The organism is Aneurinibacillus thermoaerophilus (assembly GCF_900099925.1).
Taxonomy (GTDB): Bacteria; Bacillota; Bacilli; order Aneurinibacillales; family Aneurinibacillaceae; genus Aneurinibacillus; species Aneurinibacillus thermoaerophilus.
Genome location: NZ_FNDE01000005.1, coordinates 1 through 57671, shown reverse-complemented (window position 1 = coordinate 57671; position 57671 = coordinate 1). Strand labels below are relative to the sequence as shown.

The following is a 57671-nucleotide window of genomic DNA, read 5'->3' as shown; positions in this document are numbered from 1 at the left end:
AAACGACTGGTAGAGGCTATCGAGAAAAACATATTTTGGTAAAAAGATGAGATGATATATAGTAAAGGAGAATGAACATGAAAGTATTTTGCTTAGGTGGGGCAGGACGAATTTGTCGGGAAGCGATTCTGGATTTGGTGCAGCATTCTTCGTTTGAAAAAATTACAGTGGCCGATTTTAACGAAGAGGAAGGTCACAAAGTGGTAAAGTGGCTGAACGACCCACGTGTCGATTTCCAAAAAGTTGATGTGCGGAACCGCGAGGCGACGGTACAGCAAATGAAAGGATACGATGTCGTAATGGATGGTACGACCATTACACTGAATGGGTTGTCTACGGCATGCATTGCGGAAGCGGGGTGCCACGGTATTAACCTGAACGGATTCGGTGAAGAGAGTGCGTCTGATAAAGTGTTCAAAAAGAATGGAAAAACATGCGTACCGGGCTTCGGGATGACACCAGGCGTAACGCAAATGATGGCGATGCATGCTGCTAACCAATTAGATGAAGTGGAAAGCATTCGTGTAAGCCATGGCGCGTTTCGTCCGATTGCTTTTTCGCGTTCGATTGCGGAGACGACCACCTATGAATATGATCCGAATTTGCCAGACCGTGTTATATATGAGAATGGCGAATTTGTACAAGTTCCGCCGTTTGCAAGACCCCGTGAAATTCGCCTGCCGGAGCCATATGGCACAACGGTGCAGTATATCATTCCGCATGCGGAAACAAAGACCCTAGCGAAAGCGTTGGCGCATAAAGGTATAAAATTGATTGAAGTGCGCGGCACATGGCCGAAGAAAAACATGCAATTAGTTCGCGCGCTGTACGAATGGGGCTTTTTGCGCAATGAAAAAATTAATGTTAAAGGCGTAGAAGTTGGCATTCTTGATTGCATTAGCGAATATTTGTTCAATTCCAAAGAAGGAACGGAAACCGAGCTGTACGGATATTCACTGCATGTGGAAGTCGTAGGCATGAAGGATGGAAAACGGATGTGCCATACGTTGTATCATACGCACCCGGCTTCAGATGGCTCGGTAGAAGGATGGGAAAAACTGCGTGCGTATACACGTAACGTCGGTATCCCGATGGCCATTGCAACGGAAATGCTGGCAAAAGGGATGGTAAAGGCGACAGGTGTCATTACACCGGAAGAAGCGTTTGATCCGGCTGCTATTTTCAAAGAGTTGGAGAAGCGTCAAATTTTTGTTCATGAGGAAATTACGGAGATTGGTGCGGAAACGCAGGCGATAGTAGAGTCTATGTCACGCTAATCAAAAAGGATTAAGCAATAAAACAGGGGGCTTTGGTGACGTGTCACTCATTGGAGAAGAAAGAAAACAGTTTATTTTGCATCTATTGCATGAATCCGGAAAAGTAAGAACGACGGAGCTCGTAGAGAAGCTGGAAGTGTCGTCTGAAACGATCCGGCGTTACCTGGAAGAGCTTGAAAATGAAAAGAAACTGAAACGGGTATATGGTGGGGCTGTAAAAGTAAACTACGGCAAAGAAGAGCCTTCTATCTACACGCGCGAGATTCTTTATGCGGAAGAGAAGAAGCGGATAGGAAGAGCTGCTGCCAGCTTGATTCAGGATAATGAAATTATCGCAATTGATGACGGCACGACGACGATTCAACTTGTGCATTATCTTACGGGAAAAGAGAACCTTACGGTGATTACCGCGTCTGTACCTGTTTTATCGCTTCTGTTGCAGTATGAAAATCAAGGGTTGTTTTCCGGGGAAATTTTTTTTATTGGTGGCAAGGTAAATCCGCGCTATTCCCGTACATCCGGTTCGTTAGCGGAAAAAATGATGGAAAACTTTTATGTAGATAAAGCGTTTATTGCGATTGATGGAATTTCTCCGGAAAGAGGCATCACAAGTTATGATGTTGAGCGAGCGATGCTGTCCCGAAAGTTTATGGAACAAGCTACACAAACCATTGTCATGTTTGATGGCTCAAAAATTGGTGTAAGCAATTTTTATAAGCTGGCTGATCTTGAAGATACGGATGTTCTGATTAGCAATGTTTCCATACCCGTTGAGTGGGAAAAGGCAGTCAGAGCTACAGGAGCGGAATGGCTGGTTGCTGATTAGAAAAGGATCCCGAGATTGTTGTTTGCGTCAAAGGTGGGAGCGCAAAAATGGTGGCGGAACTGCTAGCACTACTATGGTGAAAAAATAGCGATATTGAACGATTTATTTGTTATTTCGAATGCGATTGGTCAGTCACTATATGAAAAGGGGGGGATAACTACAAAGAAATGGGGAGGCAGAGAGAAAGGGTAGGGAATGGTGCCAAGCTCTCCAGCCTCCCCCGCTTCTTCATCTTTACAGTTTTTCTACGTCAATCATAGCCAATCATAATGTCTGTATCCATATCTATACTTTTTAGTTCGATGATACGCAATCCATTGGCATGTTACTTTCTTAATGGATGAGACGCACGATCCGCTTCTTCTTCCATGACCATCGATAGTAGGAATATTGTAAAGCGAGACTGATGATGAATGCAGCTGGATATCCAACCCATATTCCTTTAATGCCAAGGCTGCTAAAGTGTGAAAGCAGGTAAGCAACAGGCACTTCAACACACCAGATCGATATTATGCTGAACACAGTTGGCCACAGTACAGTTCCACTCGCACGCATTGTAGCGGCAATGACCAGTGCATGGCCAAAAATCAAATAACTCCACAGAGTGATCATTAGCAAACTATGTGCGATATCAAGCGTATGCTTGCTTGTTAAGAACCATGACAAAATATCCTGCGAGAACACATAGACAAGTATGATTAAAATCCCACCGATTACATAATTAAGCAGCACACCTGCCCGAATCACTTTCTTTAGTCGATCGAACTGATTCCCTCCTATAGACTGTGCGGCAAATATGGAGACGGCAATGCTTAGACTTATTGCTGGCATTGATACGTAACTGACCACTTGATTTACTGCACCATACGCTGCGGTAGCATCGGAACCAAAACGATTCACGAATGTGATGACGGCAACTTCAGCCAGGGATACGAGTATCATATTGATGCTGGATGGAATGCCAAGACGCAATAGCAACTTGAGCAATCCTACATCCATCCGTAGGTGCTTCCGAACGGATGCATCGAATCGAAGTGGATGCTTTATTTTGTCTAGGTAGATAAGCATGATGACAAATGTTAGAACCGTTGATACTATGGACGCGTACGCTGCCCCGTATATACCGAGTTTTGGCAGACCCAGCCAACCAAAAATCAGAAGGGGTAACAATCCTACATCGAGTACCGTGCTAATAATAAGAAAGTAAAACGGTGTCTTGGAGTCACCTATACCACGTATAAAAGTGGTATAGGCAATATATAAAAACATAACCGGCATAAACCAAAATAAAATTCGCGCATAATGGACACTTACGGCAATGATATTTTCTGGTGTGCCTATTAGTTGCAGGATATCCCAAGTGAATAGACCCCCAACCACCGCTAACACCACTCCAAGAATGAAAGTAAAGGTGAGTGTGGTACCAACGATTGCTTTAACACGCTCTTCATTACGTGCACCATATGCCTGACCGATCAAGATGGAACTGCCTGAACCTATTCCGATAGTGAATGAAATAAGTAGAAAAAATAATGGAAAAAAGGCAGAAATAGCAGCCAGGGCGTCTACGCCAAGCCAACGACCGACAACAACACTGCCAGCTAATTGACCAATCGATTGCAGAGCATTGCTAATAATCAGAGGGATAAGAAACATGAACATAGAGTACCACACTGGGTGGTTGCTCGTTTCCTTACTCTGTGAACTCGTATCTTCTTTGTTTATATTTTGGGGTGGTTTCAACTTTTATTTCTCCTTTTTGTTAGGATTTCTTTTGATTATATCCACGTTCACCATAAGGTTGTAGTGTATCCAGCCATTTTTGTTTCAGTTTTTTTAACGCATCTTTTGCGTCAAAATATCCGTTCTCTTTCACTTTTAAGGTCTCTAATACTTCAAAGACGAAGGCTTCTTCTCCGAATCGATTCCAATCCTCTTGAAGCGATTTGTTTACGTGACCACCCAGGTTCAACGCAAACTTCTTTCCATTTATTGTCTTCAAATTCATAGTACTATCTATAAAAATCTTCTGATTTTTAGTATTCTTAATCTGATAAACTCCAGCCTGGGGTTTCCATTCTTTGTATAGTCGTTTCAATTCTTTTTTACGCTCCATGTGTTCCTCTTCCTTTCTTTTAGAATCACTTTTTAACCAATACTGGCTTCCATCTGACTTTCTATCTAAAAATCCGTAATCAATTAAGTACCTTCTTACCATTACATAATCATGATAAACTTCCTTTAAAATCTGATTGATTTCTTTTTCATTATAGGTTCGTTCACTATCAAAGCGCTTTGCGATTTCATAAAGGACAACCAGTTTATTTTTTTCCTTTTTAGGAAAAGTATCCAATGGTCCATCCGTGCCTTCAGGAAAATACTTTTTCAAAATCTTCTCTCTTTCTTGCTCGGTAACATTGTAACGTTCATCCAAAATCTCGAATGTTTTATGAAGGCTCATAAAAGCCGGCACATGTTTGTCCTTTTCTTTTAACAGTTCCATTATGGCTAAAAACACTTTGGATTGACGTTCCTTCTCTTTTAGTACAAAGCGGTAATTTCGAATCGTGGAAGCACTTCCGATATTCATTTCTTTTTGGACTTCGGCATCGCTTTTTCCCTGATAAAGTAGCCGAAGAAGAAGGTTCTGACGGTCTGTTAAACCTGTGAGTTTCTTGTCCAGCTGGATCAGGTAATCGAACACTGATTGATGGTTTTTCTCAATATGGAGCCGTATGTACCTTTCAGCTTCATATAGAGTGCCTTCATCAGGGTAAATAATGCCTTTTTCAAACTTTGCACCACAGAGAAGACATATATAATGCTCATTTTCTAGAATATACCCACATTTAAGTTCCTCCAACGATGCATTCCAAAATCGTTCTGAATTATTCATAAGCAAACAAACTCCTTTTTAGTTTGTAATATAATAGACATTATAAAATTTAGTCTATAAAATATCAACTATTTATACATTCTGTCCATTCTTTTATTTTCGTAAAAACGATGCAGCATGAAGAATAAAAATAGCCATGCTTATTGCGGAAATAAGAAGAAGCCAATCTTGACTGCTTTCAAGATTGGCTTCTTCGCATTTACACATGTCTTAATATTTTAGCATTTGAATGATTTATGCCGTGTAAGGGTGGCATAGCATAATATAGCGCTGGCTTCAGCGACGGCGATTACAATGCCCATTGGTACAGCCGTGTAGCTTCCGCCAAGGCCGACGAGAGGGGCCACCATTCCTCCAAAGATAAATGATAGCAATCCAAGCAATGCAGATGCGCTGCCTGCCGATTGTCCTTGATTTTGCATTGCCAGAGAAAAACCGGTAGTCGTTACGATTCCGACGCTTGACACAACGACGAACAATGGTAGTAGGACAGCAGAAAGCCGGGCTCCGATAAGAATCATGACAAGGAGCATAATGCCACCCAGAAAAGCAAGACCAAGCCCGCTGATGAACAGCTTTGTTTCACCCACCCGATCCACTAATCTGCCAGTGATTTGAGTAGCGATAATAATACCAAGTCCGTTAATAGCAAAGAACATGCTGAACATCTGAGGTGAAACACCGTATATATTCTGAAGGACGAACGGCGAACCGGATATGTATGCAAACATAGCGGCTACGACCAGCCCTTGGGCCAGCGCATATCCCATAAAGACACGATCGCTAACGAGCCCTCGAAATGTAGATAGCGTGTTCTTGATACCACCCGCTGAGCGATTTTGAGAGGACAGTGTTTCCGGTAAACCGAAAAGAACAGCAAGAAACATAAGTATACCAATGATTCCAAGTACGATGAATACTCCCGGCCAGGCTGTCATCCGCAATAGTTGCCCGCCTGCGATAGGAGCAACGATTGGAGCAACCCCGTTGACTAGCATTAAAAGAGAATAAAATTTTGTCAATTCTGAACCGGAGTATAAGTCCCGTACGATAGCACGCGAAATGACAATCCCGGCAGCTCCTGCTAATCCCTGAACAAACCGCAACAAGATCAATGCCAAAATAGAAGGCGCAAAAGCGCATAACAGTGATGTGACGGCGTAAATAATGAGACTAGCAAGAAGAGGCAGACGGCGTCCTCGTACATCACTAAACGGTCCGGCAAGTAATTGTCCAAGCGCAAGCCCGAGTAAGCAAAATGTTAAGCTGAACTGGGCCAGTGATGTACTCGTATGCAAATCTCTGGCCAGTATAGGGAGAGAAGGTAGATACATATCTAGAGACAGTGGTCCGAAAGCAGACAGCGAACCTAACACAACAGCCATCCATAGTCGACGTGATCGTGTGGCTATTTGTGAAGTAGCATCCAAACTATTCGTAACATTACTCATAAGTAAGCTCCAACTCTTTCATAAGATTTAAAGAATATAAAACTACATTTATTGTAACAAAAAAAGAGTGGAAAGCTCAATTTTAATTGTTCTTTTTTACCTGTTTTAAGGTTAAGAAGAACAAGATTTAGCCACCCTATATACAGGTATACAGGCCATCGCATAGAATCGTTGTTTTGCATGTACATACATGAAAGGGGGGAGACTATTGATATTTTTTAAACCAGAATTTCGGAATCAGCAGGGAGAGATCGTAAATGTAGTGAATGCAAAAGGCAGGGCGATTGGTTATATTGCTTATCTATATAAAGAGGACAAGGAGCTTTACATTATGGGACAGTTGAATGAGGAAGGGGAGAAACAGAATTTTATTGACATGACAGCCAGCTTTATTGATGGCCTAAAAAAGGCGATTCTTGGAGATGGCGAGAAAGAACCGAATATATACATTCATTTGGGCGGCCAGTTGCTTCAACTGGACAATGAGGATAACGGTGAAGAGAAATAAAAGAAGAACCTGTATAGGTTGTTACGCATAGGATGGTTTGCAGAAGACACCCGCCCATAAGGAGGAACTTGTAGCTGTGAACCATCCAGACAGCGTTTATCATCCACGGCTTGTTGATCCGTCGGGAGAAAGAGCAGGAAAGCCGAAAGATGTTGGTTTGACCATGTTAATTGATAAAGGAGTTGGCTTGGCTTCATTTGAAGAATTTTTACAGCTTGCCGGTCAATATGTTGATTATATTAAACTCGGGTTCGGCACTGTAGCCCTGTATCCGTCCGAAATTTTGCAAAAGAAGCTTTTGTTAGCCAAAAAAGCCGGCGTTTTCCTATATCCAGGGGGGACAATGTTCGAAGTCGCATACCATCAAGGTGTGCTCAAAGAACATTTGGATTATATGGAACTCCCCGAAAAGATATGCAACAAGTTTTGTCAATTTGTGCTCAAAGAACATTTGGATTATATGGAACAGATGGGGTTTAGTCATTTGGAAATTTCTGATGGAACCATTGAGTTGCCTGCCAGTGAGCGGCGTACTGTGATACGAAAAATAGTAGCAAGAGGATTCACTGTTATTACGGAATGCGGCAAGAAAGCAAGCGGCAGCCATCTTAGCGTAGAAGACCTGCAACAAACCCTTTATTCTGATCTGGAGTGCGGGGCTTCGTACGTTATTGTTGAGGGCAGGGAATCAGGAAAAAATGTAGGCATATACGATAAAGAAGGAAAGCTTGATACAGAGTTTTTGAGCGCTGTTGAAAAAAAGATTCCGGTTGATGTAAGAAAACACCTTATATGGGAAGCGCCGCAGAAAAACCAGCAGATAGGACTGATTCATTTTTGGGGACGAAATGTAAATATGGGAAACATCCAGTTCGAGGATGCTTACAACCTTGAATGCCTGCGTCGTGGCCTAAGGTTTGACACGTTTATTTTAGGGCATACGAGTTCCGGTTTGCAGGCAACCTATCTTGCGGATGATAAGCAAATTGGCTTGAACACTCCCACCATTTAACATCTTATGATGAATGCTTTGTGCCGTTTCTTTCGTTTTTCACCTCCTTCGCTTCGATTACGTATCTTTTTCAAAATCTAAAGAGAACAGGCGGACAATGAACATATTCAGAAGACACGTCTTGTCCTGAGTCGATTTGTCCTCTCCTTACGCGACAGGCGTTGAGGGAGGAGGCTTCTGGGCAATTTGGATAAAGTGGATTGGTATCAAAAATAATCGTAAAGGAAAGGGTAAATAAAGAGCCGAAATTAAAGAAGCAAAAAATTGGAGGAAGTCGAATGGAGGCAAAACAAGGGACATCAGCCATGATTGCGATTGCCTTTATCCCTTTAGTAATGGTATTGGGGAACTCGATGTTAGTACCCGTTCTTCCCACGATGAAGGCAAAACTGGGTTTATCCCAGTTTCAGACAAGTCTCATGATTACGCTGTTCTCCCTTGCGGCAGGTATCATTATTCCTGTGGTCGGTTATTTGTCTGATCGCTTTAGCCGTAAGTGGGTGATTGTTCCCTCATTAATCTTGTATGGAATCGGAGGAATTATGTCGGGACTGGCCGCTTGGCTGATGGAAAATTCCTATACGATGATTCTGATCGGGCGGATCGTTCAGGGAATCGGAGCAGCAGGAACAGCGTATGTCGCTATGGCGCTTATCGGCGACTTGTATTCGGGAGCTCAGGAAAGCAAAGCGCTGGGGATTATTGAATCATCTAACGGATTAGGGAAAATTTTATCGCCAATTATTGGCTCGCTGATTGCTCTCGTTACGTGGTATGCCGTATTTTTTACGTTTCCCGTCCTCTGCTTTGCTGTGGCTGCCTATGTATGGTTTGGAGTGAAGGAAAAGAAAAAGATGGAAGAAAAGTCTTTTTTTCAATATCTTAAAGCATTAAAGCAAATTTTTAAAAATAAAGGAAGATGGCTTATTCCCGCTTTTTTTGTTGGTTCTGCTGGGCTATTTATTCTTTTCGGCGTTTTATTTTATCTGTCCGATGTATTGGAAGAAACCTTTAAAATCGATGGGGTTCTTAAAGGAAGTATTCTTGCGATTCCGTTGTTCGGAATGGTTGTTACCGCATACATTACGGGAGCAAAAATTAAGCAGAATAAGCCGCTTATTCGAAAAGTAATGGTAGCCGGGCTTGTGATTTTAACCGGTTCTATGTTTGGTGTCGCTTTTTTTAAACAGATTTATCTTATGATTGGATTGCTGACGTTAGGAAGCATCGGAACGGGTCTTTTGTTGCCTTGTTTAAATACGCTGATCACAGGAGCTGTGGAAAAGGCGGAAAGAGGCATGATTACATCCTTATACGGGAGCGTTCGTTTTCTTGGTGTCGCGTTTGGCCCTCCTCTTTTCAGTTGGTTAATGAAAATTTCGCATAAGACAGTTTTTTTGAGCATGACGGGAGTAAGCCTTGCAACGTTGATGCTGTCTCTTTTTTTCATTAAACCCGGCATAAAAAACAAGGGGGATACAACGGAAGAGCATGGCCCAACCACCCTTTTCAGAAAAAGAGAAAAAGCGCCTACGTAATGGTCTAGAAAAATTTTGAAACAAAATAAATAAATTTCAATAAGAGGGCGGTAATCGCGGCCGCCATCAACGGGCCAACCGGAATACCGCGCAGAAAGACAATGCCGATAATGGAGCCGACGACAAGACCGACGATTAGGTGCGGTTGAGCTCGGAGCATATCCAATCCTTTTCCATTCAAATAAGTGGCGAGCGCCCCTCCTGTCAGCGCGATAACCCCCATAAGCGTAGTAAAGAGCGGGAGAAGATCCTTGGCGGTGATTCGTTCGCTGGCAAACGGCACTAAAACGGATATGGTTAAAAAGAGGAGACCCAGTTCCATTCCACGCCGTTCTACCGCCGGAAAAAAGCGCTCCAGAGAGGTAAGCTTGAGCATTAACAGCATGCTTGCCGCCGTAGCGATGATCGGCGAGCGACCGATTAGGCCGACAATAATCAGAATAACAAGTGCTGCTTCGCCTGAAGATACGTGCATCCGCATCCAACCCCTGTCCTTTTCTTCACTTCTATGAAGAAACGGAGGAAAGTATTCTTTTTTCTCGGACAATAGGGACAATTTTTAAAAGATCGATTTGGCCACAGTATAGAATGTCCTCTGTGTATTGATGCTGAACCAAACGCCTGCCTGTGGTAGTGGTAAGGAGGCGCTCGGGAAGCTGGGGAGCCATTTGAAGGTAACAGGCTTCCAGTGCCTCGGATACATCACAGGTATGGATGGCAGCGGCACGCTTTTTGGCCAAATGAACCATCAATCCCGCGGCAAGGCCGTCCTCCAAAGCAAATTCTCCACGAGTACCCGCGCAGTACAGCGTAATATTACAATTTTTATTCAGCGCTTCTTCGATGCATGCGAGGGCATTAAGAAAACATCCAATTAATACATGTTTTGCTTTTTTTGTCTTTTGAATAGCTCTTGTGCCATTTGTCGTTGTTAGAACGAGGTGCTTTCCTGTATGCTTGCCTGCACGCACGGCAGCAGGAGAGTTATTGTAATCAAAATCGGCGATCTTTTTACAATGCCGTTCTCCGGCCAAAACAGTATCAGAAGAGCGTAAAGCATACGCCTGCTCGCTTGTTTCAACCGGAATCACAGAGGCAAAGCCGCAGTTGAAGGCAGTTACAATCGTACTTGACGCCCTGAGCACATCAATCACAATTACCGTTCGTCCGGCCATTTGCTCGGGGCGAATGGCCGCAACGGTTTGTACGGTTTGAATCTCCATTCTGTTTCCTCCCTCTCATATGTATGGCCAAGTGATTCGGGAGCGAAATGCTCGGAATTCATGCGTACTGTAAGCAAGAATGAAGAGAAACGCCAGTGAATCAGCAAACGGGATGTATGAAAAATCATGATGGGGGAAAGCGTAAATAAAAGAAATCGTAAAAGGAGAGAAATTGGTTTTATGAATAATAAACAATCCATTCTGACTCAGGCGCTTGAAACATTAGAGAACACATTTCTTCCATCTGCCGCCGAGCTTTCCAGTAGAATAAGAAATATAAAAGAAAAAGTAGTGGGGATGTCAGATGAACAGTTCGAAAGCAATATGAGTATGGCGACCACTTCACCAGCAGGAGAACATCCTTATCCTGATCAGAGTGTTCGGTTCTTATTAAACGAAGTTTTTCCCGAGATAGAAAAAAACGTTCAAAATACGCAGAATCATGAAGTCATATCGGCTGTTAACGAAATTAGAGGGATTCTGGGCACGGATGATAATTTACACACACCAACATAAAAGGTGCGTTTATCTCCCGTTTCTTTAAGTCTTTTGAACCGGCAAAGAGTGAGGATATGATAGTCATACTATATAGCTTATTTCGCAAAAAGATAAATATGCGAATAGAAACGAATACAAAGTAGGCAAACATCTCAGAGTCACGTGGTGAATATACTAAAGTTATCCACTTACTCTAAGAGGTGATTGTAGATGGGAAAGGTGCGAAATATTTACGCTGCGGGAAATACTGCTCGAGGTTATTATCATTTTTATGAATCCGTCCTCCAGAACCTTGAGCGTCTCTTCATTCTTCAAGGAGGGCCGGGAACAGGTAAATCGTCTTTGATAAAAGCCATAGGTGAAGAAATGATGGAACGGGGCTATGAGATTGAGTGGATCCATTGCCCCTCTGACAATCATTCCGTTGATGGCGTCATCATTGCAGGATTGAAAGTAGGTATCGTAGATGGAACGGCTCCCCGGGTCATTAAGTCGAACGCTCCGGGGGCGGTTGAAGAGTACGTTGATATAGGAACAGCGTGGGATGTCAGTTATTTGCGTGCGCATAAGGTGAATATTATGCAGTTGAATGATGCGGTAGGGCGCGCCTTTCAGAAAGCGTATGATGCTTTTGCTCAAGCTTTGCGCATACATGACGAGTGGGAGCGGTTTTATATTGAAAACATGAATGTTGTTGAGGCGAATAAGGTTACGGATGAGGTGATTGAACGTATTATCGGAGAGCAGGTACTCCCGAAGGCGGCAACGGTGCGCCGAATGTTTTTAGGAGCAGCTACACCGGAAGGGCCGGTCGATCATATTCAAAATCTTACCGAAGACATAGCGAAGAGATATTTCATTAAGGGTCGTCCGGGTTCAGGCAAATCGACAATGCTGAAAAAACTGGCGGCTGTAGCGGAACAGCGCGGATATAATGTGGAAATATACCATTGCGGCTTAGATCCGCACAGCCTTGATATGGTGATCATCCCTGAAAAAAGCATTGCCATTTTTGATAGTACCGCACCTCACGAACATTTCCCGACTAGAGACAGTGATGAGATCATTGACATGTATACTCGGCTTATCGCTCCGGGAACGGATGAAAAGTATGCTGCTGAATTGCAAGAAATCAAAGCAAAATATTCTGCTGTTATGAAAGAAGGCACCGCTTATCTTGCGGAAGCGAAAGCGATTCATGATGAACGTAAAAACATTTATGCAGAAGCGACGGATTTCGGAAAGGTGAAGGTGATACAAAGCAACATCTTGTCTAAGATAGATAGCCTGATTATTTCTGTGGAAAATCAATAAGAGTGAGAAAAGTACTAAGTTGAAAGCGTCGGCTGTTTATTATATAGCCGGCGCTATATGGATGAAACTTGTTTGTTTACCGCCTCTTTCACAACACGCGAGAAGTCTTCTTCCTCCACATGCCACATTCGGTTGTTGTGTGACACACGTGAAAAGCAATATAACACGTTGAACATTTGGCGAGATGTTTGTATACTGAAATGGAACGAGTAGTAGGTGCGTTTTTTAATATCATATCATCAGATGACTCGATCATCAGAAAGGATGATGAATTTATGAAAATTTCGTTTTTTGTTACATGTCTCGCTGATGTATTTTATCCGGGTGTGGCAAAGGATGCGGTAGAAGTGTTGGAGCGACTTGGCTGCGAAGTGGAGTTTCCGCAGGCGCAAACATGTTGCGGACAGCCTGCGTACAATAGCGGATACCATAAAGAAACGAAAAACATTGCGAGGCACATGATCGAAACGTTTGCCGGTGCCGAATATGTGGTGACACCGTCCGGTTCATGCGCCGCAATGCTTCACGATTACGTCAAATTGTTTGAAGATGAGCCGGAATGGCTGGAGAAAGCGCGGGTATTGGCGGCAAAAACGTATGAGTTTACCCAATTTATCGTCGAAGTGTTACGCGTGGAGGATGTGGGCGCCGCCTTTCGGGCAAACGCCACTTATCACCGTTCCTGCCATATGACTCGTCTGTTGGGTGTAAAGGAAGCGCCGATGAAGCTTCTGGAGCATGTGGAAGGTCTTCGTGTTACTCCGTTGCCGAACGCTCATGACTGCTGTGGGTTCGGTGGTACGTTCTCCGTTAAGATGGTGCCAATATCCGAACAAATGGTGGATGAAAAAATACGACATATCGAGGAAACGGATGCGGAGGTACTGATCGGAGCCGATTGCGGATGCCTGATGAATATAGGCGGCCGAATCAACCGCAAAGGAAAGCCGATTAAAGTGATGCACATTGCTCAGGTGTTAAACCATTCAAAACGTGAAGGGGGCGGAAGCTATGCCGATGAAAATCGGGAATGACAAATTTTTTAGCCGGGTTGCTCAGGGGATTGAAAACGGATTCATGCGTGGTGCGGTCAGTTCCGCGCAGGAACGGCTGCGCGGCCGGAGGTTAACGGCGGCCGAAGAATTGGGAGATTGGGAAGAGTGGCGAAAGCTTGGTGAAGATATTCGCCGCCATACGCTGGAGAATCTGGATTATTATTTGTACCAGCTCAGCGAAAACGTCGAGAAGGCTGGTGGCCACGTGTTTTTCGCCCAGACAGCTGAAGAAGCGAACGAATACATTACTGATGTGGTCAAAAAGCGCAACGGCAAAAAAGTTGTCAAAGCAAAATCGATGGTGACGGAAGAAATCAGTATGAATGCTGCATTGGAGGCGATCGGTTGCGAGGTGATCGAGACTGATCTAGCGGAATACATTTTGCAGTTGGACGACCATGATGCTCCGTCTCATATCGTCGTTCCGTCCCTTCATAAAAACAAAGAACAAATCCGGGATGTTTTTGCGAAAAAGCGGGGCTACGATCGGACGGAGAAACCGGAGGAGCTTGCCTGGTTTGCGCGCGAACAGTTGCGCAAAGAGTTTTTGACAGCAGATATTGGGATTACCGGATGTAATTTCGCGGTGGCGGAGTCAGGTTCGATTACGCTTGTGACGAATGAAGGCAATGCCCGGCTTGTGACAGCGCTACCGAAGACGCAAATTACCGTAATGGGCATGGAACGTATCGTACCGACATGGGAAGAGCTTGACATTCTCGTATCGCTTCTGTGCCGTAGCGCTGTCGGACAGAAATTAACGAGCTATGTGACGGGATTAACTGGCCCACGAAGCGAAAAAGCGGTGGACGGTCCGGAGGAATTTCATTTGGTCATTATTGATAATGGCCGTTCTAACATTTTGGGCACGGAGTTTCAGAGCGTGTTGCATTGTATCCGCTGCGCTGCCTGCATTAACGTTTGTCCCGTATACCGGCATATCGGTGGTCATTCGTACGGTTCGATCTACCCAGGCCCGATCGGTGCCGTGCTTTCCCCTTTGCTGGGTGGATACGATGATTACAAGGAACTTCCGTATGCGTCCAGTTTGTGCGTGGCTTGTACGGAAGCATGTCCGGTGCGGATTCCACTTCATGAACTGTTGATTAAACACCGTCGCAAAATTGTAGAGGACGAGGGGCGTTCATCGTTTGGAGAAAAGTTGGCCATGAAAGGATTCGGGCTGGCGGCGCGCTCGCCAAAGTTGTTTGCAATGGGCGAAAAAGCGGCGCCGTTCGTCTTGGGGCCGTTCATGAACGGTGATACTATCAAAGAAGGCCCGAAACCGGTCAAACCATGGACGGATATCCGGGATTTCCCGGCACCGGCGCGCGAATCGTTCAGAGAGTGGTTTGAAAAACGGCAGAAAGAAGGGAAAAAGTTATGACCATCCGAAACCGTGAAGCGTTTTTGAATCAGATTGCGGTAAGACTCGGACGCGAACGACGGACGGACGGCGTCGTGCGGCCCGACCGGACGCATGGTCCGCAGTTGCGCAAATATAAGGATCGTTCCATGGAAGAACTTGTTGATGTACTTAAAGAGCAGTGTCTTCGGATCCACACGGATCTGAAGCTGGCGACAAGCGCAACGCTTCCGCGTGTGATGGAAGAAACGATTGCGTTTTACAGGGCGAAATCCATCATCAGATGGGAAGATCAACGGTTTGCAGAGTACGGACTCGATGTATGTTTCGATCGCCAGAAAGCAGACAAAAACCTTGATGTGTATGTATGGAATCCGGAACGAGGAGAGGAAAATATACGCGCCGCGGAAAAAGCGGATATCGGAATTACGTTTAGTGATATGACACTGGCCGAGTCGGGAACGGTCGTACTATTTGACAGCGGGGAGAAAGGGCGGGTCGTAAGCCTTTTGCCCAAGTATTATATCGCGGTTATTCCGAAGAGTACGATTGTGCCGCGCATGACGCAGGCGACCCGGCGCATCCATGAGATGGCGCAAGAAAAAGGCACGTTTCCTTCATGCATCAATTTCATTTCCGGTCCGAGCAACAGTGCGGATATTGAGATGAATTTGATTGTCGGCGTACACGGACCGATAAAAGCCACATATATCGTGGTAGAAAACCGATAGAAACAAATGAGGACTGTCAGCTGTACGGGGGTGGCAGTCTTTTTTTGTGGGATTGATTGTTTGAAGAATAAAAAAATCATAAATACAGCAAAATACAAAAAAAGTGGTAAAGGATTATCAACAGTGTTAAAAACCATTCTTTCTTATTTACCAACTTGGGATATATTGATCGGAGCCCTGGTATCTTTTCTTGTCCCATTCGGTATCTTTAGCCTATTTAAGTGGCTACGCGGATAAAAAACGGAGGATTTTGTTATGTTTAAGTGGTTGAATTCACGTAAAAAAAAAGCCAAACTTCTTCTGCTGCCAGTCATCCGAGCGAGGTACGTCCGTTGACAAGCAGTTTACAGCGCAACCTACAAGTAGTAAGAGAGCAAATTGGACATAGTCCTGATGTAATTTTTCGCCAGTTTTCCTTTTGTGGCACATTATGGAAAGCAGCTATTGTTTATATTGATGGTTTAGTAGATAAGACAGCTTTGCACGAACAAATCATGAAACCTTTAATGCAAGAGCCTACAGCAGCAGAAAAGGCAAAACAACTTTCTGATGGAGCAGCACACATAAAAAATTGGGTGATAAATTCTGGCATTCCGATAGCGGAAATAAAAGAGGCACATAACCTGAACGATTGTATTCTTGAGGTACTTTCCGGAAATGCGCTTTTGTTCATTGATGGAATAGACAGTGGTTTCATTCTCGGCATAACCGGCTGGGAGGGTCGTTCCATCGATGAACCGGTTACCGAATCGCTTGTACGGGGACCGCGGGACGGTTTTGTGGAAACGCTTCGCAACAATACGGCGATGCTTCGGCGGCGAATCAAAGATCCAAATTTCACAATGGTTGTTTACAAAGTAGGCCAACGTGCAAAAAAAGATTTAGCGATTGTTTATATAAAAGGAATCGCTAATGAGGAGTTAGTAGCGGAAGTAAAAAGAAGGGTGGAAAGGATCAATATTGATGATGTTCCGGAATCAGGGTATGTTGAACAATTAATTGAGGATAATTACCTTTCCCCTTTTCCTCAAGTACAAAACACGGAAAGACCCGATCGGGTGATGAGTGCATTAATGGAAGGACGTGTAGCTCTTCTATTGGACGGTACTCCCTTCGCTCTTATCGTACCAGTTACATTTTCTATGCTTATGAGTTCACCAGAAGATTACTATGAGCGCTGGTTGCCTGGCTCTTTAATTCGGGCTATGCGATATGGTGCCACTTTTACTGCCTTGTTTCTCCCTGCCTTATACATTTCTTTAATTTCATATAACCAGGGGCTTATTCCAACAAAGTTAGCGATCTCCATTGCTGCAACAAGAGAGGGGGTTCCCTTTCCTTCTCTTATTGAAGCGTTGATGATGGAAGTTATCATTGAAATTTTGCGGGAAGCCGGGGTTCGCCTACCCAAACCGGTAGGACAGGCTGTCGGCATCGTAGGAGGGCTCGTTATTGGTCAAGCAGCGGTGGAAGCCGGAATTGTAAGCCCGATCATGGTTATTGTCGTTGCCTTAACCGCCATCTCATCCTTCGCTTTTCCCCAATATGGGGCTGGGATTGCGATTCGGATGCTCCGCTTCGGAATGATGATGTCGGCTGCTGTGCTTGGTCTGTACGGTGTTATTTTGTTTTTCATTCTGATTAATGCTCATCTTGTAAAATTGAAAAGCTTTGGCGTTCATTACACGGCTTCTTTTACCCCTTATCGGCCAAAGGATTGGAAAGATATGGTGATTAGAGCCCCTCTGATGATGATGAAGCAGCGACCGGAAATGAACAAAACGCAAGATCGCAAACGGCAATAAACAGGAGAAGGAGGCCTTTCATGATTAGCCATCCGAAAGATCGAATCACGCAGACACAGGCTACTATCGTCGTAGCCAATACCATGTTAGCAACAGGCATTCTTACGCTGCCCCGCAGAGTATTGGATGCTGCCGGAACAGCGGATGCCTGGATTTCTCTGCTTTTAGGTGGCCTTATTTCCTTGTTTGCCGGGTATATGATCACAAAAGTAAGCCTCCTATTTCCCGAGTACACTTTCTATCAGTACAGTCAAGCTCTTACCGGAAAGTTTATTGGTACGATTCTTAACGTGCTCCTGATTGTCTATTGTATTTTTGTCTGTGGATACGTAGTGCGGATTTTAGGGGAAGTCATCCATGTCTTTGTGTTAGAAAAAACACCGATTGAAGTGGTAATCATTGTATTTATGAGTGTAGCCACTTATCTAACAGTGGGGGGCATCAATCCGATCGCACGGCTGTGCGAATTGTTTACCCTCCCTATCGTCCTGATTCTTTTTTTAACTTTGACGTTAAGTTTTAGCCATTTTGAACTGGACAATCTTCGTCCACTGCTAAGTGAAGGGTTCACGCCTGTATGGGAAGGGGTAAAAAATACCGCCTTTTCTTTCACGGGATTTGAAATCATGTTCATTGTGACCGCATTCATGACAGAGCCAAACAAGGCCGTAAGATCAACTATTACGGCAATTAGTACGATAATCGTTTTATATATATCGGTGGTCGTGGTGGCCATTGGTATCTTTACGGTAGAGGAGCTGAAGACGCTGACATGGCCGACCATGACGCTGGCGAAAGATATCGAGTTTCCCGGCGCTTTTTTCGAACGTTTTGACTCTTTTCTGGTGATTGTCTGGATTATGGCCATCTATACAACTTTTGTCCCTTATCATTATGCAGCCAGTCTGGGTTTGGGACAACTTTTCCAAAAAAACATGTATTATTTTGTTTTTGGAGTGTTACCGGCCATCTACATTATCGCTATGTATCCGAAAGATTTAAACGCCACTTTTAAACTGGGCGAGTTTATGGGATATTTAGCAATATTCTTTACTATGATTATTCCAATCTTCTTATGGCTTGTGGCTAAAGCAAGGAGGGGGAATCATGAAAAAAACTAAAAGGACATTCATGTTCTCTCTTCTCCTCTCCCTCATCATGATAACAGGTTGCTGGGATCGGGTAGAACTTGAAGACATTGGTATCGTGCTTGGAGTCGCTATTGACGAATCTGCAACGAAAGCAGCGAAAAAACAGGAAAAGGAAGAGTTAAAGGGACAAGCAAAGGAACGTAAGCATATTTTGATGGTTCACCATTTTATCATACCACAAGAAGTGGAAGGAAAAACCAGAACGGGAAAGAATAAGCCGTATTCCAACGTTGTCAATGAAGGCGAAACCATCTTTGAAATTGTCCGAGAGCTGTCAACCCGCGTAGCACGTCCCCCAAACTATGAGCATCTAAAAGTGATCGTCATTAGCGAAGAGATAGCTCGTTCTACTGATTTACGCGATATTATCAATTTTTTCCTTCGCAATCCTGAATCAAGACGGACGATCAAAATGCTTATCGCGAAAGGAAAAGCACGGGAAACGTTCGAAAAAAAGCCACCGATTATGGCTAATCCAGCCTTAAAAATGGCGAAAATGATTGAAAACACCAAGAAAACCCTGCGGATGGCACCCGAAATGACACTGGGTGACATGTCGGAAAAACTAACGTCGGAAACCAGCTTTGTTATGCAGCGTGTAGTCACCTCCAAAACGGGAACAAAAGTAGCCGGAGCCACCGTAATAAACGGAAAAACCCACAAAATGGTCGGTTGGCTGGGTGAGGACGAAATGGAAGGGCTAAACTGGATGAGCGGAAAAGGAAAAGCAGGCATTGTGAAAGGAACAGACCAAAAAACAGGAAAAACCATGGTGTATGAAGTAGGAAAAATGAGAAGCAGGATTAAGCCGAAAGTGCAGGGAAATAACATCTCTTTCACCGTAGACATCGAGACGGAAGGGTCACTTCGTGAAGACTGGTTGGAGCCGGGAAATGCTTTCAAAGAAAACTTAATAAAAAGAGCCGAGAAGGCAGCAGAGATGGAAATTAAACGTTTAACTCAGAAGGCGCTGACAAAAACACAGAAGAAGTTTAAAGTTGATGTGGCCGGATTTGGCAAACAGCTCAGTATCTACTACCCCAAAGTTTGGAAGGAAGTCAAAAAAGACTGGGATAAACATTTTAGCAAAATACCTGTAGATATTAACGTGAAAGTGCAAATCAGCGAATTCGGAACGAGAGGAACGAAGATGTAATACAAAGTCATTCAGCTGGCGATGAGCGGGTGAATGTATAATATCGTTTTTCTGTGGAAGCTTAAGATTATCCATTGCCAGAAGCGAACCAAAGGAATAAAGAAATGCCGCGACAGCAAAACCGGAATATGAACGGCTGGACGGTTTCCTCAAACCGAGGCGGCGCTGGAATAGGGGATAAGCAATGAAGGGTAAACGATATTTGACCATTGCTATTGTTGTCATGCTGACTGCGCTTGCAGGAGGATGGAATCTTTTTTTTCGTCTTCCGAACCCAATCGATATAAAAATGAAATCCTCTTCGCCTGTGGAGAAACCTGTCATTCTGCTCATGATTGATTCATTGATGCACAAGCCGCTACAGGAAGTGATCAGGGACGGACGCGCTCCTGCGCTCGCGTTTTTGCTCAAGCATGGACGGTATTTTCCCAAAATGGTAAGTTCTTTTCCCACCATGTCCGTTACGATTGACGCGACGCTTTTAACCGGAACATATCCTGACCTGCATCGCGTGCCCGGACTTGTCTGGTATGACGCAGCCGAGAACCGTATCGTCAATTACGGTAGCGGGGGAATAAGGGAAACGTTGAAGACGGGGCTTGGACAAATGTTGTATGACAGCCTGTATAATTTAAATAATGTTCATCTAAGCCGCAATGTTAAAACGATCCATGAAGAGCTGGCTGCCAAAGGAAAAGCGTCCGCCTCTGTTAATGCGCTTATTTATAGAGGCAAGACGCCTCATATATTACATACATCTGCAATGATTCCGGTAGATAAAACATTTCCTGCCCGTTTGAAAACGTTTGGGCCGGAATGGTTCTCGCTAGGCGTGCTATCGCAAATTGAGCCGGATAGTCGCTACCATCATGCTTGGAAAAAGTTCGGATTTAATAACAAATTCGCTGCTGATGAGATCAAGTACCTAATTCAAAAGAGAAAGCTTCCCGCTTTTACCATCGCTTATTTTCCTGAGTTGGATCAGGCCATCCATAAAAAGGGAATCACAGTTACCAGAGAGATTGAGAGGGCTGATCGACAGATACAGGAGATATTTGCGGCGTATGGATCGTGGGAGACAGCGCTCAAAGAGGCGATTTGGATTGTTATGGGCGACAGTGGACAAACGTCGATCGGCGGCGAACGGAAAGAGGCATTGATCGATTTGCCTTCCCTTTTGTCTTCTTATCGGATTGCAGAGGAAGGAAAGCCAGCTCGGAAAACGGATCAAATCGTGCTTGGTTTTAATGAGAGAATGGCGTATGTTTATGCGCTGGATGAGCGGTTGTCCCTGTCCGAAATTGCCCGTTCCCTGCAAAAGGATAAACGGATCGATGTGATTGCCTGGAAAGAAGGTTCTTTCATTCGGATCGTAAACGGAGGAAAAGAAGGGGGTTTTTTCTACCGGCGGAACGGTCGGTACATTGATACGTATGGACAGACGTGGTCTATGCAAGGAGATGCTTCCGTTCTGGATCTATCTGTAACAGGAAACCGAATCGCATATGGCAGCTATCCTGATGGCCTGGCTAGATTATATGGTGCCCTGCATTCACATCCGGGGCGCTATCTTATACTAACAGCTAGACCAGGGTGCGAATTGACGGGGCCGAGTATTCATACGCACATTAATGGGGCCGGGCATGGTTCGTTGCACGAACAGGATTCCCTTGTGCCCCTTATTGTCAGCGGTACGGATCTTTCCCCAAAACATTTGCGGATTGTGGATATGAAGGATTGGATTTTACGGTTGATCCACTGATGAGGCTTTTATTTTACAGCGCCAGGCCACATAAATAAAAAATAGAAAGAAAAAGGAATTTTGACTACCACAGCGAATGAATATCATAATTAATACTTTTTATATGCGGATTGTGGATGTGAAAGCGAATAGGCAGAAAAAATCGCTGGTTTATTTTTAAAGGGGGGGATGGGACTATGGCGGAACACCATTTTTATTTGAAGGCAGATTGGAAAGGAGGACGGGACGGAGAAGGGCGCATTTCCGTGGGCAACCTGCAAGCGCCGATTTCCGTTCCAAAAGAGATGAACGGTCCAGGTGTTGGCACGAATCCTGATGAGATGCTGATCGGCGCGGCGGCGACCTGCTATTTGATTACGCTGGCAGCCATTCTCCAAAACAGGGGAATTGGCGTATCGGATTTGCATTTGGAGTCAGAAGGAATCGTGATCATGGAGGGCAGCAGCCCGCGTTTTCAAAAAATTATCCACCGTCCCCGCATTACGTTGGAAGCGGAAGCTGCAGAAGAGCAGATCGAGACCGTAGTTGTGCTGGCTGAACGCGCCGAAAAAGCGTGCATGGTTTCCAAAGCTGTCCAAGGAAATGTGGAAGTGCTTGTGGAGGCCGATGTTGTAATAGCATAATTTAAGAAGTGTTTTCCCGCGTTGTACAATCTAACGTAAAAATTTTCCGTGTTTCTTTCTCTGCTTCTAACAAAAAATATACATGCAAATCATAATTGATAATAAGGAAAGGGTTACAAAGTTATGAAGGATCAAGAAACGAAAAATCAAAGCACAGAACAGAGAATGAAGCAGGCGGATAAAGAAAAGGATACGGAAAGAGCACCGGGTTACGGGGATAAGAAGCTGGAGGGGCCGAATGCTCCGGCTACATAACTTCGGTCTGTTGACAAATATCCCTCTTCTTCCTGGGCTTATGTTGACTTTCCGCGAGACCACACAGGAGGAAGAGGCATATTGTCGCTTTTTTGCGCTAGTACAAAGCCCGGCTATGTGCCGGGCTATCTTTTTGTACGTCAAGCTTATTGATCGCGGCTAAAATCGCACTCATGCAAAGGAATGACTTTTGTTTTCTTAATAAACTTATATCCCAGCCAGAGAATGAGAAACAATGGCAGACCGATATAGGAAACGAGCACGCCATTCCAGTCGATTTTCTCCTCCATAAACGCGCCGTAGTTCTGGCCGAGAATGATGATAATACAGAGCACAAGGGCGAAGAGCGGACCGAACGGGAACCATTTCGCTTTGTAAGGAAGCGCGTTTATATCTCCTCCCTGAGCCACGTATGCCCTGCGAAAGCGGTAATGACAGATTGCGATGCCAACCCAGGCGATAAATCCGGACATACCGCTCGCGTTCAGCAACCAGATGTACACGGTACCGTCACCAAACAGCGAGGACAAGAACGCTAACATGCCCACAAGCGACGTTATGTAGAGAGCATTGACAGGAATGCCGCGTTTATTTACTTTGCCAAGGAATTTCGGTGCCTTACCTTCCTTGGCCAGCATCCATAGCATCCTCGTACAGGCGTACATGCCGGAGTTGCCCGCTGAAAGGACGGCGGTCAGAATAATGGCGTTCATAACTGAAGCCGCAAATGCCAGTCCCGCCTTTTCAAACACTAGAGTGAAAGGGCTTACAGCAATATTTTCAATATCAGAATTGATGAGACGTTCATCCGTGTATGGAATCATCAGGCCAATGATCAGAATAGCCAAAATGTAAAATAAAAGAATTCGCCAAAATACTTGTTTGATGGCTCTTGGTACGTTTTTCCCTGGTTTTTCGCTTTCCCCTGCCGCGATGCCGACCAGCTCGGTGCCCTGGAAAGAGAAGCCTGCGATTATAAAGACGCTGAATATGGCCATAAATCCGCCGTGGAACGGGGCGTCCCCTACGGTGAAGTTTTTGAATCCGACCGCTTCCCCTCCCATAATGCCGAAAATCATACTGATACCGACAATAATAAAAGCGAGAATGGAAATAACTTTGATTAATGCGAACCAGTATTCGCCTTCCCCGTATCCTTTGACCGATAAATAGTTAAGGCCAAACATGATACCGAGGAAGAGGACGCTCCAGAGAAGCGAAGAGCTATCAGGAAACCAGAACTTCATGATAAGAGCCCCGGCCGAGATTTCTACCGCGATGGTCACGGCCCAGTTATACCAGTAGTTCCAACCAAGTGCGAAGCCAAGCGCCGGATCGACAAATCTGGATGCATAGCTGCTAAAAGAACCAGATACTGGTAAAAATGTAGCCATCTCACCAAGGCTCGTCATTAAAAAGTAGACCATAATGCTAATAGCTAGGTACGCGACGAGCGCGCCGCCGGGGCCGGCTGAGTGAATGGTTGCACCGCTTGCCAAGAAGAGGCCGGTTCCGATTGAACCACCGATGGCAATCATGGTCAAATGCCGCGCTCTTAATCCGCGATGCAACTGGCTGGAAGTATCGGTTACCGGTTCGATCATTTCGTTTACTTGCAATGGAGATTGGCTCATGTAACCACCTCATTTTTTGATTTGTAGTATAGAGAAGAAAAGTTTTGGAGATGAACCGATATGCGAATTTTTAGCATTCACCTTCGCACAAAATAAAAAGAATAAAGTATATAATTTGTTTTTCAATTTACTAAATTTTATTGCAATTATTTCGCCAATTTGGGCACAAAAATGGGAAGCTCGTAGAAAAAATTTCAGGCTTAAGCTCTTTTATTGACAAAACAATAGAGAAGAACAAGCTTTATTCGTTGTGTCCGGTGCAAGAAGCAGGATGGAAGGGGAATTTTTCCTGCAAGAAAAATAGCAAATGCAAAAAAAATGGCGTATATTTTGCTATTTTTTTTGCATTGAATTTTGAATGATGATTATAAAGCGTAAGTTTTTATTGAAATGGTTGATCTTGTGCAGGTATAGTAAAAAATAAAAAAGCGATGGGTTTCCTTTGACTGAACTGGGAATAAGTAGCTAGGGTTCCGCTTTATATTCGATATGAAGGACTGCGACCGAGCGCTACAGATCTTGCTTTGTGCAAGAGGCACCTATTGGCACAAAAAGCCCGAGGGGGAAAGTTCAGCGTATTTGCGCTGCTTTCCTTCTTTGGGCTTTTTTATTTTTTAAGGAGGTTGAATACGTAATGAAAAAAGCGACACAAATTCGTCCCGGGGTGGCCATTATTATTTTCGACGAACAAAATCGGGTGTTACTTCAAAAAAGGGCGGATGTCGGGTTGTGGGGAATTCCATCAGGACATGTAGAACCTGGTGAGACGGTGTTGCAGGCTGCTGTCCGTGAAGCATGGGAGGAGACAGGCTTACGAGTTGCGATAACACGGTTAATTGGGATTTATTCTGATCCTGTTTCGCAAACGTTTTATTATCCGGATGGTCGCGTCGTACAGTTTGTTACTACATGTTTTCAAGCGCAGGTTATAGGGGGAAAATTATCTCCCCGCTGCGCCGAGACGCTTGAACTGGCTTATTTTCCGCACGATCGTCTGCCTTCAGAGCTTTTGCCAATGCATCCAAAATGGCTGGGAGATGCGCTGGCTAACCATGATCTTCCGTTTCTTCGCTAGTATTCGGAGTCGTATCAGCGAAGCTGTTACCAAGTGCTAACTTAAAATAGCAACGAAGAGGATTTTTCTTCTGTAATCTTTGGGTAATTGACGGAGCTCTTGTCCATACTACTCCTAAGAATATACTACGCCAAAGAAGTCAATTTATATTTTTATTTCTTAACATCGGGTATCCCTTACACTTTTTGTGACGTATAACCTTTCTTGCCTGTATAGTAAAAAGACTGGCAACTATCGTGTTTTTCATTTCTGCTTTTTGTAGTTATTGTATGCTTCAGAACTTCTCTGCTTTTCTCGTTGTGTGTTTTTAGATGTAATGGGTTATACGTTATTGGAAGGAAGAGAAGATCGATGAGAAAGCGGGCAAAATTTATTGTGGTATGTTTATGGCTATTTTTTATGTCGGGCTGTGGCGATCGGCTTGATGTGGAGGACTTAACGCTATCTTTAGCGTATGGGATTGATTTAGATAAAGATAATGAGCTAATGGTTTATCAAATAAGTCCGGTTTTTAGTAAAGATACAAAAAAGAAATACGAAGTGTATGGATCCAAAGTGAACACAGTCAGGCAGGCAAGGGAGAGGTTTAACAGTACAGCGAACGGTCAGATTGCTACCGGAAAAGTGCAAGTATTTCTATTGGGTGACAAAATATTGAAAAAAGAGGGCAGCGTACCTTATCTGGACGTGGCTTATCGAGATCCGAAAAACACGGGAAATATGCGTATGGTTGCTGTGAAGGGGCCAGTTTCTTCTGTTTTGAACAGTAAGTTTAGCGATAAGCCTCGCTTTCCTGTGTATATAAATAATGTAATTGATGTGGCAAATCAGTCCAATGAAACGGTTTTTACCACGCTGCAAAAATTCCATAAAATGTTTTTTGATAAAGGGATTACGCCTGCGATTTCAGAAATAAAAGCAGATAAGACGGGAATTGTTGTCACTGGGTCTGCGCTTTTAAATGATAGAGGAATGTATAAACTGTCGCTAACTCGTCGAGAAAGTGCGTTACTTCTTATTTTGCAGGACGAAGCAAAGTTGCCGGTATCCCTTACAATCCGTATGCCTCCAGGATCATTTAAAACCCTGAATTTTCGTGAAAACGTAAAAGGGACTAACTTTGTAACAATAAATGTAAATAAAATTAACCGTCGTATTTCGACAAATTATAGAAAAAACCATTTTTCATTTGATGTAAAGATGAAACTTGATGTTACATTAGTGGAACGTACGTTTCATATCGATATGGAAAATGAGAAGGAGAAAGAACAATTAACTCTTCTCATCACGGATCAACTCGAAAAAGAATTAAATAGGTTGGTTAAAAAAGTGCAGAAGCACCATCTCGATCCGTTTGGATTTGGATGGTATGCACGTGCTTACCAATATCAGCAATGGAAAAAGATTGATACTCACTGGATGGATGAATTTTCAAGGGCGACTGTTAGAGTAGCACCAATGATACAAATCAAAGCTCATGGTGTGATTCAATAAAGATTGTATGCATTTGAGTGAATTTGAACAGCGCTGTTATGATGATTGGGCGAAGGAAATTTATTGCCCAGTCTTCTGGATATTAAAAAATGACAAAAAGGGATTCTGACGAGAGAGAAAACGGAGCGATTACAATCCTTAAGATTAAAATAAGACGGAATACTATACGTGCTGAATGCGGTTAGAAGGCAATCTTAAATGGCAGACAGTCCGGGCCCCATGACAGGGTACCGGACTATCGTTATTTTTGTCCACAATGTCAATGTCGTAAATGTCGCAGTATGGAAAGGCCAGGAATAGTATTAAAATACTGCGTACAACAAGAAAAAACAAACAAATTTCTAAAAATATATCAATATTTATGTAGAAAAAACCTAAATTTATAAGGTACTCTATTACTAGAAATAATGTCTTATAAATCATAGTTTGCTTATGGAGCAAGTCGAAAGGAGACAGGAACATGGACATAGAAAATAACAAAGGAATTCTTCTGGAAAGTGGTACAAATGAACTGGAGATTATCGAGTTTGGCATTGCTGGGGAAGTGTTTGGCATTAACGTCATTAAAGTACGTGAAGTCATTAATCCACTGCCGGTGACGCGCACGCCGAAATCCCATCCTCATGTAATGGGCATTATTCAGTTGCGTGGAGAAGTGCTTCCAGTCATTGATTTGGCAAAAGCGCTCTGCTTTCCGCCATCTGAGCATCCGGAACAGGACAAATTTATCATTGCGGAACTCAATCAGATGAAGGTGGCCTTTCATGTGCATTCAGTTTCGCGCATTCATCGGATTTCTTGGGAACAAATCGAGAAACCATCCGAGCTCACACGCGGCCTTGAAAGCAGTACAACCGGTGTGGTGAAAATGGAAGATCGCTTTATTTTGTTGCTTGATTTTGAAAAGATCGTGGTGGACATTAGCCCGGAAGCGGGATTCCAAAGCGGACAGATGCGGGAGCTTGGCGAGCGGCCCATTTCGGCCAAGCGCATTTTGCTGGCGGAAGATTCTGCCATTCTGCGCAAGCTGATCGAAGAGACGCTTCATAAGGCAGGATATACGCACGTTGAAGCATGCGAGGACGGAAACGAGGCATGGCGCTATCTTGAACACCTTGTCGGCACAGGGCAGGATGTAACCGAGCATATTCAACTGGTAATTACAGATATCGAAATGCCGGGAATGGACGGGCATCATCTGACAAAACGCATTAAAGAACATCCGGAGTTGCAGAAGCTACCGGTTGTCATTTTTTCGTCGCTGATTACGGATGATTTGCGCCATAAAGGAGAGAAAGTGGGTGCAGATGCACAGGTAAGTAAGCCGGAAATTGTAAATCTTGTGAAAGTGATTGACGGTTTAATTTTGTAACTTGGCTTTTGTCTTCGATAATTTTTTGCGATTCGGCCATACTAAAAATAGCGTTTATAAAAAGGGGGAGCTTTCATGACTGACGAAAATAAACGCCAGGCGATGGAGCGGGTACATCCGCGCAGCCACCCGTCGCGTTTGGATCAGTTTGGCCGGGACGGACAAATTCCGATTACTGGGCAGGAGCCGCCGCGGTTCATTTCTATGACGGAAGCCGAAAGAGAAGAGGAATAGGAGAAAATGCCCCACAAGTAAACCTGCGGGGCATTTTCTTCGTCTTTCTAGCTCCTTTTGTGAAGAACGTGAAGTCAGTATGAATAGGTTGCTGTTACAGTGCTTTCGATCTTCAATTCGCCCGGATACACCTGGCTGCTCGCGTTGCTCTTTTCTTGTGCGCTATAGTCGGCAACCACTGACTGGCGGTACATAGGAATAGGCTGAGGGGTAATGTTGTCAGTGATCTGCACGATGTCTTTAATTTTCACGCCGGCATGTTTCGCTATGCGTTCCGCCTTTAGACGGGCATTATCCATCGCTTTATCCATGGCTGCGAGTTTGTGCTCCTCGATTTTTTCCGAACTAAACCAGACATTTTCAATCCGGTTGGCTCCGACAGCGACAGCGGTATCCATCACCTGTCCGATCTTCTCCAGATTACGGTATTTGATCTGGACGATTTGTTCGACTTGATACCCTTTAAATTGCTGCTTGTTGTTTTCCCACGTATACTCCGGCATGGTGGAAAAACGCACGGTTTGTATGTCTTTTTCGGCGATTTGCAGGCGGATGAGCGCGTTATGAATCGTTTTGAATTGCTGGGCATTCTTTTCCTGTGCTTCCCGGGCTGTTTTTCCTGTTGTATATAACCCGAGCTGAATGTAGGCGATATCTGGTTGTACCGTAACTTCTCCATGACCGGTCACGGTGATTGTGCGCAGCGCGGCGGGGGCAACAACTTCTGAACTTTGCACGGATGTTTGGGCATAGGCGGCAGGCACCCATCCGGAAATAATAGACATCCCGAGAAGTAGAGCACAAGATAATGTTCTAACAGTAGGTATATTCTTCATATTTATCTCTCCTATGTCCATGTTTTACTGTATAGACGATTCTTTTATAAAATAGGTTGCGTTTAGAGGGAAGGAATGTTTACCTTTCCCTATATTTTAATACGAAAACGTTTGATCTGGTCCCAGAGCGCTTCGCCTACCAACACTTCTTTTTGCTTGTCGCCAATCAAGTCAAAATGAGGGAATTCTTCGCGGTGATGAAGATGTTGGCTGCCCAGGCCATATTTTTCACCCCATGCGAGTAAAGCAGCGAGATCGGCGCATCCTGCTTTTGTGACCGTCGTAATATCAGGGCAGCGCGGATGGAGCCAGAAATGGGTAATGAACGCCACTTCTCCTCTGCGAACTTGTTCTTTCCATGCTTCAAGCTCTGCACGTTTCACGCCGAAAGCCATCTTCTTCCTCCTTTCTGCTGGAATCTTCGTGTTTATGTGATAGAGATTTGGTAAGATAATAAAGAAACTTCTACAACGCAAGCACGTTCTGTGGCTAACATAGAAGCTTGCATATTACGTGTGTGAAAGGAGGCGTTTTTTATACACATTGTCGATGAACAAAAAACCGAGCAGGCGATCCTCGTCGGCTGCTATAAGAAACACGGTGACCAGCGCCAATTCGAGCTGTCTATGGAGGAATTGGCGGAGCTAACCCGGACGGCGCAGGCGGAGGTTATCGCTTCGCTGACACAAGAGCGGAATCAAATAGATGCACGCTTGTATGTAGGCAAGGGCAAAGTCGAAGAAATCAATCAGCTTGCGCTTGAGCTGAAAGCCGATCTCGTCATTTTCAATGATGAGCTGACTCCGATGCAAATCCGCAACCTTGAGCAGGCCATTGAATGCAAAGTGATTGACCGCACCCAGCTCATCCTCGACATTTTTGCCCAACGTGCCCATTCGCGCGAAGGAAAATTGCAGGTTGAGCTGGCCCAATTACAGTATAGATTACCGCGTTTGACAGGGAAAGGGGCGGGGCTGTCGCGACTTGGAGCCGGCATCGGAACCCGGGGGCCGGGGGAAACCAAGCTGGAGACGGATCGGCGCCACATCCGCCGCCGTATCAGCGAAATCGAACACCAGTTGGCAGAAGTAAAAAGGCACCGTCTGTTGTACCGTGAACGTCGTAAAAAGAACGAAGTGTTTCAGGCAGCACTTGTCGGTTACACGAACGCAGGAAAATCGACCATTTTGAACCGTCTCACCGGGGCGGGCGTTCTGGAAGAGGACAAGCTATTCGCTACGCTTGATCCGACATCGCGCCGCGTACGGTTGCCTGGAGGCGAAGAAATTATCATGACCGACACGGTGGGATTTATTCAGGACTTGCCGCACCAGTTGGTAGCCGCGTTCCGTTCCACGCTGGAAGAAGCGGCAGAAGCGGATGTTATCGTTCAGATCGTCGATGCATCCCATCCAGACCACCAAATCCACATGGAAGTGGTAGACAGCGTGCTTACCGAACTTGGGGCGGGCATGATCCCGCGCTTGACAGTATTCAATAAGATGGATGTGGTTGCCGAAGCACCGATTGCGCCGGTAACAGGCGAAGTCTTGTACATATCCGCACACCGTCCGGAGGATATAAAGCGTCTACTTATGGTCATCGAAGCACACATAAAGAGTCGGTATGCCCGGTATACGCTGCGCCTGCCGACCATACGTGGCGATTTATACGCGCTTGTGCGCCGTAACTTGCATATCGTCCACGAAAATATTAGCGAGGACGGCATGTACTATGAACTGCAAGTGGAAGGTCGAAATGTTACACAACTTTCCCCGGAACTTTTGCAGTTTATCATATAAAAAAGTAGAGGTAGAGAGGGAAGATAGCGTGTTTTCGTACTTGATGCATGGAGATAAACTGGCCCCTTATGTAGAGCAGGTAGAAGCGGAGATTTATCCACGCCTGCGCGAGATTGAAAAAATAGCAGATTACAACCAGTTCAAAGTGCTGAGGGCGTTTCAAAAACACCAAGTCAGCGATTTTCACTTTGCTCCGTCGACCGGATATGGATACGACGATATGGGACGGGAAACATTGGAAAAAGTGTATGCCGAAGTATTCGGCGGGGAAACGGCGCTCGTGCGCACGCATATTTTGAGCGGTACACATGCCATTGCGATCACCTTGTTCGGCCTTCTTCGTCCGGGAGATGAGCTTTTGTATATTACCGGCGCACCGTATGATACGCTGGAAGAAATCGTCGGCGTAAGAGGTCACGGCAAAGGTTCGCTCAAAGAGTTCGGGGTGAGCTATGCCGCCGTACCGCTGACGGAAGCGGGAGAGATCGACAAAGAAGCGGTGGCTCGTGCCATCAACAGTCGGACAAAAGTGATCGGCATTCAGCGCTCTCGCGGCTATGCTGACCGTCCTTCTTTTACGATCGAAAAAATAAAGGAAATGATTGATTTCGTAAAAGCAATTCGTCCGGACATCATTGTCTTTGTGGATAATTGTTACGGAGAGTTCACCGAGAGCAAGGAGCCGTTGGAAGTTGGTGCTGACATTATGGCCGGGTCGCTTGTTAAGAACCCTGGCGGCGGTCTTGCCAAGAGTGGGGGATATATCGTTGGTCGGGCGGATCTTGTGGAGATGGCGTCCTACCGGATGACCGCACCGGGGCTCGGCGCCGAGGTCGGTTCGACGCAGTATGGGACGCTGGAAATGTTCCAGGGCTTTTTCTTAGCGCCGCATGTCGTTGGTGAAGCGCTGAAGGGAGCGGTATTTACCGCAGGCCTTTTGGAAAAGCTCGGATTCAAAACGAACCCGCGCTGGGACGCGCCACGTACCGATTTGATCCAATCTGTCGAATTCGGCACGGCAGAAGGGCTGGTGACATTCTGCCAAGGAATCCAGAAAGCCTCGCCAGTCGATTCGCACGTTGTACCGCAGCCGGGTGCGATGCCGGGATACGCCGATCCGGTCATTATGGCGGCCGGCACGTTTATTCAAGGTGCCAGCATCGAGTTGTCCGCGGATGGCCCGATCCGCTCGCCGTACCTGGGGTTCGTCCAGGGTGGCCTGACTGCTTCCCATGTTAAAGTTGGTGTACTGACCGCGCTCGACGAAATGTTAAAAAAGAATTTGTTACAAATTTAAAAAGAGGCGGTATCTTTCAAAAAATATATGTAAAATTATCTTACATGTATTGACGATAAAACCTGACATGTGTAGAATAAGAACTAAGGAAGCAAGGAGATTCGCCGGCGAAAGGAGATAAAAACGTGAAAGACAAAATTCGCCGTAATATGGCTCTTTTTCCGATAGGGATTGTGATGCAGCTGACTGAATTATCGGCCCGTCAAATCCGTTATTATGAACAGCAACAGCTTATTTCCCCGGCGCGGACGAAAGGAAACCAACGCCTGTTTTCATTCAACGATGTCGACCGCCTGCTGGAGATTAAAGCGTTGCTGGAGAAAGGATTAAACATTGCTGGCATCAAACAAGTGCTGGAAATGAAACACGAGGAAAAGCGCAACGAGAACATGATTGATGAAAAAACAGAGCAGAAACGCAGGGAACTTACCGACCGCGAGCTGCATGAACTGCTCAAGCAGCAGATTATGCACGCGAATCGGCCGGGACAGACGCCGCTTAACTGGGGGGAGCTTTCCCGCTTCTTCCATTAAAAAAAATAAAAGCAAAAATAAGGGAGTCTCCTTGCTTATGAGGAGAGATTTTTAAGGAGGTAGTTTGAGATGGCAGCAAAGTACACGAAAGAGGATATTTATCGCTTAGTCAAGGAAGAGAATGTAAAATATATCCGCTTGCAGTTCACGGATCTACTTGGAACGATTAAAAACGTAGAAATTCCGGTAAGCCAGCTCGAAAAGGCGCTCAATAACAAGATGATGTTTGACGGTTCTTCCATCGAAGGTTTTGTACGCATCGAAGAATCCGACATGTACCTGTATCCGGATCTTGACACATTCGTTGTCTTTCCGTGGACGACGGAAGATGGCAAAGTGGCTCGCTTCATTTGCGATGTATACACACCAGATGGCAAACCGTTCATGGGGGATCCGCGCCAAATCCTGAAAGCGGCGCTGCAAGAAATGGAATCATTCGGCTTCACTTCGTTTAATCTCGGACCGGAGCCGGAGTTCTTTCTATTCAAGCTGGATGAACACGGTCAGCCGACAAACGAGTTGAACGACCAAGGCGGATATTTTGACTTTGCCCCGCTGGATCTTGGTGAAAACTGTCGGCGTGACATCGTGCTGACGCTCGAGCAAATGGGCTTCCAAGTTGAAGCGTCTCATCATGAAGTAGCACCTGGTCAGCACGAAATCGACTTCAAATATGCGAATGCTGTAGAGGCGGCTGACCAGATCCAAACATTTAAGCTGGTAGTCAAAACGATCGCACGTAAACACGGTCTGCACGCGACCTTCATGCCGAAACCGTTGTTCGGTATTAACGGTTCCGGTATGCATTGCAACCTGTCTCTATTCGCAGGCAACAAGAACGCGTTTGAAGATCCGTCAACTGAACTGGGACTAAGCGAAACAGCTATGCATTTCTTGGCTGGCATCATCAAGCATGCCCGTGGCTTTGCAGCCATCACAAACCCGACTGTAAACTCCTATAAACGTCTTGTTCCTGGTTATGAAGCACCTTGCTATGTAGCATGGTCTGCAAAAAACCGCAGCCCGTTAATTCGTATTCCGGCTTCCCGTGGCTTGAGTACCCGGATTGAAGTACGCAATCCGGACCCGGCCGCAAATCCGTATCTGGCATTAACGGCATTGCTGGCTGCCGGTCTGGATGGCATTAAAAACAAATTGCAGGCACCTCCGGCGATTGACCGCAATATCTATGTAATGAATGAAACAGAACGCCAAGAAGCGGGCATCGCAAGTCTGCCGGCTACGTTGAAAGAAGCGATTGAAGAACTGAAAGCCGACGAAGTGATTTGCAAGGCGCTCGGTGAACACGCACTTGAGCACTTCATTGAAGCAAAAGAGATCGAATGGGATATGTTCCGTACCACTGTTCACTCGTGGGAACGCGATCAGTACATTAATTATTAATAGCTTAAGAAAAACTTGCGGGCATTGCCCGCAAGTTTTTCTTAACTCCTGCTATCTTCCTTCTCCATATGCATAACTGGAAGAGAGATAATAATTGTAGTGCCAACATCGGAATTTGTCGTAATCGAAATGGTACCGTTATGCTTTTCGATGATACCTTTCGCGATGCTGGTTCCCAGCCCGCTCCCGGTTATTTTCGCTTCTTTCATTTTCGGTTCGCGATAAAACATCGTAAAAATTTTTTCCATGTTTTCTTCTGATATCCCCATGCCATTGTCTTTAATTTCCGTTATAATAACCTCTCCTTTTTGATAGCACGCAATCTCGATGCGGATTTTTTCTTTTTCCCGCGAATATTTCACCGCATTGCTCAAAATGTTTACGAGCGCGCGGTTGATTTTCGCAGGATCAACAAATACGAGCGGCAATTCAGGTTCGTATGAAGTATAAACGTCGATGTTCGGTTCCGCGAACTCTGCGATGACCATTTCCAGGGCATAGTCGATTAAGAAATCGAGGTTTATCCATTCTTTTTGAAAAGACAGCTGATCCATGTGCAAAGAAGAAAGTTCAAACAAATCGTCAATCAATTGAATCGTATGATTAATTCGGGTGGGAATCGTGCGAATAAATTCTCGTTCTTTCTCCGGCGGAAATTCGTACTTATGCAAAGCTTGCAAATATCCCTTAATGGTTGTCAGCGGCGTTTTTAAATCATGGGATACCTGTGCAATAAGTTCCGCCCGCGCCTGTTCTGCTCCCTTCAACTTCTCATACATTTCCGTTAGTTTTGTATTCGCTTCCTGCAACTCTTTTGTTCGTTCCCCTACTTTTTCTTCAAGTTCATTTGCCCGCTTCTTCAGTTCTGCGATGAGCTGTTCAATCGTTTGGCTCATCCTGTTGAACGTTTTCGTCAAATTGCCGATTTCATCCTGTGAGGTAATCGGTATTTCCTGATGATAATGACCTTTCCCGCTTTGTTTTAGCGCTATGGCCAAATTTTTCACAGGCTCGGTTACCGTTCGCGAAAAACGATAAGAAAAGAAAATGAGAAGGAACGCGCCGACGAACAAAAAGAACAAAAACGGAATGACGAATTGTTTCATTTGCGAAGATATTTGCACTTTCGTTTCGGCGATAATAGGATTCGCAATATCCGCTTCGGGGATATAAAAGCTCATCATCCATCTGCTGCTGGGAATGTTGGCAAACAAAAGATACGCGTTTCCCTCTGCTGTAGCCATCTTCACGATGCCTTTTTTCTTTTGTTTCATCTTTTCTATGTATGGTTTGAAGGCGTCCGAAGAGCTTCCAAAACCGGGAAGAGGGGTGGACAACTTCCGCCCGGATGGCTGATTGCTGGCGATCATATGGCCATTCTCGTCTACGATAAAGGCGAAAGCATTCGGTTCAGTGAAAGTGAAATCGAGAAATTTGCGTACCATACGGTCAAGCGGAAAGTCCACCCCAATAACTCCTTGTAATACTCCGTTTGGCGAATATACAGGAATGACAGCTGTTACTACCCATTTCCAATGCGTAACATCTTCATACGGGCGGGTCCATTTTACCGCCCGTTCCGGATTATGCTCGGCATCCGCAATATAATAAAACTCATACTGTTGGATCCGAATATCAGGAGGAAGTCGGCCCGTGGACACTTCATATTCAGCGTTTATCGGTGGATAGATAAAAAATCCGAATTCAGCAAAGCCGAAAAAGGCGGCTTTTAATCCTGGTTCGTTTTGCACCGTTTCTTTTAATAATGGTTCCAACTGAGATACGATCTCCAAATCGCTTTGCACATTTTTCGTTATAGGGGTCAAAGCGCTGAGAAAAAAACGGGAGTTTTGCCTATCAGGATAAAAGAAATACCCTTTCGGATCCCGTTGTAACGTGATCGTTGGCTTGCGCAAAGCTATAAAATCGGACTTTTTCGCAAATAAATATTCGGCTTGCTTGCGAATCAGTTTTAAATTGTGTTCGATTTTGGTAAATTCAGCATTATTGATCTCTGTTTCCTTTTCTAGTAACGCCAATTTTTGCATGAGCACATTGGTAATCGTTTTCTGAATTTGTTCGTTTGCCATTGTGCTCGACAGCGAATGAACCTGGATCAAACTATAACAACCGAGCAGGACATACGGAATAAAGGAAAGCAAGGTCGTAAAACAGACGATTTTAAGAAAAAAAGATTTACGTATGATGTTAAAAAGCCGCAAATTTATATCCAACTCCTCTGACCGTCAGAATATATCTTGGCTGAAGAGCGTTTTCTTCAATATTTTTCCTGAGACTTGAGATATGGACGACGACGGTTCGTTTCTCGCTTAACGTATTCATTCCCCACACATGATCAAGCAGTTGCTCAGCAGAGAAGACCCGATTCGGATGTTGCGCCAGAAATGCGAGCAAATCGAATTCTTTAGCGGTAAGAGGAATGCTTTTTCCGTCGCGGTAAACTTCTCTTGCGTGAAGATTAATGCAAATATTATCGAATTGAATATGCTGTTTTGTCTGTTGTTTTTGAAACTTTTGCAAAATGCGGTTTCGCCTAAGATGGGCGCGCACACGGGCCATCAGTACGCTAATGTTAAAAGGCTTTTCCACATAATCGTCCGCGCCGATGCTTAATCCCAACACTTTATCGGTATCCTTATTCTTGCAGCTTAAAAAAATAATCGGGCAAGAAGTGAGCATACGGAGTTGCTGGCAGATTTCAATACCATCCGAATCCGGCAGCATAATATCAAGAAGGATAAGGGAAGGGGAGCTTTTTTTAACTTTTTCCACCGCTTCGAGGCCTGACGAAGTAATGGAGTACGGCAAGGCTTCTTGTTCAAAGCAAGTAGAGAGCAGTTTTTGAATATCCTTATCGTCTTCTACAATGAGTATAGGCTCCATTTCGTTCACCTCTTTATACATTTGACTTGATGTATCCATATAGCGACATCGCTTTCTGAGATGTACATCTCTTTATCGAAATTTTCTTATAATTATACCTCATAAGTCAACTATTGCTTAAATTTTTTTGAAAAATATAAAGGTTTTATAGGAGAACTATCAAAAGAAGTTGATAAAAAGTTTATCGTTTTTTGATGAAAGTGTGACGCTAATTTGTCTTACAAAGTTTAAACTATTTAAAAAGTTTAAACTGGAAGGGGAGTGTAAAGTGAAACATATCAAACCGTTGAACTGGAAAGGAAAACAACTGGAAAAACGTATTGATCTCAAAAAAGAGCCGGAAGTGGAAGGGCTGGCTTTGCTGCCGATGGGATGCTCCACGTTGTTTGACCCGGGATGGGAGACGGATTTCTCGGGGATGGTGCTTGATGGCCTTTGCCAGCCGCATTATCGCGATATTTACGGATGTTATGGCGATTGCTGGTGGGCGGCGCAAGTGCCTGATGGTCTTACAAATTATAGCACATACTCTGATGTTTGCCCGGTTGCGGCGAACGATTGGCGAAAATTGCAGTATGTAAAGCCGTAGTGCGAGGGGAGAGGCGATGAAGAAAACAAGCATGCGCGTGATTTTACTGTTACTTGTGGTAGGTTGCCTAGGAATTCTTTTTATTTGGTTTCAAAATCAGTCGGACGTAAAAGAAAGCGCTTCAGTTATGAAGGTTGAAGGCGCCGTCCATGTCAGTAAACAAGTCGAAGCGTCGTGTATGGGCTGCCATGCGGTAGATGAAAACGGAAAGCTGGCACGCATCGAGTACATGCGGAAAACGCCGGAAGGATGGTCGCAAACGATCGCCAGAATGGAACGGATTCACGGGTTGAAGTTGACCGATGAGCAGCGGCGGCAATTGATTCAAGATTTAAGCGCGGAGCGTGGCCTTGCTCCTGAGGAAGCCGAAGCTGTGCAGTATTGGACGGCAAATAAACCATCCTATACGGAATCTGTAAAGAATGAAAATGTACAAAACGCATGTATGACCTGTCATGCGGGTGGGCGTTTCATGGCCCAGCGACGGACCGAAGAAGAATGGAAAAATTTGAAAGATTTCCATCTCGTCATGCTTCCTTCTATTTATTTGAACCATCGTCATATGGACTGGCCGGTGGTGGCGGATGCGGCCATTCGCTATCTTGCTGAGCAATATCCGCTGGAAACAGAAGAGTGGAGGCAGTGGAAAGGAAAAGGTTATGATGTGCAGGGAAAATGGAAAGTCGTCGGATTTAGAGGCACAAAAGGGACATACATTGGGGATAGTGAATTCGTGAAAGACAAAGACGGTTTTGTGGAAACAAAAACCATCCGATATCTTCATGAACCGGGTTCACTTACTATGCGCGGACAGGCGCGCCTGTATACAGGTTATGCGCTAAGGACGCAGTATCAGCAGGACAAAAAGAAGCTCACCGGTACGTTTAATGTGCTGGAAGGTGGAACGGTCATTAAGGGAGATTGGTCTGATGCAAGTGATCCGGGCATTACGGGGGAAGAGATATATTATAAGGTGCAGACGGAAAAGCCGGAGATTATTCATATGGAACCGCAGGCGATCGAGCGGGGAAAAACGCAGGACATTACATTATACGGGATGAATTTGCAGCAACTTACGGCAAAAGATATGCGGCTTCCGGCGGGTGTTTCCGTGCAAAAAATAACGCCCGTATCAAATGAAGAAATAAAAGTCACGGTAGCGGTGGGCAAAAACGTTGCCGAAGGCTCGTTTGCTATCGGATCTGGACAGGTAATCAGCCATAAAAAGCTTGCGGTGTATCACCGTGTGGATTATGTCAAGGTGACGCCTTCATACGCCGTTTCGCGGGTAGGAGGGGCTGGACCGATGCATAAAGTAAGCACCCAATTCGTGGCATACGCTTATAGCAATGGCCCGGACAGAAAGAAAGGAACGGCGGATGATATGCAACTGATGCCGGTCAAAGCTAAATGGTCGCTTGCTCCGTATCCGGAAGGAAACAAGGGCGAGGATCTGGCTTATATCGGAAAGATAGATCAAAGCGGCTTGTTTACTCCGGGAACGGAAGGAACCAATGCGAAACGGGTGTTTACCGCAGAAAATGTAGGAAGTGCAACCGTTATCGCAAAATATGAAAGCGGTGGAAAAACACTCATCGGAAAAACGCACCTTATCGTAACGGTGCCTGACTACAATAATATTGTAAATTAACGAAAAAAGGGGGGATATTATGGGAACGATGCAGATTCGCAATTATATTGACTTTTTCGTTGATGGACATCATTACTTATTTCATGGTTTAACAGGGAATATTATGGAATTGGATGAGGCGGCCTCTTCATTTCTTTCCTTCGCTAAACAGCATGGGCAACCCATAGGGGATTGTACGGTTCTGGCAGAAGATGTGTATGCCGTTCAAATGCAAAGGGACGAAAAATGGCAGGAAGCCATAAGAGAGCTGGCAAAAATGGAAATCGTGCACGATGAAGGCGCGGAGGGTGAGGGGGTGTTTTCCCGCACCCCTTCTGCTCCCCGCCAAACAGATAATATGCCTGTAAAAACGCTTGTCGTTCATCTGGTCAATGAATGCAATTTGCGGTGTACGTATTGCTATGCAGGAGATGGGGAATACGGTGCCCCGAAAAAATATTTATCCAAAGAAGTAGCCGAGCAGGCTGTTCATTTTCTGATGGAAAACAGTTTTCATGAACAGGAAGTGACCATTGTATTGTTTGGCGGCGAACCTTTTCTAAACTGGGATGTACTACAGCATTTGGTTGAGTACGGCACGGAACAAGCCGAACTTTATGGCAAAAAAATTAGTTATTCGTTGACCACGAACGGGACGCTGCTTTCACCTGAGCGCATTGCGTTTTTAAATAGGTATTCCATAGGGGTGTCGGTCAGCATGGACGGTACGCAAGAAGCGCATGACAAGCATCGTCTCTTCGCTGGAGGACAAGGATCGTATGAGCGAGTGAGCCAAAATGTGGAGCGGCTGGTGGAAGGCCACCGCACCGCTCCGGTTGGTGCGCGGGTGACCGTATCCAGAGGATTTGAGGCGGTGGAAACGTCGCTTTCACATTTGCTGGCCAAAGGGTTTTATGAAGTAGGATTCGCTCCTGTTACCGAAACAGATGCAAACCTGCTATTAAACGGTGAAGAGTTGCGAGAATTGCTCCGGCAATTCGCAGACATTGCCGACTTATATGTGGAGCATGCGGTCAACGGACGTTACCTCGGATTTTCCAACTTAACCAATTTGCTAAAAGAACTCCATATCGGAACAAATAAAGCGTACGGGTGCGGGGCAGGGCTGGGCTTTTTTGCTGTTAGTCCCGACGGGGGACTGTATTTGTGCCATCGTTTTAATGAGGATGAACGTTTTAAAATGGGCGATATTTATTCGGGCATTCAGCGCGAACGTCAACGGGAGATGTTGGAGCAGCTGCATGTAGAGCGGAAAGAATCATGTACGATGTGTGCCCTGAAGCATATTTGCTCAGGAGGCTGTTATTATGAAGCGATGGAGCGGCAGGGGGATTTTCGTCGCCCGAACGCACACTACTGTGAATGGATGCACGAATGGATGGTGATCGGATTGAAAGCATATGTCAAAATTGCCAAGGCAAATCCAGCGTTTCTTGATCGGATTTCCGGCATCGGGAAAGAAGGGTGCGTGAGTCATTCGTGATGAAAAAAGTAATCGCTGTTCTTAGCATATGGTTGACATTGCTTATGTTCAGCTTTTCCGGCGCACATACAACAACAGCTCAGGGGTACACCGAACGGGTATTTGTGACAGGATACGGCGAACTGACGGTGATCGATCCTGCGATTCCGAAAGTTATCGCCAGTGTTAAAGTCAAAGGACCGACCCGGGATTTGAGTTTTACGGAAGATGGGACAAAGGCGTTGTTGCTCGCAAATGGGCGAACGACGTTGTATGTGATTGACACATTGCAAAACAAAGTGATGGATGAAATCAATCTGACAGGAAGAACGGATCAGGGCATGCTGGATCGCCGGGTATGGGGTTCGGCGATATCTCCGGATGGCTCTAAAGCGTATGCGTTTGTGACACAAGGGGAAAAACGAACCAATATTTTCAAGGCGCTTCCAAGCAAAATTATCGAGATCGATTTGCAAACCAAAAAGGTTACGCGCGATTTGGAAGCTCCTTACGGCATTCACGCCATGGTATTTAAAAAGAATGATCCGCACACATTGTTTGTATGGGGATATGATCTTTACACGTTGGATACGAAGCAATGGCAGCTAAAAGAAAAGGAAGGAATCAAAAACGGCAAGGATGGTTCTACGAATGTTTTGCTGCTTTTTCCGCGGGGGGATAACAGCAAGTTTAATTCTTTCCCGACGGTGACCACCTATCCGGATGGAACGGTGAAAGAAGGAATGAGCTGGACTAATTTGGAAACCGGAGAAGTCAAAAAGAAAGACTTTGACAAAGAGCCTGTCGGTATGTTTTCTGCCATTATCGATCCGGACGAACGTTACGGATATTCCATTATGAACCATTGGTATAAAGTAGACGCAAAAACCGGGCATGTGATAAAAGACGTAAAAGCACCTACAGGTACGATTTACGGCATTAACATGAGCACAGATGGAAAGAAGATTTATTTAGGCGGTGGCGGTAATGACTTTATTATCGCGGATACAGATTTGAATGTAGAGAAAATTTTAAAAACACCAACAGACGGAATGGATATTAAAGTAAAGGCGATTCGTAACTAACTGTTTTGTTTACGGTTCATATGGCGGCGCCGCCGATGAAACGGAAGGAAGGTGCATATATCATGAAAGAATTTGCGGTCGCGATCCAATCGCTGCGGGATTTGGAGCTTTCGAGGCAACCGTGGTCGGCTTGCACGCATTTAAATGAAATAGAGAGAAATATGCAGACGATGTTTTTTTCGGTATGGGAGCAAATGTGCGGGGCTAGGCGGCAGCCTGATCGCTTGTACTTTGGATCTGAATTTTGCCAGTATCGCCTTCCTTCTCTCACTGCTGTAAAGCAAGCACTTGCATATAGTCAGGAGCACGGTCTGGCGTTTACGTTTGTCATCCCGTATGTCCATACCGTGAAATTTGAGGCGCTGCCTGAAATTCTTGTTTACTTGCAGACAATGGCTGTAAAGGAAGAGCGGCCGCTTGAAGTTGTAGTTAATGACTGGGGGGTATATCACCATATCCGCAAGCATTTTCCCGTTTTGCGTATTGTGATAGGACGATTGTTAAACAGGACGATTCGGGATCCGCGGGTAGCGGATTATTATGCGGATGAGAACGCGCCAACAGACGCTCGCCGTGTGTTTGCAGGGAGCGGGTTGTTGTCGGAATGGTTTGGACGTTTTTTGCAGGAGGGGAATGTGGCAGGACTTGAGTTTGATGAACTGATTCAGGAGCATGCGCTGCTTGAATATTCATCGCCGTACATGCTGTCCTTTCATTTTCCGTTCGGCTGCGTGGCCAGCGGGAGCGCCTGTATGGTGGGATTTATGGAAGCGGAAAAAAAAGATAAGTTTCGCGGTGATCCGAACTGCCGACAGCAATGTCAACGCTATACGTTTGAGCTGAAAAACAGGCACATCCCGGATATGAGGCATCGCATTTTCCAAAAAGGCAACACCGCTTTTTATACCCATAACCGGGATATCGTAAAGCGGGGATTAGCGAACATGGCCAAAGCGGAGAGTGGGAGAGTGGTATACAGCCCGCGGATTCCCGTGTGAAATCCAAAAGATGGAGGAAGGGGACAGACATATGAAAATACTAGCTCCATTAGGCTCGGCGCAGGAAGTGGAAATGCTGGCGGAAAACGGTGCCGAAGAATTTTATTGTGGAATTACTCCGCTGGAATGGATGGAGAAATATTCAGCCGGCGTGTGGATAAATCGGCGGAATCCGTTTGCGGGCGTCCTGTCTTTTCAGGAATTGCGACGTATTGTTGATGTTTCGCATCGGTACGGGATTCCGGTTTATATTACGCTGAACGCCCCATATTACGTAGAGGAACAATACCCGATGTTGCTGGATTTGGTTACGCATTGCGCGGAGAGCATCGGGGTGGATGCTTTCATTGTAAGCGATATTGGTTTCATGATGGCCATCAAGCATCATGTGCCGCGGGCCAATCTTCATGTGAGCAGCCTGGCAGCGCCGCTGAATGTCGGAAGTATCGAACTGTACAGAGAGCTTGGAGCAAGCAGGATTGTACTGCCGCGTACGGTACAGGTAGATGAAGTTTTAAGACTGAAGCAGGCCGCCGGTGAGATCGAGCTCGAAATGTTTATTTTAAACGATGGGTGTGTATATGAAGAAAGTTTTTGCCATACAACCCATAACCGGGTCGGCGCCTTTTGCTCCCAGAGCCAGTGGGAATATATCGGCATACCGACGGACGGCGATCGGATACTGGAACCCGCCGAGGTGGAGATGCTGACAAGACAAGTGCAGGATTACCGTGAGTTTGTCTGGTTTGTGAATGATTGCGGCTGCCAGCTCGCGGAAGACGGGCTTCCCCTCGGCCCGTGCGGTCTGTGCGCGCTTCCCGCTTTGTATCGGGCCGGAGTGGATTCGTTGAAAATTGTCGGAAGGGAAGGCTCTCCTTATCGGAAACTGGCGAGCGTACAGCTGGTAAAAGCGGTAGTAGACCGCGTGCGGGCGCAGGAAGAAGCGGAAGACGTGCAGCGCTTTGCCAAAAAGGTGAGAAACCAGCCTTCTTTCTGCGAGTCAGGGCTGATGTGCTACTACAGATAGGAGGTGCAGGATGCCGCAAAAGCTGTCCGCTTTTATTGTTCCATATTGGAAATCGCTGTTGTTGATGTTATGGCTGAATATGATCGCCACCGTCTTATTGGCGTTGCAGCCAATGATAGGAAAGTTTATCGTTGACCGGGTGTTTATCCAGCGCGCGTATCCGTTTTCGCTTGCGCTGGCGTGGGGGATCGGGTGTATTTTGCTAATGTATGTCTTTTTCCTGGCGACGAAGTATTATCATCTGCGCGTTCATTTGCATATGGCAGCAAACATAAGAGGCGCATTGTATGAGCGGCTGTTGAGTACGACTTTATGCGCTTTTTCCAAAAAAAGAGCGGGAGATGCCATTTCCCGGTTGAATGAAGATGCGGGAGAAGCGCAGCGTATGTATACCGATTGGATATTGCAGACGGTGATTGTCAGCCTGAATGTTGTTTTGGAAGTTGGTTTCCTGCTTTATCTTGACTGGTCGATGGCGCTGTGCTGTTTTTTGCTCTTGCCCGTTTTGCTGGTCGGCTTACAAAAATTTCGCCATTTATTGTATATGGAGAATTTACAGTTGCGCAAGCTGTCCGCCGGCAATCAAAGCTTTTTATTCGATACGCTGTCTTCGCTGCGCTTTATCCAGGCCGGAAGTTTGGAAATGTGGTGCGCCGAAAAATACAGGAACGAGTTGCAAACGATAAACCGCCAACATATGAAGCTTACGTTTTTTTCCGGTTGCGCGCAGGGCATTCCACAGTTGGTGATTTTGCTTTCGACCATCGGTACGGTCAGTGTACTGGGGGGAAAAGTGCTGGCGGGCGAGACGACTCTTGGCGCGTTGCTGGCGTTTAGCGCATACCAGGCGAAATTTTTCAGTTCTGTTCAGGGGTTTGCCCAATTGTACATTCGTTTTCAAAAAGGAAAAGCCGCGATCGTGCGGGTTCAGGAGCTTCTGAATTTGCCTGTGCAAGAAGATGGGACGCAAGTCATGCCTGAATTTCGCTCCGTTTTAGAGTTTCGCCGGGTGCGTTTTCGCCATGAAGAGGAACGCGATATTTTACAAGAGATTACTTGTTCCGTAAAAAAAGGAGAGAAGGTAGCGATTGTCGGGCCGAACGGGGCTGGAAAAAGCACGCTTGCTGATTTGCTGGCGCGACTGTATACTCCGGTGTCCGGCGCGATTTATTGCGACGGTATCGATATCCGAACCTTTACGCGCGACTCCTGGAATCGTCGCGTATGTCTTGTCACACATGACACGCCGGTATGGCATGAAACGGTAGTCGATTATTTGCAAATGGGCGCATATTCGTTTTCACAACAAGAAATCAAGCAGGCGCTTGTGGCGGTAGGATTATGGCAGGAAATCATGGAGATGCCGGAGGGACTGAATAGCAAATTAGGAGAACGCGGCAGGGCATTGTCGACGGGACAGAAGCAGCGTCTGGCGCTGGCCCGGGCATTTTTGCGAGACCCCGATATTTTTATTTTCGATGAGGCGATGTGCCATCTTGACGAGAAGATGGAACAGGACATTGTTTCATTTATTCGCCGGCATTTATGGCACAAGACGGTGTTGATGATTACCCATCGTATGCAACATATTGGATGGGCGGATCGGATTTGGTTCATGGAGGATGGGGGTTTGCTTGAACGTGTTCATTCGTCTATAGGGGGGAATGAGAATGCGGCGTTGGAAAGGCGACATGGCTAAACAGGTTTGGGGAAGAGGCGAAAACATACGTATTGCCCAGATTGACAGCGGAGTGAACGCGCATCATTCCCATATCGGAAAGGTCGCCGGTGGTCTTGCGTTCCATGTGTCGGACGAAGGGATGATCCGAATATCGGATGCTTATCACGATCGGCTAGGACATGGAACGGCGGTGGCTGGTGTGTTGTACGAACATGTACCGGATGCTGAGATTTGGGCGGTCAAAATTTTTCACGAGACACTGAGCGCGCACATTGAGGTACTATGTGCCGCGATCGAATGGTGTATCGACGCGCGAATGCATATCATTAACTTGAGTCTTGGTGTCCGCCGCGATGTTAAGGAGTTGCGGGATGTGTGCGAGAAAGCAGAGCGGGCGGGAATCGTGATTGTTTCCGCTTGTGATAAAGGGCGGGGATTGTTGTGGCCCGGTTATTATCCGTCTGTATTCGCGGTGCAAGCAAGTGAAGATTGCCGGGCCGATGAGTTTTATTATCATGCAGATGAGCCGGTGTCATTTTCCGCTCTTGGACTTCCCAAGCGTCTGGAAGGACCCCTGCAAAAATTTAATTTGCAGGGGCATAGCTTCGCTGCCGCTCATATGACCGGATTTATCGCCAAGTGGATGGAAAAGTATGCGCTTCGTTCGTCACGGGAGATTAAGAAACTATTAACGTTTGATTTTTCTCTAATAGGGTAGCCTGCCTCATTTTTTTCGCCAACTATAAAGCAAAAATCCTCGAATTCTACTATTGTCTGCCGGATTCGGGGATTTTGTCTATGAGAACGTACAAAGATAAACGGTTTTATCTTTTACAAAAGAAAGGAAGCTGAGCACACAAACCAGCCCAATGATCGAGCTGGTTTGTGTGCATGTTATGAATCCCATACCCAGGTGAACCATCCAAATAAATAAGAGGAAAATGTAATAACCAATACGGCCAAAAAGAGAAAAGTACAATACAGATAGTCCAGGTTCGCCACGATCGGTGTATGATAATACGTCCGCTTGCGGGAACCGTTGAATCCTCTTGCTTCCATTGCCACAGCCACCCGTTCTGCTTTACGGATGCCTTGCGCGAATAAAGGTAGCGTATAGCGTGCAAAAGCCTTCAGCTTTCCCTGCGTATGAAAACCGCGGATTTTATGCGCGGCTTTCATTTGTTTCAGCTCGCTTTCAAATAGCGGAATGAACCGCATCCCTGCCATCAGTCCGTATCCCCATTTTGGAGAAAGTTTGTACTGTTGAATTAGGCTCATGACAAGTTGCGTTGTATCGGTCGTGGATGTAAATAGTAGACCGTATGTTACGAAACCGAGCATTCGGAACGCGATGACCAAACCATGATAGACGCCCTCTTCCGTGATCCGAAACCAGGCGAACTGCCACAGTACTGCCTCGCCTTTGCCGAAAGCAGCCAGCATCCAGAATACGAGAACAAAGAAGCCGAGATATGGCAGGATGCGTCGTTTTATATACTGCCATGTCCAGCCTCCGAGCGCGACACCGATGATAAGCGAAAGTAGCCAGAGTAAGGCAGATGTACCTGGATCGCCGATGGTCATTAGAAACATCATAATTAGAAGATGTGCGGTTAGCTTAACGGATGGATTCACGCGCGTAAGAAACGAGCCCGAATCGTGCGTCATCTTTTATCCTCCTTTCCCATTCGTACGGCAGCGGACGAATCAGGCCGGGAAGGGGAAGCTGAGAAGAAAACAACTCGTACGGTGTACCGTCGAATTGTATGGTTCCATTGTCAAGCAACAGCACCCGATCCGCATACTGATCTACCAGATCCATATCATGGGTAACCATGATAATCGATGTACCCTGTTCCTTGCGTTGTTGGAGGCGGGAAAGAAGCTGCGCACACGTGCCTGCATCCTGACCAAACGTAGGCTCGTCCAGCAATAGTACTTTTTGGTCAAACAAAAGCATAGTAGCCACGCTTAACCGGCGCTTTTGTCCCTGGCTTAATGTAAATGGATGTTTTTCGCTGAACGGTTCAAGCGCAAACTCCTGAAGCAACCGTATCGTTTTCTCATGCAGCGCTGTTTCATTCCAGCCCCTTACTTTCCCGCCGAATGCTACTTCGTCATATACCCGATCGGTTACAAACTGCAACTCTGGATTTTGAAAAACAAAGCCGACTTGTTCGAACAATGCCTTAGTTGGCCATTTTTTTAGCGACCGGCCTGCAAACAGAATGTCGCCCTGCTTCCATTTTTCCAAGCCAACCAACACTTTGAGCAATGTGCTCTTTCCGGCCCCATTTTTTCCGACTATGGCCACCCATTCCCCCGCATGCAGCGAGAAGTTGATGGAAGTGAGCACTTGTTTTTTTCCATAGGAAATCGACAGATCATGCACCGTATAAACCGGTTCATTCGTTCTCAGAGAGGAAGTTGTATGCTTCGCCTTGCTTCGCTGGAGTTGGGACGACCACTCTGTTTGTAAAGGGTGGGAAGGGTCGGCGCATATTTCTTCCATTGTATGAGGAAAGAGGCGCGGCTTCCAAATTCCGGCCTCTTCCATTTCTTTCCCATATAAGGACAGCACGTCCTCTGGCGTACCTTCGCCGATAAGGCGGCCGCCAGCATCGAACAGAACGACGCGATCCATCCAGTCAATTAATTCGTCCAGCACGTGTTCAACAAATACCATTGTAACGTCGCTATCGGAAAAAGATCGCAATAACTCGAAAATCTCCTGTCTTCCTTGCGGATCGAGCTGGGCGGTTGGTTCGTCGAAAAATAACGTGTCCGCGTCCAAAGCGAGCAGGCAGGCGAGCGCGAGCCGCTGTTTCATTCCGCCAGATAGCGTGGCGATGGGAGTATCTTTCGGCAAAGATAGCCCAGCTTGTGCCATCGCCTTTTCGATGAGTGAATCCATCTGGTTCCGGGGCACACAGCGGTTTTCCAAACTAAATGCGATTTCGTCTCCGACCGTTAGCATGCAAAACTGTGCGTCAGGGTCCTGAAACATGATGCCAATTCTGTCCGGACGGACGATTTCGCCTGTTATTTCCGCCTCGATAGAGCCAGGAATAAGGCCGGCCAGCGCGGCAAGAAGCGTCGACTTGCCGCAACCGCTCGGTCCGAGGAAGAGAACTTTTTCTCCCTTCTCAATGGAGAGGGTAACATCCTTTAACGTAAAAAAGCGAGAATCAAAGAATCGGACGGAGACATCCTTACACGCCAGATGCGGAGTCATACGGGTCACCACCGTGGTGTCTGCGTTGTTTCATCATTTCATAGGAAGAAAGAATGCCGGTTTTTGCGAGCGATTCGGCAATGATCTTTGCAAGCAGGCCTCCGAGAATGGCACCGCTTATGACGCGGAGGCCGAATGTGGCGAGCAGCACACCGGTTGTATAATAGGCAAACCCGTTAGCCAGTAAGCTATATACCATGCTTCCGATCGCGGCCAATACCCCGGACAGCATTAACACAGGCACCGAATATTTTTTATAACGGAACATGAAAAACGCGATTTCGGCGCCAAGCCCCTGCAGGATGCCGATAAGCAGGGAAGAGAGGCCGAAGTGGCTGCCGGTGAACACTTCAACAGCAGCTGCGGCCACTTCGGCGATGAGTGCGGCTCCCGGTTTGCGTACGATAAAAGCGACAAGAGGGCTGGCCACGACCCATACGCCGAACATAAATTCCGCACCGACCGGGCCTACCAGCGCCGAGATGGGCAACCAGAGGGTGGACCAGCCAAGATATAATACACCACAGGCGATCGAGAGAACGACGGCCAGCACAATTTCACGCATCTTCCAGTTCATCGGCGCGCTGCCTCCCCGATTTTCACCGGCCATGCTTCTTCCGTGTATGCCATTTCCCAAAACGCGTATTCCAGTTGACAACTGGTCAGGAAATGCTGTTTCATTTTTTCTTTTTCTTTATCGGATGCATTCAATGCCCATTCATCAAGTCGTGCTCGAAATTTGTCGGTTACGGTCATTTCAACTGACTTGCCGTAAAACGTAATCCATTCGTAGAATGGATGGGAAGAGTCTGGATTTACTTCGCGCATCAGTTTTTGCCCGATTTCTAAGTATGTCCACGGGCAGGGAAGCAGCACGGCCAAAATTTCGCCGAGCGTCCCCTCATGCGCTACCGTGAGCATATGACGGATGTAGTGGCTGGCCGTTGGCGCAAGTGGATACCCTTGCAAATCTTCGTAACGCACGCCAGCGACGCGGCAGAGATTGTTGTGCGGATGCGCTTCTCCGTGCAGTACGACAGGAAGCTGGTCGCAGAACATCTGCATATCTTCGCGCGATTCGCATTTGGAAATGGCGATACCATAAATTCTGGCAAACGCGTTCAAATATTCAAAGTCTTGTTTAACGTAATGAATGAGCGCTTCTTTTTTGAGATCGCCGTTTGCTAGTCCTTGTACGAACGGGTGCTGGAAAATCGCTTCAAAAATCGGATCGGCCGCCTCGCGTAATTGTTGTGTAAATGACATAATCATTCCTCCCTGAACAATATGAAAAATGTAGAAAGCCCAACTGTGGACGCCATTTCTCGACTAAAAAAGCCGCCCTGGTAGCAGAGCGGCACGCGAGACAAAGACAGACAAACCGGAAGGCATATTCCGGCTTATGATTCGTCGCTGCCACTTCCCTACGCTGGTATTATCCAGATCAGGTTCAAAGGGATCAAGGAAAACCTTATCTCAGCCGTAAACGGCACCCCTAGTGGACATTCTTTTCTTATGAAATTACTCGTAGCATAACAGGTTATTCATTATCTGTCAATGCTTTCTTTACGTGTAATCCTTATTCCGGTTTTTTGTTCCATTACTTCTCACAGGTTGCCAAACATTCCGTTTGCTTTGATTGCTGAATCTGTTTTCGGTGGCGTAAAATGTTATATGCTACAGTACCTGCCCAAATGAAGGTGAAAAAAAGATAAATCAAATTTTGAACATGATTGGAACTTATACCAAAGGTTTCGAATAATGTTTTGAGGTTGGTAATCATGATGAGTCCCCCGACTAATACTCCAAGAATGGCAGATGGAATCTTGCGGACTAGCCAAGCAGCGATTGGAGCAGCTACCACCCCTCCAATCATCAATGCGAATACCCATCCCAAATGGAATTGCTCCAAGCCTAATGATATGAGGAAGCCAAGAGTAGCAGAAGAGGCGATAACAAATTCACTGGTGTCTACAGAACCGATTACTTTGCGAGGTTCAAGTTCATTGCGTGACAGCAAGACAGGCGTAGCAAGAGGCCCCCAGCCACCTCCTCCTGTAGAATCAGCAAATCCCGCAATGAAGCCGAGCGGAACCAGTAATTTTTTACTTGGAGTGCGATTAGTTTGAGCGGCGGGAATCTTCTTAACCCCGGCGAGCAAAAATCGAAAGAGAACATAAACACCCAGAGAAAACAAGAAAATCGCGATATAAGGCTTAACCATATTTCCAGGCAAGTTACTTAAAAAGCAAGCACCGATGAACGCACCAAGGGAGCCAGGAAGAATAAGGCGATAAACGGTTCGCTTATCCACGTTGCCAAAACGAATGTGGGAAACACCTGAAGCGGCAGTAGTGACCACTTCGGCCATGTGAACAGAAGCAGATGCAACCGCAGGGGAAATGCCGAATAGAAGTAACAATGAACTGGAAGTGACTCCATATGCCATCCCTAATGAGCCATCCACTAACTGGGCAAAAAATCCAATGATGGCAAAAATGATAAGTCGTTGCATAAAGCTCCTCCTTTAAATAAACGTAATTTATCTATGAAGTGTTCACATTTTTTTATCCTTCATCATTTCATGCGTATTATATGATGATGAAATAGAAGGGGGTTCCTGTTGGATAACCATGTTATTTTTTGTCCAAGATACAGAACCAAGAAACAAGGTCTTTTGATGGGTTGATGAAAGGCCGCATATTAAAACACGATTCTTTTTCTAATCAACGGGACGAAGGATGGTGTTTTTTTGTTTTGGAGATACCTGAAGTTTTTACTTTGGCGGGCAGCAAATGATAGCATCTCTTACAGTAAAAGTGATAGCCCAGATGAGCTATCTTAATCTGTGAAGGACTCAGTTATTATAAAAATAGATACTTAAGATTAACGTTAAAAGGAGAATACGCTTTATGTCTTATCGTCTTTTACAAGTACTTGCCGTTGTTTTGCCTACGTTGCTGATAGGTGGATTTGAATATATACGTCATGAATTTCTTTTGGAGTATTTATCTATGGAAACGGGAAATCTATATATCACAATTCTTACATTTATTCTTTCCCTTTTATTTTCTGTATGGATGTTTCGTATTATTCGTGCAACAAATGAACGATTAGCACAGGAACAAGCGAAAAGGGCTGTGTATGAGGAAAGAGAAAGGCTCGCTTCTGAACTTCATGATGGAATTGCGCAAACTCTTTTCTTTCTCAATATTAAGCTCAAGCAAGGACACATTGATGAGGCAATGCATGCTGTCTCAATGATCGATAATCATGTGCGACAGGCGATTTTTAATCTGCGTTCTTTACCTGAGGAGGGAGATGTACTTACCTCTCGACTGGCAAAGTGGCTTTCGGAGTGGAGTGCGTTAACAGGAATTGATGTAAAGGAAGACATTGAGCTTCCTCATAAATTATTTACGCCAAAAGAAGAAATACAGCTTTTTGCTATTATTCAAGAAGCATTTGCTAATATTCGGAAGCACTCTGGAGCTTCTCATGTAATCATTGAATTTAAAGGGGGAGATGGGGGATGGCAATTGAAAATTATCGATGATGGGTGTGGGTTTGATAGCGCTGCAATATCTGTAAAGAACTATGGTGTTTTCATGATGAAGGAACGAGCAGAACAGCTAGGAGCAAGCTTTCGTCTCTTTAAGCGAGAGACGCGGGGAACAGAACTAATTGTGACAAAGGAGAAGTAAAAAATGAAGCAATATCGAGTAGTTATTGCAGATGATCATCCGCTAGCACGAGCAGGCATCCGCAGTGTATTGGAGAGCGACGAAGTCTTTTTTATTGTTGGAGAAGCTGCCGACGGACAGGAAGCTCTTAAGCTTTGTGGTGAGCTTCAGCCTCATTTACTTTTGCTCGATATTAATATGCCGCGGTTAAATGGGCTGGAAGTGGTTCGGAAGATCAGAATGGCTTATCCAAGAATCCATGTTGTCATGCTGACGGTTTCGGATGATGTAAAGGATTTGTTTACGGCTATTCAATTCGGTGCACAGGGGTATTTATTGAAGAATATGGAGCCGGATGATTGGATACAATACCTTCATGCTTTGCTTGGAGAGGATGTAGAAGTATCGAGAGAAATAGCCAATCGATTGTTATATCGTTTTCGTACAAAGAAGACATCTAATGAACCGGATCCGGGTTCTTTGACGCCGAGAGAACGTGAAATCCTTTCTTGGGTAGCGGCAGGTGAGACGAATAAACAAATAGCGAATCGTCTTATGATTGCGGAAAATACGGTAAAAAATCACATAAAAAATTTGTTAGAAAAGCTTCATCTTGATAATCGTGTACAGCTGGCTGCTTATGCTGTTCGGCATGGGTTGACAGTAGAATAAGTAAAGAACGGCATAAAAGGTAACGTTGAAAAATCATAGAAGATGAGTGCAAAGATGACTCATTCGGGCCATTTTTCTGTTCTTATTACAGGTTTAAAATAGAAGAGGTGTCAATTACGACTGGATGTTTATAGGCAGGTGAACGAATTGTCCCATAAACTGATAAAAGGTCTAATTTTTATATGTATCTTTTCTTTTCTCTCCAATCAAGAAGGGAGTGCAAATGAGCAGGGTTCCCCAGATAATCTCCAAAACCTGATCAGACTTGCAAAACCTGGTGAGACATTGCTGATACAGGCTGGAGACTATAAGGGCCCCATCATTATTGACAAGCCTCTTCATCTTAAAGTAGTAAATGGTAAGGTTCGCATTCGAAATGAAAGCAAGCAGCCTGCTATTCAAATAAAAGCAGATCACAGTCGTCTTACCGGAATAGAGATTGTTGATTCTTTATCTAAAGAATCGGCGGCGATTGTTATAACAGGAAATGATAATATCCTGGAAAATCTAGCGATACAAACAAAATCTTCTGGAATTCAATTGAGCAATGCTAGCCATAATACGATTCGAGAAACACGGATTATTTGGTTGGAACAAAAGGATGAACCACCCGCTAAAATGTCGCAAAAAGGAAACGGCATTGACTTATGGAAATCCCATCAAAACAACATCATAGAAAATACGGTTGTGAACCTGCATGATGGTATTTATCTCGAAAATAGTAATTTGAATCAAGTGGAAAGCAATCGTATTGATTACTCACGATATGGCATTCATTGTATGTACACAAACGGTACGATCATTCGTCATAATGTAGGCTCCTATAATGTAACAGGGGCCATGATTATGGGGGCAAAAAACACCCAGGTAATTGGAAACACATTTTATAAACAGAGTGAAAATGTTAATTCCCAAGGATTGCTTTTGTATGATGTGCAAACGTCTATTATTGAGCGAAATAGATTGGAAGGGAACCGCGTTGGCATGTATGTTGAGCAATCTCAAAACAACGATCTGAGGAATAACGTGATTCATCAAAATTTTATTGGTTTGCAGCTTAAAAATGCTCAGCAGAATACATGCCACAGCAACCTGTTTTATGCGAATGTCATTCAGGCTGAAGGAATTGATAGTCGCAACAATCAACTAAAAGAGAATTACTGGGACAATTTTCAAGGAATTGATATGGCGAATACAGGTCATAGCAGTATTCCTTATGCGATAAACCCTTTCTTTCAAAAGCTGACAGAAGCGGTTCCTGCCTATCAGTTATTTTTCCAATCTCCAGGAATGTTTTTTTTAGAAAGTATGTTTATGACAAATCAGGATTCCTGGACAAAAGATACTTCACCATTGATAAGACCACCTTTGACTACTGATATACACCGTTCTTTACAATCGAAAAACACTTTATGGATGGGCGTGTTTTTGTTTGTAGCATCTATTAGCACAATTTTCTATTTGGGGGTAAGAAGAATATGAAGAAAAAAGGGCTTATTATGGCATCAGTATTGTCCATCGCTTTATTATCAGGCTGTGGAACCAAAGAGTATCATCCTGTAAGCATTGAGGAGAATGTGGATAAATGTTCAGTTTGTAATATGCAAGTAGCGGACAATCAACATTCGACCGAAATCATTCTTAAAGATGGAAAAGCCTTGAAATTTGACGATATTGGTTGCCTGAATGAGTGGGAGAAGAAAAACGGAACAGAACAAGTAGGAGCCGAATATGTCCGGGACTATAATACAAAAGAATGGGTTCCTCTTAAAGAAGCCTCTTTTATTTACGATAAAACGTTCAAAACACCGATGGGATATGGAATTTATTCATTTAAGGACAAGGGAGCAGCACAAACGTTTTTGAATGGGCAAGGAAAAGGAAAGCTAATGAACGCGAATGACTTACACTCTCATACATGGGAGCGCAACATGGATATGATGCACAAAATGAAGCACGGCCATTCCGACAGTATGAAGATGGATAAGAAAGGCGCGGATTCATAAGATGCATACGAATGCGATTGCGCTCAGAGAAATTAAAATGGGATTTCGTAATCCATGGGCCTATTCGTTTATGGCTCTTTTCTCTTTTTTTAGCTTTACGTTGCTCCTCATTAACACACAAAATTTCATTGAAGGTTACTCAAGTACAACCGGAACGATGCTAAATCTTATTTTATACTTGCTACCGCTTATGACACTGCTGCTTGGTTCCTTTTCTCTAACCGGAGAAAAGGAAGAAGGAAGCTGGCAGCTCCTGTCTACGTATCCAATGAGTACAGCTTCCTTTATTAATGGAAAATACATAGGCTTAACGATTGTTTTGCTGGTTATTATTAGTTTTGGATATGGATTAATAGGCATAATTGGCGCTTTGATTGGAAAATCGTTTGCTTTTCCTGTTTATATACTGTTTTTTGTTTTTTCAATGCTGCTTATTTTTTTGTTTCTAGCGCTTGCTCTTATCGTTGGTACGCTGGCTAAAAACCGCTGGCAAGCTTTAACCTTTTGTGTAGGTATTTGGTTTTTTACCATTATCGGATGGCCAATGATTCTTATTTCCTTTTTAGGATTGCTTCCGTATCTTTGGATTAAGCCAGCACTTGTATGTTTAACTTTAATGAATCCTGCAGAACTTGTTCGCTTATTTGTTATCGTGAAATTGGGAGGGGGTTCTGTTCTTGGCCCGGAGTATTATCAATGGGTTGAATGGATCAATCATCCCAGTGGAATACTTGTTTTTCTGTGGGCATGTGTGATGTGGGTTGGATTTTCAATATATTTGGCTGTTGTGCTTTGGGAGAGGGGACGCTTACGTGACTGAACCTGTGCTGCAAGTGCAAGATGTTTATAAGATGATTGAGAACCAGACCATTGTCCAGTCTATAAATATGACGTTGTTTCCAGGGCAAGTGATTGCTTTATGTGGAGGTAACGGAGCGGGGAAAAGCACGATCATACGCATGATTGTAGGATTGTCGCAGCCTTCAAAAGGCAGCATTTTTGTAAAGGGGATACAATGGAAGCAGGAACGTGAACGTTATGCGCAATATATTGGATATATGCCGGATGATTATCAATTTGGCAATGCCCTTTCGGCGATAGAGACATTGACTTTTTGGGCGAAATTACGAGGGGTTGAGAGAGAACAGATCTTAGAAACATTAGAATGGGTCGGATTAGAAGAGGTAAAAAACCAACCTGTTTCTGCTTTTTCAAAAGGAATGCGGCAGCGTCTATTGTTCGCCCAGGCATTATTGTCCCGCCCGCCACTGCTTGTGTTGGATGAGCCAACAAACGGACTTGATCCGTATTGGATGGATTCGTTTGTTCGTCTTGTCAAAGGGATTAAGGAAAAAGGGCATGCCGTGCTTTTTTCAACTCATCAGCTTCATGTTGCTGAGGCGATTGCAGATCGGGTTATATTTCTACGAAATGGGAAGATCATTCAGGAAGGTACGATAGAAGAGTTTCGGAAAAGATATGGCGCCCTTGGATTACATGCGGCTTTTTCCGAGCTGTTCAGCGGTCAAGAAAAATGATTGGTCTGCTTGATTATGATTGGGAAAAAGAAGATACAAAAGCTACACCGATGTCCGATAAGCTGATCCAAAATAATGTATAATAATACGAAGGTGATAAACCTGGCGGATATTCTAAAATTAAGCCAGGATAACATCTTAGAGCACCATATCTGCTGTGCAATGTCTGACAAGAAAACTCAGAACGGAGTCATGTTAAAAAATAGTTGAGGTGCAGGTTTGAAGAAAGAAGCTTGATGCCAGAGGGAAAGTATTTATCGAATATTTACCTGCCGAAAATGCTTGGGTTCCCATTTTTAACGGAAATTTTTTAACATAACACGCGAGAAGTCCCCTTCCTCCACGCCTCCGGCGTAGGTGGGAGATGAATCGTGCTTCTTTTTCCCTTCTATTCGTTGTACACTGGGAATGTACGTTCGTAGTGAGAAAGAAGGTGATTCGAATGATTCGAACCGTAAAAGTCGCTTTTACCGCATCCCGCTCCACCATGAAAAATGAGCAAGTGCCAGAAATACAACCGCCAGTGGAAGCGGTACAACCGAGCCAAACAATATCTTCTTTCTAAAAGTAAACGCCAGTTACAGGATGCCTTGCATAAAACGACGAAACAGTTTGTCGAATGGGTGGTCGCCCAGCAAGTGAACGAAGTCTACCTTGGAGATGTCGAAGGTGTCCAGCGAAAGAAGAAAAAGAAACGTTCTCGCTGCCACAATCAGCGAATGAGCCAGTGGCAGGTTGGGAAAGTAAAGAAGTACCTAACGTACAAACTGAAGGCGGAAGGCATCATGCTCCACAAGCGCGAGGAACGTTATACATCGCAAACCTGTCCGGTTTGCGGGGCGAAAAAGAACGTGCGTGGTGCGGCTATACCCAACATCGGGACATTCACGGTGCGGCGAATCTACTGTCCAAAGTGTTGTATGAAAACCGGATTCAGTCCTTGCCGTTTGAAATTCAGAAACCCACGTATCTACGGATCGCCTAAGCGAGAAGTAGTAGATGGTTTGTTCCG

General features: G+C 45.1%; 56 protein-coding genes and 1 riboswitch (1 of these 57 running past the window's edge). Of the genes, 41 read left to right on the top strand and 15 right to left on the bottom strand.

The annotated features are described in order from the left end of the window. The 3 genes in view from phnW to BLR88_RS04435 are tightly spaced (at most 40 nt apart) and all read left to right on the top strand, a layout consistent with a single transcriptional unit that may run on beyond the window. Nucleotides 1-42: the 3' end of a 2-aminoethylphosphonate--pyruvate transaminase gene (phnW, locus tag BLR88_RS04445; protein WP_175493558.1), read on the top strand. 1056 nt of this gene lie to the left of the window's left edge; 42 of the gene's 1098 nt are visible here — the last part of the coding sequence; its start codon lies off the left edge, out of view; its stop codon occupies nucleotides 40-42. Between the two features lie 35 nt (nucleotides 43-77). Further along, nucleotides 78-1277 carry a saccharopine dehydrogenase family protein gene (locus BLR88_RS04440; protein ID WP_057898712.1) on the top strand — a complete coding sequence of 400 codons (1200 nt, stop codon included), beginning with the start codon at nucleotides 78-80 and terminating at the stop codon, nucleotides 1275-1277. Between the two features lie 40 nt (nucleotides 1278-1317). Continuing rightward, entirely contained in the window at nucleotides 1318-2103 is a 786-nt protein-coding gene (locus BLR88_RS04435) for a DeoR/GlpR family DNA-binding transcription regulator (protein WP_057898713.1), read from the top strand. A gap of 333 nt (nucleotides 2104-2436) precedes the next feature. Here the strand turns inward: BLR88_RS04435 and BLR88_RS04430 are convergent, their stop codons facing one another. The 3 genes from BLR88_RS04430 to BLR88_RS04420 form a co-directional block, all read right to left on the bottom strand. Beyond that, a complete protein-coding gene (locus tag BLR88_RS04430) occupies nucleotides 2437-3846 on the bottom strand; it encodes an MATE family efflux transporter (RefSeq protein ID WP_057898714.1) in 1410 nt (469 codons plus the stop codon). Between the two features lie 19 nt (nucleotides 3847-3865). Further along, nucleotides 3866-4999: a DUF2087 domain-containing protein gene (locus BLR88_RS04425; protein ID WP_057898715.1), complete on the bottom strand. Its 1134-nt coding sequence runs from the start codon at nucleotides 4997-4999 to the stop codon at nucleotides 3866-3868. A gap of 218 nt (nucleotides 5000-5217) precedes the next feature. Beyond that, nucleotides 5218-6450 carry a multidrug effflux MFS transporter gene (locus tag BLR88_RS04420; RefSeq protein WP_091260035.1) on the bottom strand — a complete coding sequence of 411 codons (1233 nt, stop codon included), beginning with the start codon at nucleotides 6448-6450 and terminating at the stop codon, nucleotides 5218-5220. 208 nt (nucleotides 6451-6658) lie between these two features. Between BLR88_RS04420 and BLR88_RS04415 the strand changes: the two genes are divergently transcribed. The 3 genes from BLR88_RS04415 to BLR88_RS04405 all read left to right on the top strand — a co-directional run bounded on the left by BLR88_RS04415 (nucleotide 6659) and on the right by BLR88_RS04405 (nucleotide 9508). Further along, nucleotides 6659-6958 carry a hypothetical protein gene (locus BLR88_RS04415; RefSeq protein WP_057898717.1) on the top strand — a complete coding sequence of 100 codons (300 nt, stop codon included), beginning with the start codon at nucleotides 6659-6661 and terminating at the stop codon, nucleotides 6956-6958. A 76-nt stretch (nucleotides 6959-7034) separates the two neighbouring features. Beyond that, nucleotides 7035-7970 carry a phosphosulfolactate synthase gene (locus tag BLR88_RS04410; RefSeq protein ID WP_254778217.1) on the top strand — a complete coding sequence of 312 codons (936 nt, stop codon included), beginning with the start codon at nucleotides 7035-7037 and terminating at the stop codon, nucleotides 7968-7970. Between the two features lie 278 nt (nucleotides 7971-8248). Next, on the top strand, nucleotides 8249-9508 hold the full coding sequence (locus BLR88_RS04405) for an MFS transporter (RefSeq protein ID WP_057900310.1): 1260 nt from the start codon (nucleotides 8249-8251) through the stop codon (nucleotides 9506-9508). 4 nt (nucleotides 9509-9512) lie between these two features. Here BLR88_RS04405 and BLR88_RS04400 read toward each other — a convergent pair whose 3' ends face one another. Continuing rightward, nucleotides 9513-9983 carry a DUF441 domain-containing protein gene (locus BLR88_RS04400; protein WP_057898719.1) on the bottom strand — a complete coding sequence of 157 codons (471 nt, stop codon included), beginning with the start codon at nucleotides 9981-9983 and terminating at the stop codon, nucleotides 9513-9515. Between the two features lie 31 nt (nucleotides 9984-10014). Next, complete coding sequence (locus tag BLR88_RS04395; RefSeq protein WP_057898720.1) at nucleotides 10015-10731, bottom strand: 2-phosphosulfolactate phosphatase; 717 nt, start codon at nucleotides 10729-10731, stop codon at nucleotides 10015-10017. A gap of 126 nt (nucleotides 10732-10857) precedes the next feature. Here BLR88_RS04395 and BLR88_RS04390 point away from each other — a divergent pair, with 126 nt between their 5' ends. The 12 genes from BLR88_RS04390 to BLR88_RS19385 all read left to right on the top strand — a co-directional run bounded on the left by BLR88_RS04390 (nucleotide 10858) and on the right by BLR88_RS19385 (nucleotide 22610). After that, nucleotides 10858-11247: a hypothetical protein gene (locus BLR88_RS04390; protein WP_057898721.1), complete on the top strand. Its 390-nt coding sequence runs from the start codon at nucleotides 10858-10860 to the stop codon at nucleotides 11245-11247. A gap of 192 nt (nucleotides 11248-11439) precedes the next feature. Then, on the top strand, nucleotides 11440-12543 hold the full coding sequence (locus tag BLR88_RS04385) for a PRK06851 family protein (RefSeq protein WP_057898722.1): 1104 nt from the start codon (nucleotides 11440-11442) through the stop codon (nucleotides 12541-12543). Between the two features lie 275 nt (nucleotides 12544-12818). Beyond that, nucleotides 12819-13577 (top strand): (Fe-S)-binding protein, encoded by a 759-nt coding sequence (locus BLR88_RS04380; RefSeq protein ID WP_057898723.1) that lies wholly within the window; start codon nucleotides 12819-12821, stop codon nucleotides 13575-13577. Beyond that, nucleotides 13555-14985 carry a LutB/LldF family L-lactate oxidation iron-sulfur protein gene (locus BLR88_RS04375; protein WP_057898724.1) on the top strand — a complete coding sequence of 477 codons (1431 nt, stop codon included), beginning with the start codon at nucleotides 13555-13557 and terminating at the stop codon, nucleotides 14983-14985. Before BLR88_RS04380 ends, BLR88_RS04375 begins: the two co-directional genes overlap by 23 nt. Continuing rightward, nucleotides 14982-15695 carry a LutC/YkgG family protein gene (locus BLR88_RS04370; RefSeq protein ID WP_057898725.1) on the top strand — a complete coding sequence of 238 codons (714 nt, stop codon included), beginning with the start codon at nucleotides 14982-14984 and terminating at the stop codon, nucleotides 15693-15695. Before BLR88_RS04375 ends, BLR88_RS04370 begins: the two co-directional genes overlap by 4 nt. A 332-nt stretch (nucleotides 15696-16027) precedes the next feature. Then, the gene (locus BLR88_RS04365) at nucleotides 16028-17500 is read left to right on the top strand and encodes a spore germination protein (protein ID WP_091260034.1); all 1473 of its coding nucleotides are present in this window, start codon (nucleotides 16028-16030) and stop codon (nucleotides 17498-17500) included. A gap of 20 nt (nucleotides 17501-17520) precedes the next feature. Then, nucleotides 17521-18621: a GerAB/ArcD/ProY family transporter gene (locus BLR88_RS04360; protein ID WP_057898727.1), complete on the top strand. Its 1101-nt coding sequence runs from the start codon at nucleotides 17521-17523 to the stop codon at nucleotides 18619-18621. Further along, nucleotides 18608-19807, top strand: a complete 1200-nt coding sequence (locus tag BLR88_RS04355) for a Ger(x)C family spore germination protein (protein ID WP_091260032.1) — start codon at nucleotides 18608-18610, stop codon at nucleotides 19805-19807. The genes BLR88_RS04360 and BLR88_RS04355 overlap by 14 nt, the downstream gene beginning before the upstream one ends. Nucleotides 19808-19991: 184 nt before the next feature. After that, nucleotides 19992-21569 carry an alkaline phosphatase family protein gene (locus BLR88_RS04350; protein ID WP_091260030.1) on the top strand — a complete coding sequence of 526 codons (1578 nt, stop codon included), beginning with the start codon at nucleotides 19992-19994 and terminating at the stop codon, nucleotides 21567-21569. Between the two features lie 176 nt (nucleotides 21570-21745). Beyond that, nucleotides 21746-22192 carry an SACOL1771 family peroxiredoxin gene (locus BLR88_RS04345; protein ID WP_091260028.1) on the top strand — a complete coding sequence of 149 codons (447 nt, stop codon included), beginning with the start codon at nucleotides 21746-21748 and terminating at the stop codon, nucleotides 22190-22192. A gap of 123 nt (nucleotides 22193-22315) precedes the next feature. Continuing rightward, the gene (locus tag BLR88_RS20325) at nucleotides 22316-22447 is read left to right on the top strand and encodes a hypothetical protein (protein WP_257721591.1); all 132 of its coding nucleotides are present in this window, start codon (nucleotides 22316-22318) and stop codon (nucleotides 22445-22447) included. Continuing rightward, nucleotides 22431-22610, top strand: a complete 180-nt coding sequence (locus tag BLR88_RS19385; RefSeq protein ID WP_091260026.1) for a hypothetical protein — start codon at nucleotides 22431-22433, stop codon at nucleotides 22608-22610. Before BLR88_RS20325 ends, BLR88_RS19385 begins: the two co-directional genes overlap by 17 nt. Here BLR88_RS19385 and BLR88_RS04335 read toward each other — a convergent pair. Further along, nucleotides 22594-24081 (bottom strand): amino acid permease, encoded by a 1488-nt coding sequence (locus BLR88_RS04335; protein ID WP_082705965.1) that lies wholly within the window; start codon nucleotides 24079-24081, stop codon nucleotides 22594-22596. The genes BLR88_RS19385 and BLR88_RS04335 overlap by 17 nt on opposite strands. A gap of 634 nt (nucleotides 24082-24715) precedes the next feature. On the opposite strand from BLR88_RS04335, the gene BLR88_RS04325 reads away from it, so the two are divergent. From BLR88_RS04325 to BLR88_RS19380, 4 genes are all read left to right on the top strand, one after another. Then, nucleotides 24716-25156 carry an NUDIX domain-containing protein gene (locus BLR88_RS04325; protein WP_091260024.1) on the top strand — a complete coding sequence of 147 codons (441 nt, stop codon included), beginning with the start codon at nucleotides 24716-24718 and terminating at the stop codon, nucleotides 25154-25156. Between the two features lie 351 nt (nucleotides 25157-25507). After that, entirely contained in the window at nucleotides 25508-26650 is a 1143-nt protein-coding gene (locus BLR88_RS04320) for a Ger(x)C family spore germination protein (protein ID WP_057898734.1), read from the top strand. 466 nt (nucleotides 26651-27116) lie between these two features. Then, on the top strand, nucleotides 27117-28022 hold the full coding sequence (locus BLR88_RS04315) for a chemotaxis protein (protein WP_409359884.1): 906 nt from the start codon (nucleotides 27117-27119) through the stop codon (nucleotides 28020-28022). 75 nt (nucleotides 28023-28097) lie between these two features. Beyond that, nucleotides 28098-28256, top strand: coding sequence for a hypothetical protein (locus BLR88_RS19380; protein ID WP_156424030.1), 159 nt, complete (start codon nucleotides 28098-28100; stop codon nucleotides 28254-28256). 74 nt (nucleotides 28257-28330) lie between these two features. On the opposite strand, the gene BLR88_RS04310 is transcribed toward BLR88_RS19380, so the two are convergent. Together BLR88_RS04310 and BLR88_RS04305 are read right to left on the bottom strand one after the other, a co-directional pair. Next, nucleotides 28331-29092, bottom strand: coding sequence for an SIMPL domain-containing protein (locus tag BLR88_RS04310; protein ID WP_057898736.1), 762 nt, complete (start codon nucleotides 29090-29092; stop codon nucleotides 28331-28333). Nucleotides 29093-29181: 89 nt separating this feature from the next. Further along, complete coding sequence (locus BLR88_RS04305; RefSeq protein ID WP_057898737.1) at nucleotides 29182-29487, bottom strand: hypothetical protein; 306 nt, start codon at nucleotides 29485-29487, stop codon at nucleotides 29182-29184. Nucleotides 29488-29634: 147 nt separating this feature from the next. Between BLR88_RS04305 and hflX the strand changes: the two genes are divergently transcribed. The 4 genes from hflX to glnA all read left to right on the top strand — a co-directional run bounded on the left by hflX (nucleotide 29635) and on the right by glnA (nucleotide 34128). Then, nucleotides 29635-30894 (top strand): GTPase HflX, encoded by a 1260-nt coding sequence (hflX, locus tag BLR88_RS04300; protein WP_091260019.1) that lies wholly within the window; start codon nucleotides 29635-29637, stop codon nucleotides 30892-30894. A gap of 28 nt (nucleotides 30895-30922) precedes the next feature. Then, nucleotides 30923-32191: a methionine gamma-lyase family protein gene (locus tag BLR88_RS04295; protein WP_091260017.1), complete on the top strand. Its 1269-nt coding sequence runs from the start codon at nucleotides 30923-30925 to the stop codon at nucleotides 32189-32191. A gap of 125 nt (nucleotides 32192-32316) precedes the next feature. Further along, nucleotides 32317-32724 (top strand): MerR family transcriptional regulator, encoded by a 408-nt coding sequence (locus tag BLR88_RS04290; protein WP_057898740.1) that lies wholly within the window; start codon nucleotides 32317-32319, stop codon nucleotides 32722-32724. A gap of 69 nt (nucleotides 32725-32793) precedes the next feature. After that, nucleotides 32794-34128: a type I glutamate--ammonia ligase gene (gene glnA / locus BLR88_RS04285; protein ID WP_057898741.1), complete on the top strand. Its 1335-nt coding sequence runs from the start codon at nucleotides 32794-32796 to the stop codon at nucleotides 34126-34128. A gap of 41 nt (nucleotides 34129-34169) precedes the next feature. Here glnA and BLR88_RS04280 read toward each other — a convergent pair whose 3' ends face one another. Further along, nucleotides 34170-36218: a sensor histidine kinase gene (locus BLR88_RS04280; RefSeq protein ID WP_217639374.1), complete on the bottom strand. Its 2049-nt coding sequence runs from the start codon at nucleotides 36216-36218 to the stop codon at nucleotides 34170-34172. A 118-nt stretch (nucleotides 36219-36336) separates the two neighbouring features. Further along, nucleotides 36337-37071 carry a response regulator transcription factor gene (locus BLR88_RS04275; RefSeq protein WP_254778215.1) on the bottom strand — a complete coding sequence of 245 codons (735 nt, stop codon included), beginning with the start codon at nucleotides 37069-37071 and terminating at the stop codon, nucleotides 36337-36339. Between the two features lie 229 nt (nucleotides 37072-37300). Here BLR88_RS04275 and qhpC point away from each other — a divergent pair, with 229 nt between their 5' ends. The 8 genes from qhpC to qhpE are packed head-to-tail and all read left to right on the top strand — an operon-like array spanning nucleotide 37301 to nucleotide 46243. Then, nucleotides 37301-37621 (top strand): quinohemoprotein amine dehydrogenase subunit gamma, encoded by a 321-nt coding sequence (qhpC, locus tag BLR88_RS04270; RefSeq protein ID WP_057900312.1) that lies wholly within the window; start codon nucleotides 37301-37303, stop codon nucleotides 37619-37621. Between the two features lie 16 nt (nucleotides 37622-37637). Continuing rightward, entirely contained in the window at nucleotides 37638-39272 is a 1635-nt protein-coding gene (gene peaA, locus BLR88_RS04265; RefSeq protein WP_091260013.1) for a quinohemoprotein amine dehydrogenase subunit alpha, read from the top strand. Nucleotides 39273-39291: 19 nt separating this feature from the next. Next, on the top strand, nucleotides 39292-40755 hold the full coding sequence (locus BLR88_RS04260) for a radical SAM/SPASM domain-containing protein (RefSeq protein WP_091260011.1): 1464 nt from the start codon (nucleotides 39292-39294) through the stop codon (nucleotides 40753-40755). After that, nucleotides 40752-41819 carry a YncE family protein gene (locus BLR88_RS04255; RefSeq protein WP_139184908.1) on the top strand — a complete coding sequence of 356 codons (1068 nt, stop codon included), beginning with the start codon at nucleotides 40752-40754 and terminating at the stop codon, nucleotides 41817-41819. The genes BLR88_RS04260 and BLR88_RS04255 overlap by 4 nt, the downstream gene beginning before the upstream one ends. A 5-nt stretch (nucleotides 41820-41824) precedes the next feature. Continuing rightward, nucleotides 41825-42817 carry a hypothetical protein gene (locus BLR88_RS04250; RefSeq protein ID WP_139184907.1) on the top strand — a complete coding sequence of 331 codons (993 nt, stop codon included), beginning with the start codon at nucleotides 41825-41827 and terminating at the stop codon, nucleotides 42815-42817. 31 nt (nucleotides 42818-42848) lie between these two features. Continuing rightward, nucleotides 42849-43844, top strand: a complete 996-nt coding sequence (locus BLR88_RS04245; RefSeq protein WP_057898747.1) for a peptidase U32 family protein — start codon at nucleotides 42849-42851, stop codon at nucleotides 43842-43844. 10 nt (nucleotides 43845-43854) lie between these two features. Next, nucleotides 43855-45543, top strand: coding sequence for an ABC transporter ATP-binding protein (locus tag BLR88_RS04240; RefSeq protein WP_057898748.1), 1689 nt, complete (start codon nucleotides 43855-43857; stop codon nucleotides 45541-45543). Further along, nucleotides 45515-46243, top strand: a complete 729-nt coding sequence (gene qhpE / locus BLR88_RS04235; protein ID WP_057898749.1) for a subtilisin-like serine protease QhpE — start codon at nucleotides 45515-45517, stop codon at nucleotides 46241-46243. Before BLR88_RS04240 ends, qhpE begins: the two co-directional genes overlap by 29 nt. Nucleotides 46244-46419: 176 nt before the next feature. On the opposite strand, the gene BLR88_RS04230 is transcribed toward qhpE, so the two are convergent. The 5 genes from BLR88_RS04230 to BLR88_RS04210 all read right to left on the bottom strand — a co-directional run bounded on the left by BLR88_RS04230 (nucleotide 46420) and on the right by BLR88_RS04210 (nucleotide 51275). Then, complete coding sequence (locus tag BLR88_RS04230; protein WP_057898750.1) at nucleotides 46420-47193, bottom strand: energy-coupling factor transporter transmembrane component T family protein; 774 nt, start codon at nucleotides 47191-47193, stop codon at nucleotides 46420-46422. Further along, the gene (locus BLR88_RS04225; RefSeq protein WP_091260008.1) at nucleotides 47144-48760 is read right to left on the bottom strand and encodes an ABC transporter ATP-binding protein; all 1617 of its coding nucleotides are present in this window, start codon (nucleotides 48758-48760) and stop codon (nucleotides 47144-47146) included. Before BLR88_RS04225 ends, BLR88_RS04230 begins: the two co-directional genes overlap by 50 nt. Beyond that, on the bottom strand, nucleotides 48738-49337 hold the full coding sequence (locus tag BLR88_RS04220; RefSeq protein WP_057898752.1) for an ECF transporter S component: 600 nt from the start codon (nucleotides 49335-49337) through the stop codon (nucleotides 48738-48740). The genes BLR88_RS04225 and BLR88_RS04220 overlap by 23 nt, the downstream gene beginning before the upstream one ends. Beyond that, the gene (tenA, locus tag BLR88_RS04215; protein WP_057898753.1) at nucleotides 49334-50026 is read right to left on the bottom strand and encodes a thiaminase II; all 693 of its coding nucleotides are present in this window, start codon (nucleotides 50024-50026) and stop codon (nucleotides 49334-49336) included. Before tenA ends, BLR88_RS04220 begins: the two co-directional genes overlap by 4 nt. Nucleotides 50027-50164: 138 nt before the next feature. Beyond that, a riboswitch (TPP riboswitch) is annotated at nucleotides 50165-50267 on the bottom strand. A 93-nt stretch (nucleotides 50268-50360) separates the two neighbouring features. Then, nucleotides 50361-51275, bottom strand: a complete 915-nt coding sequence (locus tag BLR88_RS04210) for a sulfite exporter TauE/SafE family protein (protein WP_091260007.1) — start codon at nucleotides 51273-51275, stop codon at nucleotides 50361-50363. A 397-nt stretch (nucleotides 51276-51672) separates the two neighbouring features. On the opposite strand from BLR88_RS04210, the gene BLR88_RS04205 reads away from it, so the two are divergent. The 7 genes from BLR88_RS04205 to BLR88_RS04175 all read left to right on the top strand — a co-directional run. Beyond that, nucleotides 51673-52464, top strand: a complete 792-nt coding sequence (locus BLR88_RS04205; RefSeq protein WP_091260005.1) for a sensor histidine kinase — start codon at nucleotides 51673-51675, stop codon at nucleotides 52462-52464. Nucleotides 52465-52467: 3 nt separating this feature from the next. Next, nucleotides 52468-53115, top strand: coding sequence for a response regulator (locus BLR88_RS04200; protein ID WP_057898756.1), 648 nt, complete (start codon nucleotides 52468-52470; stop codon nucleotides 53113-53115). 138 nt (nucleotides 53116-53253) lie between these two features. Beyond that, a complete protein-coding gene (locus BLR88_RS04195) occupies nucleotides 53254-54597 on the top strand; it encodes a right-handed parallel beta-helix repeat-containing protein (protein ID WP_162265018.1) in 1344 nt (447 codons plus the stop codon). Continuing rightward, nucleotides 54594-55121, top strand: coding sequence for a nitrous oxide reductase accessory protein NosL (locus tag BLR88_RS04190; RefSeq protein ID WP_057898758.1), 528 nt, complete (start codon nucleotides 54594-54596; stop codon nucleotides 55119-55121). Before BLR88_RS04195 ends, BLR88_RS04190 begins: the two co-directional genes overlap by 4 nt. A 1-nt stretch (nucleotide 55122) precedes the next feature. Beyond that, a complete protein-coding gene (locus tag BLR88_RS04185) occupies nucleotides 55123-55941 on the top strand; it encodes an ABC transporter permease (RefSeq protein WP_057898759.1) in 819 nt (272 codons plus the stop codon). Next, complete coding sequence (locus BLR88_RS04180) at nucleotides 55934-56659, top strand: ABC transporter ATP-binding protein (RefSeq protein WP_091260004.1); 726 nt, start codon at nucleotides 55934-55936, stop codon at nucleotides 56657-56659. Before BLR88_RS04185 ends, BLR88_RS04180 begins: the two co-directional genes overlap by 8 nt. Before the next feature lie 494 nt (nucleotides 56660-57153). Beyond that, a partial coding sequence (locus tag BLR88_RS04175; RefSeq protein ID WP_139184906.1) for an IS200/IS605 family accessory protein TnpB-related protein occupies nucleotides 57154-57671 on the top strand: 518 nt, incomplete at its 3' end.

Coding starts and splice junctions, on each gene's coding strand:
- BLR88_RS04335 (WP_082705965.1), bottom strand. CDS start 24,081: ATGAGCCAATCTCCATTGCAAGTAAACGAAATGATCGAACCGGTAACC.
- BLR88_RS04210 (WP_091260007.1), bottom strand. CDS start 51,275: ATGCAACGACTTATCATTTTTGCCATCATTGGATTTTTTGCCCAGTTA.
- BLR88_RS04185 (WP_057898759.1), top strand. CDS start 55,123: ATGCATACGAATGCGATTGCGCTCAGAGAAATTAAAATGGGATTTCGT.
- BLR88_RS04220 (WP_057898752.1), bottom strand. CDS start 49,337: ATGAACTGGAAGATGCGTGAAATTGTGCTGGCCGTCGTTCTCTCGATC.
- BLR88_RS04350 (WP_091260030.1), top strand. CDS start 19,992: ATGAAGGGTAAACGATATTTGACCATTGCTATTGTTGTCATGCTGACT.
- peaA (WP_091260013.1), top strand. CDS start 37,638: ATGAAGAAAACAAGCATGCGCGTGATTTTACTGTTACTTGTGGTAGGT.
- BLR88_RS04240 (WP_057898748.1), top strand. CDS start 43,855: ATGCCGCAAAAGCTGTCCGCTTTTATTGTTCCATATTGGAAATCGCTG.
- BLR88_RS04360 (WP_057898727.1), top strand. CDS start 17,521: ATGATTAGCCATCCGAAAGATCGAATCACGCAGACACAGGCTACTATC.
- BLR88_RS04380 (WP_057898723.1), top strand. CDS start 12,819: ATGAAAATTTCGTTTTTTGTTACATGTCTCGCTGATGTATTTTATCCG.
- BLR88_RS04200 (WP_057898756.1), top strand. CDS start 52,468: ATGAAGCAATATCGAGTAGTTATTGCAGATGATCATCCGCTAGCACGA.
- BLR88_RS04420 (WP_091260035.1), bottom strand. CDS start 6,450: ATGAGTAATGTTACGAATAGTTTGGATGCTACTTCACAAATAGCCACA.
- BLR88_RS04390 (WP_057898721.1), top strand. CDS start 10,858: ATGATGGGGGAAAGCGTAAATAAAAGAAATCGTAAAAGGAGAGAAATT.
- BLR88_RS19380 (WP_156424030.1), top strand. CDS start 28,098: ATGACTGACGAAAATAAACGCCAGGCGATGGAGCGGGTACATCCGCGC.
- BLR88_RS04400 (WP_057898719.1), bottom strand. CDS start 9,983: ATGCACGTATCTTCAGGCGAAGCAGCACTTGTTATTCTGATTATTGTC.
- BLR88_RS04355 (WP_091260032.1), top strand. CDS start 18,608: ATGAAAAAAACTAAAAGGACATTCATGTTCTCTCTTCTCCTCTCCCTC.
- BLR88_RS20325 (WP_257721591.1), top strand. CDS start 22,316: ATGAAGGATCAAGAAACGAAAAATCAAAGCACAGAACAGAGAATGAAG.
- BLR88_RS04305 (WP_057898737.1), bottom strand. CDS start 29,487: ATGGCTTTCGGCGTGAAACGTGCAGAGCTTGAAGCATGGAAAGAACAA.
- BLR88_RS04375 (WP_057898724.1), top strand. CDS start 13,555: ATGCCGATGAAAATCGGGAATGACAAATTTTTTAGCCGGGTTGCTCAG.
- tenA (WP_057898753.1), bottom strand. CDS start 50,026: ATGTCATTTACACAACAATTACGCGAGGCGGCCGATCCGATTTTTGAA.
- BLR88_RS04225 (WP_091260008.1), bottom strand. CDS start 48,760: ATGACTCCGCATCTGGCGTGTAAGGATGTCTCCGTCCGATTCTTTGAT.
- BLR88_RS04230 (WP_057898750.1), bottom strand. CDS start 47,193: ATGACGCACGATTCGGGCTCGTTTCTTACGCGCGTGAATCCATCCGTT.
- BLR88_RS04275 (WP_254778215.1), bottom strand. CDS start 37,071: ATGGATACATCAAGTCAAATGTATAAAGAGGTGAACGAAATGGAGCCT.
- BLR88_RS04245 (WP_057898747.1), top strand. CDS start 42,849: ATGAAAATACTAGCTCCATTAGGCTCGGCGCAGGAAGTGGAAATGCTG.
- BLR88_RS04325 (WP_091260024.1), top strand. CDS start 24,716: ATGAAAAAAGCGACACAAATTCGTCCCGGGGTGGCCATTATTATTTTC.
- BLR88_RS04425 (WP_057898715.1), bottom strand. CDS start 4,999: ATGAATAATTCAGAACGATTTTGGAATGCATCGTTGGAGGAACTTAAA.
- qhpE (WP_057898749.1), top strand. CDS start 45,515: ATGCGGCGTTGGAAAGGCGACATGGCTAAACAGGTTTGGGGAAGAGGC.
- BLR88_RS04190 (WP_057898758.1), top strand. CDS start 54,594: ATGAAGAAAAAAGGGCTTATTATGGCATCAGTATTGTCCATCGCTTTA.
- BLR88_RS04280 (WP_217639374.1), bottom strand. CDS start 36,218: ATGGCAAACGAACAAATTCAGAAAACGATTACCAATGTGCTCATGCAA.
- glnA (WP_057898741.1), top strand. CDS start 32,794: ATGGCAGCAAAGTACACGAAAGAGGATATTTATCGCTTAGTCAAGGAA.
- BLR88_RS04310 (WP_057898736.1), bottom strand. CDS start 29,092: ATGAAGAATATACCTACTGTTAGAACATTATCTTGTGCTCTACTTCTC.
- BLR88_RS04320 (WP_057898734.1), top strand. CDS start 25,508: ATGAGAAAGCGGGCAAAATTTATTGTGGTATGTTTATGGCTATTTTTT.
- BLR88_RS04370 (WP_057898725.1), top strand. CDS start 14,982: ATGACCATCCGAAACCGTGAAGCGTTTTTGAATCAGATTGCGGTAAGA.
- BLR88_RS04205 (WP_091260005.1), top strand. CDS start 51,673: ATGTCTTATCGTCTTTTACAAGTACTTGCCGTTGTTTTGCCTACGTTG.
- BLR88_RS04260 (WP_091260011.1), top strand. CDS start 39,292: ATGGGAACGATGCAGATTCGCAATTATATTGACTTTTTCGTTGATGGA.
- BLR88_RS19385 (WP_091260026.1), top strand. CDS start 22,431: ATGCTCCGGCTACATAACTTCGGTCTGTTGACAAATATCCCTCTTCTT.
- BLR88_RS04385 (WP_057898722.1), top strand. CDS start 11,440: ATGGGAAAGGTGCGAAATATTTACGCTGCGGGAAATACTGCTCGAGGT.
- BLR88_RS04345 (WP_091260028.1), top strand. CDS start 21,746: ATGGCGGAACACCATTTTTATTTGAAGGCAGATTGGAAAGGAGGACGG.
- BLR88_RS04395 (WP_057898720.1), bottom strand. CDS start 10,731: ATGGAGATTCAAACCGTACAAACCGTTGCGGCCATTCGCCCCGAGCAA.
- BLR88_RS04440 (WP_057898712.1), top strand. CDS start 78: ATGAAAGTATTTTGCTTAGGTGGGGCAGGACGAATTTGTCGGGAAGCG.
- BLR88_RS04405 (WP_057900310.1), top strand. CDS start 8,249: ATGGAGGCAAAACAAGGGACATCAGCCATGATTGCGATTGCCTTTATC.